Annotated in this window: 50 protein-coding genes and 1 pseudogene (1 of these 51 only partly in view); 30 read left to right on the top strand and 21 right to left on the bottom strand. The window is 69.6% G+C overall.

What is annotated here, in order from left to right; translation table 11 throughout:
• Window positions 1–1,736: the 5' portion of a tetratricopeptide repeat protein gene (locus ABD378_RS23690; RefSeq protein ID WP_344523434.1), read on the bottom strand. The gene continues 1,474 nt to the left of window position 1, outside the view; 1,736 of the gene's 3,210 nt are visible here — the first part of the coding sequence; it begins with the start codon at window positions 1,734–1,736; the stop codon falls past the left edge of the window.
• 132 nt (window positions 1,737–1,868) lie between these two features.
• Between ABD378_RS23690 and ABD378_RS23685 the strand changes: the two genes are divergently transcribed.
• Window positions 1,869–2,138 carry a hypothetical protein gene (locus ABD378_RS23685; RefSeq protein ID WP_344523432.1) on the top strand — a complete coding sequence of 90 codons (270 nt, stop codon included), beginning with the start codon at window positions 1,869–1,871 and terminating at the stop codon, window positions 2,136–2,138.
• Window positions 2,139–2,205: 67 nt separating this feature from the next.
• Window positions 2,206–4,260, top strand: coding sequence for a thioredoxin domain-containing protein (locus ABD378_RS23680; protein WP_344523430.1), 2,055 nt, complete (start codon window positions 2,206–2,208; stop codon window positions 4,258–4,260).
• A gap of 239 nt (window positions 4,261–4,499) precedes the next feature.
• Here ABD378_RS23680 and ABD378_RS23675 read toward each other — a convergent pair whose 3' ends face one another.
• From ABD378_RS23675 to trhA, 4 genes are all read right to left on the bottom strand, one after another.
• On the bottom strand, window positions 4,500–5,243 hold the full coding sequence (locus tag ABD378_RS23675; RefSeq protein WP_344523428.1) for a Mut7-C RNAse domain-containing protein: 744 nt from the start codon (window positions 5,241–5,243) through the stop codon (window positions 4,500–4,502).
• 85 nt (window positions 5,244–5,328) lie between these two features.
• The gene (locus ABD378_RS23670; RefSeq protein WP_344523426.1) at window positions 5,329–5,982 is read right to left on the bottom strand and encodes a TetR/AcrR family transcriptional regulator; all 654 of its coding nucleotides are present in this window, start codon (window positions 5,980–5,982) and stop codon (window positions 5,329–5,331) included.
• Complete coding sequence (locus ABD378_RS23665) at window positions 5,979–7,538, bottom strand: MFS transporter (RefSeq protein ID WP_344523424.1); 1,560 nt, start codon at window positions 7,536–7,538, stop codon at window positions 5,979–5,981. The genes ABD378_RS23670 and ABD378_RS23665 overlap by 4 nt, the downstream gene beginning before the upstream one ends.
• Window positions 7,539–7,653: 115 nt before the next feature.
• Window positions 7,654–8,376: a PAQR family membrane homeostasis protein TrhA gene (trhA, locus tag ABD378_RS23660; protein WP_344523422.1), complete on the bottom strand. Its 723-nt coding sequence runs from the start codon at window positions 8,374–8,376 to the stop codon at window positions 7,654–7,656.
• 310 nt (window positions 8,377–8,686) lie between these two features.
• Between trhA and ABD378_RS23655 the strand changes: the two genes are divergently transcribed.
• A complete protein-coding gene (locus tag ABD378_RS23655; protein WP_344523420.1) occupies window positions 8,687–10,540 on the top strand; it encodes a phosphoenolpyruvate carboxykinase (GTP) in 1,854 nt (617 codons plus the stop codon).
• Between the two features lie 94 nt (window positions 10,541–10,634).
• Window positions 10,635–12,440: a WD40 repeat domain-containing protein gene (locus ABD378_RS23650; protein WP_344523418.1), complete on the top strand. Its 1,806-nt coding sequence runs from the start codon at window positions 10,635–10,637 to the stop codon at window positions 12,438–12,440.
• Between the two features lie 164 nt (window positions 12,441–12,604).
• On the opposite strand, the gene ABD378_RS23645 is transcribed toward ABD378_RS23650, so the two are convergent.
• The gene (locus ABD378_RS23645) at window positions 12,605–13,015 is read right to left on the bottom strand and encodes an SCO4983 family protein (protein WP_344523416.1); all 411 of its coding nucleotides are present in this window, start codon (window positions 13,013–13,015) and stop codon (window positions 12,605–12,607) included.
• Between the two features lie 81 nt (window positions 13,016–13,096).
• Window positions 13,097–14,308, bottom strand: a complete 1,212-nt coding sequence (locus ABD378_RS23640; protein WP_344523414.1) for a pyridoxal phosphate-dependent aminotransferase — start codon at window positions 14,306–14,308, stop codon at window positions 13,097–13,099.
• A gap of 187 nt (window positions 14,309–14,495) precedes the next feature.
• Here ABD378_RS23640 and ABD378_RS23635 point away from each other — a divergent pair, with 187 nt between their 5' ends.
• Entirely contained in the window at window positions 14,496–15,326 is an 831-nt protein-coding gene (locus ABD378_RS23635; protein WP_344523412.1) for a S1 family peptidase, read from the top strand.
• Between the two features lie 163 nt (window positions 15,327–15,489).
• On the top strand, window positions 15,490–16,359 hold the full coding sequence (locus tag ABD378_RS23630) for a trypsin-like peptidase domain-containing protein (protein ID WP_344523410.1): 870 nt from the start codon (window positions 15,490–15,492) through the stop codon (window positions 16,357–16,359).
• 68 nt (window positions 16,360–16,427) lie between these two features.
• Here the strand turns inward: ABD378_RS23630 and ABD378_RS23625 are convergent, their stop codons facing one another.
• From ABD378_RS23625 to ABD378_RS23615, 3 genes are all read right to left on the bottom strand, one after another.
• Window positions 16,428–17,855 carry an FG-GAP-like repeat-containing protein gene (locus ABD378_RS23625; protein ID WP_344523408.1) on the bottom strand — a complete coding sequence of 476 codons (1,428 nt, stop codon included), beginning with the start codon at window positions 17,853–17,855 and terminating at the stop codon, window positions 16,428–16,430.
• Between the two features lie 106 nt (window positions 17,856–17,961).
• Window positions 17,962–18,225 carry a DUF397 domain-containing protein gene (locus ABD378_RS23620; RefSeq protein ID WP_344523406.1) on the bottom strand — a complete coding sequence of 88 codons (264 nt, stop codon included), beginning with the start codon at window positions 18,223–18,225 and terminating at the stop codon, window positions 17,962–17,964.
• Window positions 18,222–19,037 carry a helix-turn-helix domain-containing protein gene (locus ABD378_RS23615; protein WP_344523404.1) on the bottom strand — a complete coding sequence of 272 codons (816 nt, stop codon included), beginning with the start codon at window positions 19,035–19,037 and terminating at the stop codon, window positions 18,222–18,224. Before ABD378_RS23615 ends, ABD378_RS23620 begins: the two co-directional genes overlap by 4 nt.
• A 95-nt stretch (window positions 19,038–19,132) precedes the next feature.
• Between ABD378_RS23615 and ABD378_RS23610 the strand changes: the two genes are divergently transcribed.
• Entirely contained in the window at window positions 19,133–19,597 is a 465-nt protein-coding gene (locus ABD378_RS23610) for an ATP-binding protein (protein ID WP_344523402.1), read from the top strand.
• Window positions 19,598–20,825: 1,228 nt separating this feature from the next.
• On the opposite strand, the gene ABD378_RS23605 is transcribed toward ABD378_RS23610, so the two are convergent.
• Together ABD378_RS23605 and ABD378_RS23600 are read right to left on the bottom strand one after the other, a co-directional pair.
• Complete coding sequence (locus tag ABD378_RS23605) at window positions 20,826–22,427, bottom strand: N-acyl-D-amino-acid deacylase family protein (protein ID WP_344523400.1); 1,602 nt, start codon at window positions 22,425–22,427, stop codon at window positions 20,826–20,828.
• Window positions 22,428–22,480: 53 nt separating this feature from the next.
• Entirely contained in the window at window positions 22,481–23,788 is a 1,308-nt protein-coding gene (locus ABD378_RS23600; protein ID WP_344523398.1) for an amino acid deaminase, read from the bottom strand.
• Between the two features lie 218 nt (window positions 23,789–24,006).
• Between ABD378_RS23600 and ABD378_RS23595 the strand changes: the two genes are divergently transcribed.
• From ABD378_RS23595 to ABD378_RS23580, 4 genes are all read left to right on the top strand, one after another.
• A complete protein-coding gene (locus tag ABD378_RS23595; RefSeq protein WP_386546720.1) occupies window positions 24,007–25,014 on the top strand; it encodes a sugar kinase in 1,008 nt (335 codons plus the stop codon).
• On the top strand, window positions 25,011–25,769 hold the full coding sequence (locus ABD378_RS23590; RefSeq protein ID WP_344523394.1) for an IclR family transcriptional regulator: 759 nt from the start codon (window positions 25,011–25,013) through the stop codon (window positions 25,767–25,769). The genes ABD378_RS23595 and ABD378_RS23590 overlap by 4 nt, the downstream gene beginning before the upstream one ends.
• 7 nt (window positions 25,770–25,776) lie before the next feature.
• Window positions 25,777–26,187 carry a RidA family protein gene (locus ABD378_RS23585; RefSeq protein ID WP_344523392.1) on the top strand — a complete coding sequence of 137 codons (411 nt, stop codon included), beginning with the start codon at window positions 25,777–25,779 and terminating at the stop codon, window positions 26,185–26,187.
• A 126-nt stretch (window positions 26,188–26,313) separates the two neighbouring features.
• Window positions 26,314–27,804 (top strand): GntP family permease, encoded by a 1,491-nt coding sequence (locus tag ABD378_RS23580; protein WP_344523390.1) that lies wholly within the window; start codon window positions 26,314–26,316, stop codon window positions 27,802–27,804.
• 80 nt (window positions 27,805–27,884) lie between these two features.
• Here ABD378_RS23580 and ABD378_RS23575 read toward each other — a convergent pair whose 3' ends face one another.
• On the bottom strand, window positions 27,885–28,709 hold the full coding sequence (locus ABD378_RS23575; protein WP_344523388.1) for an MBL fold metallo-hydrolase: 825 nt from the start codon (window positions 28,707–28,709) through the stop codon (window positions 27,885–27,887).
• 138 nt (window positions 28,710–28,847) lie between these two features.
• On the bottom strand, window positions 28,848–30,197 hold the full coding sequence (locus tag ABD378_RS23570; RefSeq protein ID WP_344523386.1) for a M14 family metallopeptidase: 1,350 nt from the start codon (window positions 30,195–30,197) through the stop codon (window positions 28,848–28,850).
• Between the two features lie 160 nt (window positions 30,198–30,357).
• Here ABD378_RS23570 and ABD378_RS23565 point away from each other — a divergent pair, with 160 nt between their 5' ends.
• A complete protein-coding gene (locus tag ABD378_RS23565; protein ID WP_344523384.1) occupies window positions 30,358–31,689 on the top strand; it encodes an Nramp family divalent metal transporter in 1,332 nt (443 codons plus the stop codon).
• An 84-nt stretch (window positions 31,690–31,773) separates the two neighbouring features.
• Here ABD378_RS23565 and ABD378_RS23560 read toward each other — a convergent pair whose 3' ends face one another.
• Complete coding sequence (locus ABD378_RS23560; protein WP_344523382.1) at window positions 31,774–32,787, bottom strand: chitinase; 1,014 nt, start codon at window positions 32,785–32,787, stop codon at window positions 31,774–31,776.
• 236 nt (window positions 32,788–33,023) lie between these two features.
• On the opposite strand from ABD378_RS23560, the gene ABD378_RS23555 reads away from it, so the two are divergent.
• The 12 genes and pseudogenes from ABD378_RS23555 to ABD378_RS23500 all read left to right on the top strand — a co-directional run.
• Complete coding sequence (locus ABD378_RS23555; protein WP_344523380.1) at window positions 33,024–33,929, top strand: hypothetical protein; 906 nt, start codon at window positions 33,024–33,026, stop codon at window positions 33,927–33,929.
• Window positions 33,930–34,048: 119 nt separating this feature from the next.
• Entirely contained in the window at window positions 34,049–34,768 is a 720-nt protein-coding gene (gene cpaB / locus ABD378_RS23550) for a Flp pilus assembly protein CpaB (RefSeq protein ID WP_344523378.1), read from the top strand.
• Between the two features lie 92 nt (window positions 34,769–34,860).
• A complete protein-coding gene (locus ABD378_RS23545; protein ID WP_344523376.1) occupies window positions 34,861–36,483 on the top strand; it encodes a CpaE/TadZ family protein in 1,623 nt (540 codons plus the stop codon).
• A 146-nt stretch (window positions 36,484–36,629) separates the two neighbouring features.
• Complete coding sequence (locus ABD378_RS23540; protein ID WP_344523374.1) at window positions 36,630–36,968, top strand: TadE/TadG family type IV pilus assembly protein; 339 nt, start codon at window positions 36,630–36,632, stop codon at window positions 36,966–36,968.
• Window positions 36,969–36,978: 10 nt separating this feature from the next.
• Window positions 36,979–38,337 (top strand): TadA family conjugal transfer-associated ATPase, encoded by a 1,359-nt coding sequence (locus ABD378_RS23535; RefSeq protein WP_344523372.1) that lies wholly within the window; start codon window positions 36,979–36,981, stop codon window positions 38,335–38,337.
• Complete coding sequence (locus tag ABD378_RS23530; RefSeq protein WP_344523371.1) at window positions 38,337–39,281, top strand: type II secretion system F family protein; 945 nt, start codon at window positions 38,337–38,339, stop codon at window positions 39,279–39,281. Before ABD378_RS23535 ends, ABD378_RS23530 begins: the two co-directional genes overlap by 1 nt.
• A 15-nt stretch (window positions 39,282–39,296) precedes the next feature.
• Window positions 39,297–40,187 carry a DUF5936 domain-containing protein gene (locus tag ABD378_RS23525; protein WP_344523369.1) on the top strand — a complete coding sequence of 297 codons (891 nt, stop codon included), beginning with the start codon at window positions 39,297–39,299 and terminating at the stop codon, window positions 40,185–40,187.
• 493 nt (window positions 40,188–40,680) lie between these two features.
• Window positions 40,681–40,869, top strand: coding sequence for a hypothetical protein (locus ABD378_RS23520; RefSeq protein WP_344523605.1), 189 nt, complete (start codon window positions 40,681–40,683; stop codon window positions 40,867–40,869).
• Window positions 40,866–41,474 carry a pilus assembly protein TadG-related protein gene (locus ABD378_RS23515; protein WP_344523603.1) on the top strand — a complete coding sequence of 203 codons (609 nt, stop codon included), beginning with the start codon at window positions 40,866–40,868 and terminating at the stop codon, window positions 41,472–41,474. Before ABD378_RS23520 ends, ABD378_RS23515 begins: the two co-directional genes overlap by 4 nt.
• Before the next feature lie 32 nt (window positions 41,475–41,506).
• Complete coding sequence (locus ABD378_RS23510; protein WP_344523367.1) at window positions 41,507–42,109, top strand: hypothetical protein; 603 nt, start codon at window positions 41,507–41,509, stop codon at window positions 42,107–42,109.
• A gap of 3 nt (window positions 42,110–42,112) precedes the next feature.
• Window positions 42,113–42,775 (top strand): OmpA family protein, encoded by a 663-nt coding sequence (locus ABD378_RS23505; RefSeq protein ID WP_344523365.1) that lies wholly within the window; start codon window positions 42,113–42,115, stop codon window positions 42,773–42,775.
• Window positions 42,776–45,203: 2,428 nt separating this feature from the next.
• A pseudogene (locus tag ABD378_RS23500) lies at window positions 45,204–45,371 on the top strand (Scr1 family TA system antitoxin-like transcriptional regulator); the annotation flags it as partial.
• 216 nt (window positions 45,372–45,587) lie between these two features.
• On the opposite strand, the gene ABD378_RS23495 reads toward ABD378_RS23500, so the two are convergent.
• The 3 genes from ABD378_RS23495 to ABD378_RS23485 form a co-directional block, all read right to left on the bottom strand.
• Window positions 45,588–46,055, bottom strand: a complete 468-nt coding sequence (locus tag ABD378_RS23495; protein ID WP_344523363.1) for a hypothetical protein — start codon at window positions 46,053–46,055, stop codon at window positions 45,588–45,590.
• Window positions 46,052–46,597 (bottom strand): hypothetical protein, encoded by a 546-nt coding sequence (locus ABD378_RS23490; RefSeq protein WP_344523361.1) that lies wholly within the window; start codon window positions 46,595–46,597, stop codon window positions 46,052–46,054. Before ABD378_RS23490 ends, ABD378_RS23495 begins: the two co-directional genes overlap by 4 nt.
• A 172-nt stretch (window positions 46,598–46,769) precedes the next feature.
• The gene (locus ABD378_RS23485; RefSeq protein ID WP_344523359.1) at window positions 46,770–47,126 is read right to left on the bottom strand and encodes an antibiotic biosynthesis monooxygenase family protein; all 357 of its coding nucleotides are present in this window, start codon (window positions 47,124–47,126) and stop codon (window positions 46,770–46,772) included.
• A gap of 231 nt (window positions 47,127–47,357) precedes the next feature.
• Between ABD378_RS23485 and ABD378_RS23480 the strand changes: the two genes are divergently transcribed.
• Window positions 47,358–48,113 carry a class I SAM-dependent methyltransferase gene (locus tag ABD378_RS23480; protein ID WP_344523357.1) on the top strand — a complete coding sequence of 252 codons (756 nt, stop codon included), beginning with the start codon at window positions 47,358–47,360 and terminating at the stop codon, window positions 48,111–48,113.
• Window positions 48,114–48,168: 55 nt separating this feature from the next.
• Here ABD378_RS23480 and ABD378_RS23475 read toward each other — a convergent pair whose 3' ends face one another.
• A complete protein-coding gene (locus tag ABD378_RS23475) occupies window positions 48,169–49,338 on the bottom strand; it encodes a winged helix DNA-binding domain-containing protein (protein ID WP_344523355.1) in 1,170 nt (389 codons plus the stop codon).
• Window positions 49,339–49,489: 151 nt separating this feature from the next.
• Between ABD378_RS23475 and ABD378_RS23470 the strand changes: the two genes are divergently transcribed.
• Window positions 49,490–49,828, top strand: coding sequence for a winged helix-turn-helix transcriptional regulator (locus ABD378_RS23470; protein ID WP_344523601.1), 339 nt, complete (start codon window positions 49,490–49,492; stop codon window positions 49,826–49,828).
• Window positions 49,829–50,033: 205 nt separating this feature from the next.
• Here ABD378_RS23470 and ABD378_RS23465 read toward each other — a convergent pair whose 3' ends face one another.
• Window positions 50,034–50,408: a DUF192 domain-containing protein gene (locus tag ABD378_RS23465; protein ID WP_344523353.1), complete on the bottom strand. Its 375-nt coding sequence runs from the start codon at window positions 50,406–50,408 to the stop codon at window positions 50,034–50,036.
• A gap of 415 nt (window positions 50,409–50,823) precedes the next feature.
• Between ABD378_RS23465 and ABD378_RS23460 the strand changes: the two genes are divergently transcribed.
• Complete coding sequence (locus tag ABD378_RS23460; protein ID WP_344523351.1) at window positions 50,824–51,309, top strand: hypothetical protein; 486 nt, start codon at window positions 50,824–50,826, stop codon at window positions 51,307–51,309.
• A 64-nt stretch (window positions 51,310–51,373) separates the two neighbouring features.
• Here the strand turns inward: ABD378_RS23460 and mgrA are convergent, their stop codons facing one another.
• Window positions 51,374–52,411: an L-glyceraldehyde 3-phosphate reductase gene (gene mgrA, locus ABD378_RS23455; RefSeq protein WP_344523349.1), complete on the bottom strand. Its 1,038-nt coding sequence runs from the start codon at window positions 52,409–52,411 to the stop codon at window positions 51,374–51,376.
• 152 nt (window positions 52,412–52,563) lie between these two features.
• Here mgrA and ABD378_RS23450 point away from each other — a divergent pair, with 152 nt between their 5' ends.
• The 3 genes from ABD378_RS23450 (at window position 52,564) to ABD378_RS23440 (ending at window position 56,130) form a co-directional block, all read left to right on the top strand.
• Window positions 52,564–53,325 carry an isoprenyl transferase gene (locus ABD378_RS23450; RefSeq protein WP_344523347.1) on the top strand — a complete coding sequence of 254 codons (762 nt, stop codon included), beginning with the start codon at window positions 52,564–52,566 and terminating at the stop codon, window positions 53,323–53,325.
• A gap of 341 nt (window positions 53,326–53,666) precedes the next feature.
• On the top strand, window positions 53,667–54,989 hold the full coding sequence (gene phoH2, locus ABD378_RS23445) for an RNA 5'-3' helicase PhoH2 (RefSeq protein WP_344523345.1): 1,323 nt from the start codon (window positions 53,667–53,669) through the stop codon (window positions 54,987–54,989).
• A 409-nt stretch (window positions 54,990–55,398) separates the two neighbouring features.
• Window positions 55,399–56,130 carry an aggregation-promoting factor C-terminal-like domain-containing protein gene (locus ABD378_RS23440; RefSeq protein WP_453086954.1) on the top strand — a complete coding sequence of 244 codons (732 nt, stop codon included), beginning with the start codon at window positions 55,399–55,401 and terminating at the stop codon, window positions 56,128–56,130.
• Window positions 56,131–56,380 lie beyond the last annotated feature (250 nt).

Genomic DNA, 56,380 nt, shown 5'->3' with positions numbered 1-56,380 from the left:
CGGTCGAACTGGCCCGCGCGCGTCGACATCTTGCCGTCGACCAGGCGGATCACAGATCCTGCGAGCTCGCTGTAGCTGACGATGAGACGTTCCTGCGCGGCCGTGCGCTCGCCGGCCTCCTCCTCGTCGATGAGCCGGGCAAGGGCGAAGGCGCGTACGAGATCGTGCAGGCGGTAGCGGCTGCCGCGCACGTGGTCGACGAGGCCCGCGCGCGAGAGCGCGGTCAGCTGGCGGGCCGCTTCCTGTTCGTCGGCGCCGAGCAGGGCCGAGGCGGCAGCCGCGCCCAGGGACGCGCGGCCGGCGAGCGCGAGCCTGCGCAGGAGACGCCGCGCGGGCTCGGACTGGTCGGTGTAGCGCAGCCACAGGACGCGCTCGACGGGCGCGACCTTTTCGAAGGGTCCGTACGCGGCCAGGTCGGATGCGAGCTGACGCGGCGTGCGCGCGCCGATCGAGGACCCTGCGACGCGCAGGGCGAGCGGAAGGCCGCCGCACAACTCCCGCACCGCGTCGGTGGATTCGGCGTCGTAGGGCCCCGAGGCGTCCTGAGCCGCTTCCCGCAACAGCTCCTCCGCGCCCGCCGCCTCCAGCGGCTCCACCGGCAGCTGGTGCACCCAGGCGGGGAGGTCGGCGGGGAGTTCGATGGGCTTGCGGCTGGTGACGAGGACGAGGCTGTCGGAACGCTCGGGCACGAGGGTGCGCACCTGCTCCGGGTCGCTCGCGTCATCGAGGACGACGGTCACGGCCAGACCCGTCAGATACTGGTGATACAGCTCGCTGAGGCGCTTCACCTGCTGCTCCTGCGAGGAACGCTCCCGGAACAGCAACTGCTCGCGCGGGGCGCCCAATCGATTCAGCAGATGCATGAGCGCGTCCCGCGTGGACAGCGGCTGGGAGCTCTCGCCCCGCAGGTCGACGACGCAGGCGCCCCGGAACTGGTCCCGCAGATCGTGCGCGGCACGGACGGCGAGCGAGGAGCGCCCGGAGCCCGGCGCGCCGTGCAGCACGACGACGGTGGGCCGGGTCTCGGTGCTGGCCCGCGCGGCGTGCACCCACTGCGCCACGCGGGCGAGTTCGGGACGCCGCCCGGCGAACGGGCCATCAGGCTCAGGGAGTTGGGTGAAGGACTGCTCCAGTACGCTGCGCCTGCGTGCCGCCGCGCTCTTGTCCGTGCCCCGCAGCTGGGGCGAGGCCTTCTTCTTGCCGGAGCCGGAGGACGCCTGGAGCACCCGCTGCTGGTCGATGAAGGGCCGGATGCCCCGCACCTCCAGGGCCGTCAGCCACTGCAGCCGCAACTGCTCGGGCCCGCCCGGCTGGCTGATCGCCCCGGCGCGGCGGCTGGCCGCGGGCACATGGGAAGCGGTGACCTTCAGCACGGTGGTGGCCGCGCCGACGACGGCGACGGCGGCACCCGCGCCCAGCGCGGTCGAGGCCCCGGTCCCGAGCGCGAGGTCGGCGACACACGCGCCGACGGCCGCAACGGCGGCCACGAGCAGGGGAGTTCCCGCGCCCTCCTTGGCATATCGCTGCCCGAAGGAGAGCTGCCCGGCCGCCGCCTCGTCGACGGCCTGCGTATAAGCGGCGTACTCCTCCTCGGCGGTCTGCTCCATGGCATCAAGGGCACCGCGGGCCCGCGAGAGCAGCACACCCCCGTCGACGCGCCCGCCGGAGCGCCGCACCTCTTCCTCCACCGCCCGCACCAACAGCCGCTCGGCTTCGGCCCGATGGCTGTCCCGCATATGGGTCCCCCTCCGAGAGCAATCTGAGAGCAATAGTCGCCTGCGGTCACAAGTGTCCTGCGTACGGGGCTCCGGCGCGAGGGACTCCGCGGATCACGTGGGAGCATCTCCGGCGTACGGAGGGGAGTTGAGGTGACGATCGCCGATCATCAGGAACTCGATGTGACGGTCAGGGCCGTCGCCCCGGTGGGCTGCCTGGTGACCGTCGACGGGCAGGACGACGGGCAGGAGGGCTTCGTGGATCAGGCCAAGCACCCGTCCTGGTGGACGGATGTCGCGCCGCCCCAGGTCGGCGACCGGCTGCACGTCGTGGTGCTCGACGACTCCAGGGTCCCGCCCCGACTGAGCGCGCTCGATTCCGACATCGAGACCGGCAGGGCATTGCGGGGCCGCGGAGCCTGACGGCGCGGCTCGCCGCGAACTCGTGCCACCTGCGCGGGGCCCCGCCGTGTGCGCGAGGATGGAGGGCATGCCGAACCGACTGGCCCATGAGACGTCCCCCTACCTTCTTCAGCACGCCGACAACCCCGTCGACTGGTGGCCCTGGTCGGCGGAGGCTTTCGCGCAGGCGCGGGAGCGAGGCGTCCCTGTGCTGCTCAGCGTGGGATACAGCAGTTGCCACTGGTGTCACGTCATGGCGCACGAGTCTTTCGAGGACGCCGACACCGCCGCCTTCCTGAACGCGCACTTCGTCAACATCAAGGTCGACCGCGAGGAGCGGCCCGACATCGACGCCGTCTACATGGAGGCCGTGCAGGCCGCGACGGGGCAGGGCGGCTGGCCCATGACGGTCTTCCTGACGCCCGAAGCCGAACCCTTCTACTTCGGCACGTACTTCCCGCCGGAGCCCCGGCACGGCATGCCCTCCTTCCAGCAGGTGGCCGACGGGGTCCGGCGCGCCTGGACGGACCGGCGCGACGAGGTCGCCGAGGTCGCCGGGAAGATCGTGCGCGACCTCGCCGACCGGCAGCTGGCGTTCGGCTCCGACGAGCTGCCCGGCGAGGACGAGCTCGCGCAGGCGCTGCTCGGCCTGACGCGCGACTACGACGCGTCGCGGGGCGGCTTCGGGGGCGCGCCCAAGTTCCCGCCGTCCATGGTCGTCGAGTTCCTGCTGCGGCACTACGCCCGCACCGGCTCGGAGGGCGCGCTCCAGATGGCGGCCGACACCTGCGAGAAGATGGCGCGCGGCGGCATCTACGACCAGCTGGGCGGCGGGTTCGCCCGCTACTCCGTGGACCGCGAGTGGGTCGTGCCCCACTTCGAGAAGATGCTGTACGACAACGCGCTGCTCTGCCGCGTGTACGCCCACCTGTGGCGGGCCACGGGCTCCGACCTCGCGCGGCGCGTCGCCGTGGAGACCGCCGACTTCATGGTGCGCGAACTCCGCACGAACGAGGGCGGTTTCGCGTCGGCGCTCGACGCGGACAGCGAGGACGGCACGAGCGGCAAGCACGTCGAGGGCGCCTACTACGTGTGGACGCCCGAGCAGCTGCGCGAGGTGCTCGGCGACGCGGGCGCCGAGGTCGCCGCCGCGTACTTCGGGGTGACGGAGGAAGGGACCTTCGAGGAAGGCGCTTCCGTCCTGCAGCTTCCGGAGGGGCAGGGCACGGAGGGGCAGGGCGCGGAGGGCCAGGGCGCGGTGGCGGACGCCGAGCGGATCGCCTCGATCCGGGAGCGGCTGCTCTCGGCGCGGGCGGAGCGGCCCGCGCCCGGCCGTGACGACAAGATCGTCGCCGCCTGGAACGGGCTCGCTGTCGCCGCGCTCGCGGAGGTGGGGGCGTACTTCGAGCGGCCGGATCTGGTGGCTGCGGCGGTGTGCGCCGGTGACCTGCTCGTGCGGGTGCACATGGACGACAGGGCGCGGCTCTCCCGTACGTCCAAGGACGGTCAGGTGGGCGCGAACGCTGGCGTGCTGGAGGACTACGCCGATGTCGCCGAGGGATTCCTCGCGCTGGCCTCCGTGACGGGGGAGGGGGTGTGGCTGGAGTTCGCCGGTTTCCTGCTCGATCACGTCCTCGGCCAGTTCGTGGACGAGGAGTCCGGGTCCCTGTACGACACGGCGGCGGACGCGGAGCAGTTGATCCGGCGGCCGCAGGATCCCACGGACAACGCGGTGCCGTCCGGGTGGACGGCGGCCGCGGGAGCGCTGCTCTCGTACGCGGCGCAGACCGGGGCCGAGCCGCATCGGCTCGCGGCGGAGCGGGCGTTGGGGGTCGTGAAGGGGCTTGCGCCTCGGGCGCCGCGGTTCATCGGGCATGGGCTCGCGGTGGCCGAGGCGGCGCTTGACGGTCCCCGTGAGGTCGCGGTGATCGGCTCGGTGGGCGGAGAGCTGCACCGCACCGCGATGCTGGGGACGGCGCCTGGGGCTGTGGTGGCCGTTGGCCCCGCGGGCGGCGGTGAGCTTCCGCTGCTGGAAGGGAGGGGGCAGGTCGGGGGGCTTCCGGCGGCTTACGTCTGCCGCCGGTTTGTTTGTGACGCGCCGACTGTGGATGCGGGGGAGCTGGCGGCGAGGTTGTCCGGCTGAGGCTGGGGGCCCTGCGGGGCTTCCCCAACCCCGCCCCTTCCCGAAACCATGGGGCTCCGCCCCCTGGACCCCCGAAAAGATGGCCTCAAACTCCCCCAAGCTCTTAAAGAGCAGGGGGGACCCCCATCCGGGCTGGAAATAGCCCGTCCGGCGTTTGAGGACGAACTCGGCGAAGCCGGTGATCAACGGCGCCCAAGGCCCCCGCGCCAGAGCGGCCCGCGGCGGAGCCGCAAATGTCATCAGCCGGGAAGGGGCGGGGTTGGGGAGAATTCCTTCACCGCCCGCGCCACGATCCCCTCAAGCCGATCATGATGCGCCCCCCGCCAATACACCCGCCCACAAGCAACGCACTCCGCGAACACGTCGTACGACCCCCGCGTTCCCCCCTCCAGACGCCCCGCCACGTCCTCCTTGCTCGCCGCCCTCAGTGAGCCGTTGCAGGCAGTGCAGCGCGTCCACGGATGCAGAGAAGGCGCGAACCTCCCCAGCACATCCCGGAGTTGCTCGTCCGGCGCGTCGCTGTAGACGTACGCCCCGGCCCACAACTCCCGGCGCCGCAACAGCCCCCGGTCCCGGCTGAGCAGCACCCGCCGCTCCGCGGCCGAGCGCGTGGCGAGGGCGGGGTCGCCGATGTCCGTGCTCTCGTACGCCGCGTCGACGCCGAGGAGCCGCAACCGCCGGGCCAGCGTGCCGAGATGGACGTCGAGGAGGAACCGCAGGGGTGCGCCGGGCACGGGCTGGGGGCGGGGGACGGCGCGGACCTCCACCGTCTCGTCCGCCGACGGGACGTGCGAGACCGGGACCTCGGCGCCGTCCACGACGAGCGAGCCGACCTCCGTCAGCGGAACCCCGAGCGATTCGACGACGTGCCCGAGCGTGGATACGCCGTCCGTAACGGCCTTGGTGGGGCCGTTCCTTCGCTCGTGCGGGACGAATACGCCCAGCTCGGGAGCGAATTCGATGAGGATCTCCGGACCGTTCATGCGGTCAGGATGGCATGGGCCCGACGTGGACGGCCGGGGATTTCCCGGGGTTTCCCCCGAGGGCGCCCGGGGCCGCCCGGGGGAGTCAGGCCTGCGGCGCGCCCGTGCCGAAGCCGGCGATCAGCATGTCCATCGTGCGGTCCACCAGCCCGCCCAGGTCGTCCTCGTGGCCGTGTTCCGCCCAGTACGCCGTCGTCTCCGTGAGCGCGGCGATCAGGCTCATCGCGAACACCCGGACCTCCAGGTCCCCGGGTGCGCGGCCCGTGCGTTCCGCGATGACGCGGCACAGCATCTGGCTGGTGACCGCCATGCTCTCGAGCAGCCGGGAGCGCACCGCGGGGACCTCGACCATCAGACGCGTACGGAGGCGCGAGACCTCCGGCTCCTCGGCGAACCCGAGGCCCACCGCCCTGCGCAGCACGTGCCGCAAGGACTCCACGATCGGCTCGTCCGCAGGGCGCGCCCGCAGCTCGTCCTCGAGGAAAGGGTCGTACTCGTCCGTGAGGACGATGTCCTCCTTGGTCGGGAAGTAGCGGAAGACCGTGGACGGGGAGACCTCGGCCGCCTCCGCGATCTGCTCGACCGTCGTCGCGTCGTACCCCTGCTCATTGATGAGGCGGTACGTGGCCTCACGGATCGCGATGCGAGTCTTGAGCTTCTTCCGTTCGCGAAGCCCGAGCTGTCCCGGCTGGGCGCCGTGCGCGGAAGCGGTGGTACGTGCGGCCGTCATGGCGCTCATTGTCGGGCATCCTCCGCCGGTCGTGCCATGTCGGCGTCGTCCGGCGGCGTGGGAGTCGCCTTCGGCAGCAGCGCCGCGACAAGGAGCGCCGTCACGAGCGCCGCGATGCCGCTGACCAGGAGGACCGTCACCATGCCGTCGATGTACGCCGCATCGGCGGAGTCGGCGAGCCGCGTGTCCCCGAGCCGGTCGGCGACCGCGTGGGCGGCCACCACCGAATCGCCCGCGGTATCCGCCGCCCCTTCCGGCAGTTTCCCGGTGTCGAGACGGTCGACGTACACGCCGGAGAGCAGCGAGCCGAGCAGCGCGATCCCGATGGCACTGCCCACCTGCCGCACCGTCATCAGGAGCCCGGTGCCGGATCCCGCCCGCTCCACGGGGAGCGCCCCGAGGGCCGAGTCCATGGACGGCACGACGGCGAAGCCGAAGCCGATGCCGGAGATGGTGAGCCACAGCGCGGTGAAGCCGTAGCCGGAGTCGTCCGTCGTACGGCTGCCGAGGATCGCCGCGAAGGCGAGGACGACGAGCCCGCAGCTGATCACCGCACGCGGGCCGAAGCGGCGTACGACGGGCTCCGCGCCCTTCGCGGCGAGGAGGAGGCCGCCCATCATCGGCAGCATCCGCAGACCGGTGCCGAAGGCGCCATGGCCGAGCACCGCCTGCAGATACTGCGGGAGCACGAACATCAGGCCCGACAGGACGAACATGACGAGCGTCGCCGCGAGCATGTTGAGCAGGAAGCCGCGGTGGCGGAGCAGCGACATGTCGAGCATCGGGCGCGGCAGGTGCCGTTCCCGCAGGACGAGCGCGGCGATCAGCAGCGCCGCGCCGCCGAACATGCCGAGGGTCAGCGGGTCGCCCCAGCCGCGTACGGGCGCCTCGATGATCCCGTAGATGAGCGCGCCGAGCCCGGCCGCGGTGAGCGCGGTGGAGGCGACGTCGACCTTGGGGGACGACGGGTCGGTCGTCTCCGGGAGCAGGAAGACGCAGGCCGTGATCCCGATTGCGACCATCGGGACGTTGATCAGGAAGATCGAGCCCCACCAGAAGTGGTCGAGGAGCCAGCCGCCGACGATCGGCCCGAGCGGCGCGCCGAGCGCGGAGGCCGCCGAGACGATGCCGACGGCCTTGGTCCGCTCGCCGGGGGCGAAGAGCGCGGGCAGCACGGCGAGGGCGAGGGGCATGACGAGTGCGCCACCCATGCCCATGATCGCGCGGGCGGCGACGACCAGCTCGACGGAGTCGACGAGGGTGCCGATCAACGACCCCGCCAGGAAGATCCCGAGTCCGGTGATCAGCATCCTGCGGCGCCCGAACCGGTCGCCGAGCAGCCCGGCCGGGAGCATCAGGGCCGCGAAGACGACGACGTACGCATCTGCCATCCACTGTTGCTCGCCCGTACTGGCGTCCAGCTGCCCGGCCATCGTCGGCAGGGCGACGTTGAGGATCGTCATGTCGAAACCGAGCACGAGCATGCTCGCGACCAGGGCGGCGAGCGCCCACCAGCGGCGGGGGTCCTGCCGGTCCACGGCAGGAGAGTTCGTGACAGTGGCCATGAAATGAGAGTAACTCTCAAAAGGTAGTCGCCGTCAATATGTGCGGTCGTGCGCTTGTCCGCGCACGCAAATGGCCGCGGCTCGAAAGCCGCGGCCATGAAGAGAAGTGGGGTGCTTATCCGTGCTGGTAAGCCACCAGCGAGATGCCCACGTAGTGCACCGTGAACGCGGCCAGGGTCAGCGAGTGGAAGACCTCGTGGAAGCCGAAGAAGCGCGGGGAGGGGTTGGGGCGCTTGATGCCGTAGATCACGCCGCCCGCGCTGTAGAGCAGTCCGCCCACGATCACCAGGACCAGGACGGCGATGCCGCCCGTCCGCAGGAAGTCCGGCAGGTAGAAGACGGCCGCCCAGCCCATCGCGATGTAACAGGGGGTGTAGAGCCAGCGCGGCGCGCCGACCCAGAAGACCCGGAAGAGGATGCCGGCCACCGCCGCGCCCCAGACGCCCCAGAGCAGCCACTGCCCCTTGGAGTCGGGCAGGAGCAGCATCGTCAGTGGGGTGTACGTGCCCGCGATGATCAGGAAGATGTTGGCGTGGTCGAGTCTGCGCAGCACGCCGTCCGCGCGCGGGCTCCAGGTGCCCCGGTGGTAGATCGCGCTCACTCCGAAGAGCAGGCATGCCGTCAGGACGTAGATCCCGCAGGCGATCCGCGCGCGTGTGGAGTCCGTGAGCGCCAGGAGCGCGATGCCGGAGACGAGCACGGCGGGGAACATGCCCGCGTGCAGCCAGCCGCGCATCTTCGGCTTCACTTCTTCGAGCACGGACGAGTCGGAGCCGGAGGCCGAGTCGCGGCTGGTGTCCTGGGTGTTCGTGATCGCGTCAGGGACGGGAGCGGTCATGAGGAGAATCGTACCTACGCAACCGTAAGTTAGGCATCAGTCATGGGGGAACCGTGGCGCACAAGTGGCGATGCTCACGGTGATACCCGAGCGTACAAGTGACGGATTCGCGCACAGGAGGCCGCCCGGGCGAGTGGCGATGCTCACGCCGCTCATGTGGGGGGCCCTCTGGACATATGCGCGGAAGCGTCGGATGATCAAATGAGTGCGGTCGGCACCGGATGAGCGCCAGAGGGAACAACACGTGAAGCGTCCGGGTCGCAGCCCCCACGGGGCAACAAACCTATAAACCCCTCATATAGGAGCAATCGTGGCGCGCGACATCGCGGCTCCCCTTCTCTCTGAGTCCCTGGGCACCGTTCCCACCAACCACCAGGACCTCGTCTCCTGGGTGAGCGAGATCGCCGAACTGACGCAGCCGGACAGCGTGGTCTGGTGCGACGGATCCGAGGCTGAGTACGAGCGCCTGTGCGAGGAGCTCGTCGCCAAGGGCACCTTCAAGAAGCTCGACCCGATCAAGCGCCCGAACTCGTACTACGCGGCCTCCGACCCGACCGACGTCGCACGCGTCGAGGACCGCACCTTCATCTGCTCGGAGAAGGAAGAGGACGCAGGCCCGACGAACCACTGGAAGGCCCCCGCCGAGATGCGGGAGATCTTCACGGGCAGCGACGGCAAGGGGGGCGTCTTCCGTGGCTCGATGCGCGGCCGCACGATGTACGTCGTGCCGTTCTGCATGGGCCCGGTCGGCTCGCCGCTGTCCGCGATCGGAGTCGAGATCACCGACTCGGCGTATGTCGCCGTCTCCATGCGCACCATGACCCGCATGGGTCAGGCGGTCCTGGACGAGCTCGGTGAGGACGGCTTCTTCGTCAAGGCGGTCCACACGCTCGGCGCGCCGCTCGAGGCGGGCGAGGCCGACGTGTCGTGGCCCTGCAACTCCACGAAGTACATCTCGCACTTCCCCGAGGACCGCGAGATCTGGTCGTACGGCTCGGGCTACGGCGGCAACGCCCTGCTCGGCAAGAAGTGCTACGCCCTGCGCATCGCCTCCGTCATGGCGCGCGACGAGGGCTGGCTCGCCGAGCACATGCTGATCCTCAAGCTCACGCCCCCGCAGGGCGAGAGCAAGTACGTCGCGGCCGCGTTCCCGAGCGCCTGCGGCAAGACCAACCTCGCCATGCTGGAGCCGACGGTCCGCGGCTGGACGGTCGAGACCATCGGCGACGACATCGCCTGGATGCGCTTCGGCGAGGACGGCCGGCTCTACGCGATCAACCCCGAGGCCGGTTTCTTCGGCGTCGCGCCCGGCACCGGCGAGCACACCAACGCCAACGCCATGAAGACCCTGTGGGGCAACTCGGTCTTCACGAACGTCGCGCTCACCGACGACAACGACGTCTGGTGGGAGGGCATGACGGAGGAGACTCCCGCCCACCTCACCGACTGGAAGGGCAACGACTGGACCCCGGAGTCGGGCGTCCCCGCGGCCCACCCGAACGCCCGCTTCACCACGCCCGCATCGCAGTGCCCGATCATCGCGCCCGAGTGGGAGGACCCCAAGGGCGTGCCGATCTCGGCGATCCTCTTCGGCGGCCGTCGTGCCAGCGCGGTGCCGCTGGTGACGGAGTCCTTCAACTGGCAGCACGGCGTCTTCCTCGGCGCGAACGTGGCGAGCGAGAAGACCGCCGCGGCCGAGGGCAAGGTCGGCGAGCTGCGCCGCGACCCGTTCGCCATGCTGCCGTTCTGCGGCTACAACATGGGCGACTACATGGCCCACTGGGTCAAGGTCGGCGCGGACAAGCCCGACCAGTCGAAGCTCCCGAAGATCTACTACGTGAACTGGTTCCGCAAGAACGCCGAAGGCAAGTTCGTGTGGCCTGGCTTCGGCGAGAACAGCCGCGTCCTGAAGTGGATCGTCGACCGCCTCGACGGCAAGGCGGAGGGCGTCGAGACCCCCATCGGCATCCTGCCGACGGTGGACTCGCTGGACACCGAGGGCCTTGAACTGGCCACCTCTGACCTGGAGTTCCTCCTCACGGTCGACAAGGAGGTCTGGCGCGACGAGGCCTCGCTGGTCCCCGAGCACCTGAACACCTTCGGCGACCACACGCCCAAGGAGCTGTGGGACGAGTACCGCGCCCTGGTGCAGCGTCTCGGCTGACATCCCGCGCATTCCGGAAGGGCCCCGCACAACGGCGTGCGGGGCCCTTCCGCACATTCGATACCTTGCCTTCACACGGTCCTCACATGTTTCAATGACCCCACAGGGCGGCCCGCTGATCATCCCGGGCCGTCAACAGAGCCTGTGGGGGGACAAGTTGAAGAAGTCTCAGCGGTTAAGACGTGTGACGGGCATCGCTCTCGCGGCGGCGCTCGGCTCGGCGGGTCTCGTCGCCGTCGCCACGCCCGCCGCGTACGCAGCCACTCCCTCGGACGAGGTGGCGAAGCTGCCGATCTCCTCCTTCGGGGCGATGGTCGTGGACGACGCTCACGAGCGGGTCTACGTCACCGAAGGAAACATGAGCGGCAGTGGGGCGAGCGCCGTCCTGGTCTACAACTTCGAGGGGCAGCGCGTCGGTTCGCTCGCCACCGACCAGCCGGCGTCCGGCATGGCGCTCAGCGCGGACGGCGCGACGCTGCACGTGTCGCAGTCCAACAGCATCCTGGCGTTCGACACGGCGACACAGGCCAGGACCGGCGCCGCGAACACGCCCTACAACGTCACCTGCGGCCGTGAGGTGGCCGTCGCGGGCGGCAAGACGTGGTTCACGGAGACGCCGTACACCGGCGGCTCGTACTGCGACAGGCCCGACAACGTCGCCCTGTTGTACGGGGTCAGCGGCACCTCCTCGGTCAACACCGGCTGGAACAGCGAGGGGCGGCTGAAGATCGAGTCCGGACCCGGGGCCCCGGACCGGCTCGTGATGGGGCAGGCGGGCGCGAACAATGCGGCCAACGCGTTCGTCGCCACCTTTGACGCGAGCGGCGCCAACCTGGTGCGAGGCCCGCAGCGGCGCTTCGCCGACGCCGAGGGCAAGGGCGCGCTCGACCTGAAGGACCTCGCCCAGAGCGCCGACGGCAAGCGGATCGCCGTCGCCGACGCGGCGTACGGTACCCGGCTGCTCGACGCCTCCGACCTGGCGGACGCCCCGGTCGGCTACCAGCCGCTGCCGACGGGCGCGAAGGCCTCGGCGGTGGCGTTCAGCGGCGACGGAAAGTACGTGGCGCGCGGTGCGGACGCCTCGGGTAGCGTGTCCGACCTGTTGATCCAGCCCGCCGACCCGGCGGACGGCACCACCACGATGGAGTTCGCCTTCGAGGGGGAGCTCGACGGCTCGCGGGTCGTGCCGCGCGGCCTCGACTGGTCCAAGGACGGCTCGCGGCTCTTCGCGGTGACCACGGACGGCTACGGCCACTGGCTGCACATCATCCAGCCCCCCGCCGCCCAGCACGACTCGCGCTTCACGGGCACCCTGAGCACCACGCCCGCCAAGCCCGTGGTCGGCGAACCGCTCGGCATCCGCGGCAAGCTGGAGCTCGACGGGCCCGCGCCCGCGGAGCCGGTGAAGGTGGAGGCGGTCCGCAAGGACGCGGACGGCACGACGGACGTGGCGGCGGCCAAGGTCGCGGCCGACGGCAGCTTCACCGTCCTGGACGTGCCGGACCGGCTCGGCGATGCGACGTACACGCTGCGGTTCCTCGGCGATGTCACGCACCGCCCCGCCGAGGACGTCACGGTCACCGTCGACGTGGCGAAGGCACCGACGGCGATCGAGCTGACGGCTCCCGCAGAGGCGACCCGCGCGGGCGGTGTCGAGATCACCGGGAAGCTGACCGGCCAGGGGCGTGCGCTGCCCTCCGGGATCAGCCTGAAGGTGATCCGCACGGACCGGTTCGGCACGACGGGTGAACTGACGTCGGCATCGGTCGCGGCCGACGGCACGTTCAAGGTCAGGGATCTGCCGAGCAAGCGCGGCAGGACGGTCTACGCCGTCAGCTACGAGGGCGACGCCCTGCACGAGGGCTCGTCGGCCGAGGCGACGGTGCGGGTGATCAGCTAGCCGGGTAGATGGCACCCGGTCCGAACGCCTCGAGGGCGTTCGGACCGGGGCCGTTCATGGGCCGTGCCCCGAAGGGGCGCGGGGCTGTGACACGTGCGGCTCCGCCGCGTGGGCGCGCCCAGCCACGACGCACCCGCAGCCGCGCAAGCAGCCTGAGCGGCAGCTCAGTGGGCGCCCACCAGCCGGGCCGCGCCAGCGTGCGCATCCATACGCCGCGCAGCGAGAATCGCCGCCGCGGTGTCGGCGCGGGACGCGGCCACCACCAGGGCGCGGCCCGCGAGGGCGTGGGCGCGCTGGTGCAGGGCGGTGAGGTGCGGTTCGTGGATCGCGGTCACCACGGCCGAGCGGACGGGCACGAGGCCTCCGCGCAGCCGGGCCACCTCGGACGCGAGCTGCTCGGCGGCGTCGTCCAGATCGGTGGCGGGCGCGAGGGCGCGCAGCTCGTCCGTGACGGCGAGGAGCGCCGCCAGGTGCGCGGCGAGCTGGATGTCCAGCTCCTCCTCGCGGGAGCGGTGCGGGAAGTCGCCGGGGTCGGCCATGGCGTGGACCGACTTGGTGCGGATCGGCTCGTACATGGGATGGCCTCCAGGCGGGTAGCTTGAAGCCCATCCTAGCTTAGATTCTGTCTAAAGTTGAGTCGGGTCGCCCTTGGGTGCCTATGGCTGGCTGTAGCCGTCCAGGAAGTTGCCGATCCGGGTCACGGCCTCGGTCAGATCCGTCGCCGTGGGCAGCGTGACGACCCGGAAGTGATCCGGTTCGGGCCAGTTGAAGCCGGTGCCGTGGACGACCATGATCTTCTCGGCCCGGAGCAGGTCGAGCACCAGCCGGCGGTCGTCCTTGATCTTGAAGACCTTCGGGTCGAGCCGCGGGAAGAGGTAGAGCGACCCCTTGGGCTTCACGCAGCTCACACCGGGGATCTGCGTGAGCAGGTCGTACGCGGTGTCGCGCTGCTCCACGAGCCGGCCGCCCGGCAGTACGAGGTCATTGATGGTCTGCCGCCCGCTGAGTGCGGCGACCACGCCGTGCTGGCCCGGCATGTTCGCGCACAGGCGCATGTTCGCGAGGATCGTCAGGCCCTCGATGTACGAGGACGCGTGCGCCTTCGGCCCCGAGATGGCCACCCAGCCGACGCGGTAACCGGCCACCCGGTACGCCTTCGACATGCCGTTGAAGGTGAGCGTGAGGAGGTCGGGCGCGATGGACGCGGTGGGGGTGTGGACCGCGTCGTCGTAGAGGATCTTGTCGTAGATCTCGTCCGAGCAGACCAGGAGATTGTGGCGCCGGGCGATGTCGGTCAGGCCGCGCAGCATGTCCTCGCTGTACACGGCGCCCGTCGGGTTGTTCGGGTTGATGATCACGAGCGCCTTGGTGCGGTCGGTCACCTTGCGCTCGATGTCGGCGAGGTCCGGCATCCAGTCCGCCTGCTCGTCACAGCGGTAATGCACGGCCGTGCCGCCGGAGAGCGAGACCGCGGCCGTCCACAGCGGATAGTCCGGCGCCGGTACGAGGACCTCGTCGCCGTCGTCGAGCAGGCCCTGCATGGCCATGACGATCAGCTCGGAGACGCCGTTGCCGATGAAGACGTGCTCGACGTCGGTCTCGATGCCCAGGGTCTGGTTGTGCATGACCACCGCGCGGCGGGCGGCGAGCAGGCCCTTCGCGTCGCCGTAGCCGTGCGCGTCGCCGACGTTGCGGAGGATGTCCTCGAGGATCTCGGGCGGGCACTCGAACCCGAAGGCGGCGGGGTTGCCGGTGTTGAGCTTGAGGATGCGGTGGCCCGCAGCTTCCAGCCGCATCGCCTCCTCGAGCACCGGGCCCCGGATCTCGTAACAGACGTTGGCGAGCTTCGTCGACTGGATGACCTGCATGGCCGCGAGCTTACGGCCGCGTCACGAGGCCCGCCTCGTGTTTTCCGCCACGTCGGGCCCGTGCGTGTCCTCTCAGCGGTCAGTTGTGTCCGTTTGCGGTCTTGTTCTCGCGGCGGAGTACCTCAACAATGCGCATGACAAAACCGAAGCAACTTCGGTCACATGGTCACCAGAGGGGACCCCCCACATGAACAAGCCTCTCGTCGGTGCGTGCTTCGCCGTGCTCTTCCTCGGAGCGACGGCGGCGCCCGCTGCGGCGGTCAGTGTCGAACGCCCTGCCAAGCCGAAGGCGGTTGACTTCGCGGGCACCGTGGCGCTGAGCAACTGTTCCGGCTCCGTCGTCCGCGTGCCGGACTCGCAGCCCGGCGACCCGGCGCTCGTGATGTCCAACGGCCACTGCCTGGAGAGCGGCTTCCCGGCGCCCGGTGAGGTCGTCGTCGACAAGCCGTCCTCGCGCAGCTTCACCCTGCTCGACTCCAGCGGCGGCGACGCCGGAACGGTCAAGGCGAGCAAGATCGCCTACGGGACGATGACCGACACGGACCTCTCGCTCTACGAACTCACCAGCACCTACAGCGAGATCGAGAGCAAGTTCGGCATCAAGGCGCTCGAACTGAACGCGGCGCACCCGGAGCAGGGGAAGGCGATCACTGTCGTCTCCGGCTACTGGAAGAAAATGTACAAGTGCAGCATCGACGGCTTCGCGTACCGCCTCAAGGAGGGGAACTGGACCTGGAAGGACTCGGTCCGCTACACCCCCGACTGCCAGACGATCGGCGGCACTTCGGGCTCGCCGGTGGTCGATGACGCGACCGGCAAGGTCGTCGCCGTCAACAACACCGGCAACGAGAGCGGCGAGGAGTGCACGGACAACAACCCGTGCGAGGTTGACGAGAACGGCAAGGTGACGGTCCGCGAGGGCATCAACTACGCCCAGCAGACGTACGGCGTCGTGCCGTGCGTGGCACCCGGCAACACGATCGACCTGAGCCGCGAGGGCTGTGAACTGCCCAAGTAGTGATGTGAGTTGAGGTGGCCCCGGGCGGTACGGGCGGGTCGGCGGCCCGTACCGCATCGTGGGTGGAACGCAAGGGTTCACACCTCTTGTCCGTGTGCACGGAGCCCCCGAAGAATGCCCATGACAACACCACAGGGCACAGCTACAAGGGGGGGCACCACACATGCAGAAGGCTCTCGCGGGCGGCTTACTCGCCCTCACCCTCGTAGGGTTCGGCTCCGCGCCGGCGATCGCGGCTCCGGACAGCGCACCGTCGACGGGGGTGGCAGGGGAGGCCGCGGCGAAAGGCGTCGACTTCGCCGGGACCGTCGCGCTCAGCAATTGTTCGGGCTCCGTCGTCCGCGTGCCGCAGTCGAAGGCGGACGACCCCGCGCTCGTCCTATCCAACGGCCACTGCCTGGAGAGCGGATTCCCGGCGGCGGGCGAAGTCATCGTCGACCAGCCGTCCACCCGCACCTTCAAGCTGCTCGACGCCAAGGGCGCGGAGAAGGCGACACTCACGGCGAGCAAGGTCTCGTACGCGACGATGACCGACACGGACATCTCGCTGTACCAACTCACCACCAGCTACGCCGACATCAAGAAGAAGTACGGCATCAAGGCGCTGGAGATCGAGGACGACCACCCGGTCAAGAAGCGGGCCATCACGGTCGTCTCCGGGTACTGGAAAGAGACGTACACCTGCAAGATCGACGGGTTCGCGTACCGGCTCAAGGAGGGTGAGTGGACCTGGAAGGACTCCGTCCGCTACACCCCCGAGTGCCAGACCATCGGCGGTACTTCGGGCTCACCGGTGATCGACCACAAGACCGGCAAGGTCACCGCCGTCAACAACACGGGGAACGAGGCGGGCGAGCGCTGCACCCTCGACAACCCGTGTGAGGTCGACCGGCACGGCAACGTGACGGTCCGCGAGGGCATCAACTACGCACAGCAGACGTACGGGATCGTGCCCTGCGTCGGACACGACAGCAAGATCGACCTCGGCCGGAAGGGCTGCAAGCTGCCGCGTCCGGCCGCCGCCCAGAGGTAGCGGGTTCGCCCCTCACGGCGTACGCGGCCCCCATCCCCGTCGGTGACGGGGATGGGGGCCGTCCGTCGTCAGTCCTGGAGGGTCTCACCGAAGCGTGAGCCGGTCGCGAGGCCGAAGTCGGCTGAGCTGAGGGACTTGGAACCGGAGCCGGTGAGGCCGGACGACGTGCCCGGCAGGGTCCACAGGCCACCGCTGCGGTTGTTCTCGAAGGAGGCCGTCACCGCCAGGTCGCCCTTGCCGTTCTTGTCGTAGTCGGCGATCCGGACCCGTGCACCGAAGAGGTCCCCGGTCTCGGCGGCGCCCGGAACTCCGGCAGTGTCCTGGGAAACGCGCACGACCCCGGACTGCGAGACACCGGAGGCGGAACCGCGGAACACGGTCACGTCACCGGCGTTGTCCAGGTCGCCGAGCTGTTCGCCGTTGGCGCCGACCACCAGTTCGGCCTTGCCGTCGCCGGTGATGTCACCGATCGCCACCGAGGCTCCCCAGTTGTCGCCGTCCTCGTTGGCGCCGGGCACACCGGCACTGTTCTGGTGCAGGGTCACCGGGTCGCCGAAGCCCGTCAGGCTGCCGAGGCGGACGGTGACATAGCCGGAGCCGTTGCTGGGGTCGTCGACGGAGAAGAAGTCGGGCCAGGTCAGGGAAGTGGCCATGTCGTCGAAGCCGTCGCCGTTGATGTCGCCGAGAGCGACGGCGGTGTCTCCGTCGTCCACGCGCTGGATGCGGTTCGGGCGGCCCTCCTGGCCCGTGAAGATGTCAGTGCCCGGACGCCCGGTGCCCGCGTCGCCGGTCACCGCCAGGTCGTCCCTGCCGTCCCCGTTGACATCGCCCACGGCGGCCTCCGTGTACCGGAGACCCGCGCCAGGGACCGTGAGGGTGTACGTAGGCACTGGCTTGCTCGCCCGGTCGAAGCCGCCCTTGTACACGACGACCCCGCCCGGCTCGATCACCGCGAGGTCCGCGCCGCTGTCGCCGGTGAAGTCCCCCACCGCGACGTCGTAGCCGTGGGCCTGCCACTGCTGCGGATTCTCCACGGTGGTCGTGGTGCTGCTGGTGAACGGCTTGGTGCCACCCCACAGGATGGTGACGCTGCCCTGGCCCTCATAGGCCTCCACGTCCTCGCCGTCGGCGCCCACGACGAGATCCGCGTACCCATCACCGTCGAGGTCGCCGCTGGCGATCGACATCCCGAAATGGTCACTGTCCTCGGGCGTACCCGGCACTCCCGCGGAGCTCTGAGTGAGTGAGGCCTTGCCGGTGGTGGCCGGACCGTCGGCCGTCCCGAAAGCCACGACCACCTCACCTGCGGCCTCCGCCCCGCCGACGGTCTTGTACGGCGCGCCGACCGCGATGTCCCGGTGCCCGTCGCCGTTGAAGTCGTCGGCGAGCCCGGCAGGAGCAGCGGCCGCCGAAGCCACCGGGCCGACGACGAGAAGACCACCGGTCAGCGCGGTGACGGCCGCGGTGGCAATGACGGTGCGGAAAGGCAGGGGCATGAAGGTTCACTCCTTGGAGCTGTGCTGGACGGTGCCAAAGACAATCCAAGGAGTCGAAGGGTTGTACGAGACGGGTGGTACGAATGCGTGGCGGGGGGCCGCGCCATCAGAAAAGGCGCTCGGATCCCGTGTCCCGGAGCTCGGCCGTGAACAGGGCCCACGCGGTGGCCGGGACGGTGAAGGTGGGGCTTGCTTCGCCGAGCTTTGAGTCGCGGATGTGGATGGTGTGGGGGCAGGTGGCTATCTCTACGCAGGCGCTGCCTTCGCTGTCGCTGTAGCTGGACTTGTGCCATTCCAGGGCTACTTCTACGCAATTTCCGCCCTGGCTGTCGCTGTAGCTGGACTTGAACCAGGCAAGCTGGTCGCTCATAGCTCCTCCGCCAGTTTCCTGATGAACTCCGCCGACTCCTCAGCGCTGAGGGCTTGCATTCGGATCATGCCATGGAGCTGTGTCAGTGAACTGACCTTGGCTGGATCGGCGTAGAGGGCGCTGGTCTCCTGCCCTTCGATGTAGGCGTAATGCTCATGGTCGGGGGTTTCCAGTAGCGCCAGCGAACCATTGAGCGCCAGGCCAGGACAACGACCCATCGGCAGCATCTGAACCGACGTGTTCCGCAACTCTCCAGCCGCCAGGAGGTGTTGAAGCTGACGCTTCATGGCAGCCCGGTCGCCCACCCAGGTCCGCAACGCAGCCTCGTACACCACGAAACCGAAGACCACGGACGGCCGCGCCCGCAGCGCCTCCTGCCTGCGCAGCCGCGCGTTCACCCGCTCCTCGACGGTCTCGTCGTCCAGCGGCGGGCAGCTCTCACTGATGAGCGCCCGTGCGTACTCCTCGGTCTGCAACAGGCCCGGGATCAGCAGCGGCTCGTACGAATGGATCGCGATGGCTTCGGCCTCCGCCTGCATGTACTCCTGCGACCGCGCCGGAAACGGCTCCGGCTTCAGATAGTCCTGCGCAGACAGCAACAGCCCGTGCGCATCGCACATTTCATCCGCGATCTGGAGCAGTCGCAGCGTCGGCTTGCGGCGGCCGTTCTCCATCGACTTCACGTACTCGTAGTGATAGCCGGTCTCGTTGCACAGCTCCTCGCGGGTGGTTCCCGCCTGTTCACGCCACCGCTTGACCTGATTGCCGCAGTAACGCCAGGCCATCGGCGGCTGGGAGTTCACCTCGGTCATCGCGCCCGCCCCTCTGGTGCACGGTGGGTACGGTTACGTTCTGTACCCGCGTCGATACTCCAGAAGGCTATGCCCGGCCCGGCAGCGTATGAGGCATGGAACGCACAACTTCCCCTCTCCCGAGGGAGTTTGAGTGGCGGCTGCCGCGAGGCCCGCGCAGTGTCGGCCGGGCGCGCTCGCTGCTCGCCGAGCAGGCGCGGGCCTGGAAGGTCCCGGACGACGTGGCGGACACGGCCGTACTGCTGCTCAGCGAGCTGATGACCAACGCCGTACGGCATGGGCGGGCCCCGGCGGGGCGTGAGGTGGGGGCACGGTGCGTGCTGGACGGGAGCGTCTTCCGGGTGGAGGTGGCGGACGCGAGTGGCGTGCTGCCGTGTCCGAGGGAGGCGGGGCCGGGCGATGAGTCGGGGCGGGGCCTTGCCCTGGTGGAGCTGCTGGCCGACGCGTGGGGGTCGTACTCCCGGCCGTACGGGATCGGCAAGACGGTGTGGATCGAGCTGGCGCTGCCCGGGGCAGAACCGGACGGGGCGCCACCCGGTGACGGCGGCCCGCTCCGGTGAGACGTTGCCCGAGGCTGGGGTGGGTGCCCCGGGGCTTTGTTGGGCCGGTGGCTTTGCTTGGTACCGGGGCCGCCCGGTTGTCCTGAGGTTGGCGGTTCCGGGCCGGGTGTAAAGGGCGCTCCTGCGTCGCGTCGGCTGCGCCGATTGCGCTTCGCTTCACCCTTGACACCCGTCCCTCCACCGCGCGAGGGAAGACGACCGGACGGCCCGAGGGGCGGGACTCTCGACCACTGCCGTGGGCCCATCCGGCTTTCCTGCCGGGTGCGGACTGGTTCTTCCGGCGTGACCGTCACGGGCAGAAGGCGGGCGCCCGGTCCGCAGCCGCTCCGGGAATGGGCACAGGCCTCGTCAAGCGTCTACCGACCGGATCTCCCGGGGCGGCCGCCACGCATACGGCGCCACGGCGCTGCTCAAGTGGGGCTGGAGCAGGCCGAGTTGCCGGTTGGGCGAGTGCGGTGCGGGCGGTCTGACTCGCCACGGCACGCAAGTGCGGTGCTGAGGGCGCATGGGGCCTCCGGGCCAGACCCCGGTGCTACGTGTGTCGGGAGGGACTCGCGGCCAACGACGCCCCTGGCGGTTGACGGGGTGAGCGGCTGGGGGGTCCGGCACCTAATTCCGAGAAGGCGCGTTACGCAACGCGCGCGCCCCCCTTCTGCCAGAACACAACTTTGCGAAAGTAGGTGCGCCGCCGAGCGACTGGCAGAAAAGTCCCGCCAAACCGGCGGACTGTGCGTGGTGGCGTGGAACATTTCTGCCAACTGCCCCTCGCGCCCCTGTCCGTGACCGCCCTCCCGGAAGATCCGGTCGGTAGCCGCTTGACGAGACCGGCATCCGCCCCCGGAGCGGCTGCGGACCGGGCGTCCGCCCCTTCTCCCCGTGACGGTCACGCCGGAAGATCCGGTCCGCGCCCGACAGTCAGCCCCCAGGGCCTCACGGCCCTGGTCGAGAGTCCCGCCCCTCGGGCCGTCCGGTCGTCTTCCCTCGCGCGGTGGAGGGGCGGGTGTCAAGGGTGGCCCGAAGGGTCATCGGCGCAGCCGACGCGACCGAAGGGAGCGCCCTTTACACCCGGCCCGCAACCGCCAACCTCGGGACACCGGATGGCCCCGGCACGCAGCAAGGCCGCAGGCACCGCGAAGCCTCCCGGCTCGGCGGCGCAGGACCGCCGGCCACGAAGTGTGACCGCCAAGGACAATCGGCGTCTCGCGTTCGGGGGCCGAGCCCCCGCCACCTAGGGAGTCCGGCGCACCGACCGCCCCGCGAGGACGTCCGTGCGCCGCCCGTCCTCCATCACGAACCTGCCGTCGATCAGGACGTGCGGGATGCCCGTCGGCAGGGTGCGGGGAGCGTCGAAGGTCGATCCCGCAGCGACCGTCTCAGGGTCGAAGAGGACCAGGTCGGCGCGGTAGCCCTCGCGGACGACGCCCCGGTCGGCGAGGCGGAGGCGGGCCGCCGGGCGTCCGGTGAGGTGGGCGACGCACTCTTCGAGGGTGAGCACGCCGAGTTCGCGTACGTAGCGGCCGAGGTACTGCGGGAACGTGCCGTACGCGCGCGGGTGCGGCTTGAAGCCCTGGAGGATGCCGTCGCTGCCGCCGGTGTGCACGGGGTGGCGCATGATCGCCCGGACGTTCTCCTCGTGGCCGACGTGCTGGAGGATCGTCGAGCCCAGCTTGTCGTTGATGAGGAGGCGGCGGGCGGTGATCCAGGGGGCCTCGCCGCGCTGGGCCGCGGACTCGGCGACCGTCTTGCCCACGCAGGACGCGAGACCGGGATCGCTCACGCCGGAGATCTCGATCTTGTCCCACTCGATCGGTACGCCGTGACAGCCGTCGGCGCCGATGACCTCCATGTGGTGGCGGATCTTCTCGGCGGTCTCGTCGTCCTTGAGCCGGGCCAGGATCGAGTCGGGCCCGCCCTCGCTCGCCCAACTGGGCAGCATGGCCACCAGAGTTGTGCAGCCGGGGGTGTAGGGGTACGTGTCGAGGGTGATGTCGGCGCCGCCCGCGAGCGCGTCGTCGAGGAGGGCGAGGAGGTCGGGCGCCTTGCCCTTGTTCACGCCGAAGTTCATGGTGGCGTGCGCGAGGTGGAGCGGACAGTTCGCGGTGCGCGTGAGGTTCACCATCTCCTCGTACGCCTGGAGGGCGCCTGCGCCGTAACTGCGGTGGTGGGGGCAGTAGTAGCCGTTGAACCGGGCCACCACCTTGCAGAGCTCGGTGAGTTCGGAGTCGTCGGCGTACATGCCGGGGGTGTAGGTGAGCCCGGAGGACATCCCCACGGCCCCCTGCTCCATCCCCTCCGCGACGAGCTGCTTCATCCGCTCGACCTCGGCGGGCGTCGCCGGGCGGTCGTCCCAGCCGACCGCGTACATACGGACGGTGCCCTGCGGGATGAGGTAGGCCGCGTTCACGGCGGTGCCCTGCCGGTCGAGGCGGTCCAGGTACTCGCCGACGGTGCGCCAGTCGAAGTCGATGTCGCTGCCGTCGCCGTTCCAGCCGGTGATGGCCTGGCGGACCTGGGCCAGGGTGCGGTCGTCGACGGGGGCGTAACTGAGACCGTCCTGACCGATGACCTCCAGGGTCACGCCCTGGGCGGCCTTCGCGCTGTGGTCCGGGTCGCGGAGGAGGGCGAGGTCGCTGTGGGCGTGCATGTCGATGAAACCGGGGGCGAGGGCCAGGCCGTGGGCCTCGATGGTGCGGGCCCCCGTGGGGCGGGGGCCCGCGTCCCCCTCCCGGTGGATCGTGGCGATCCTGCCCTCGCGTACGCCGACGTCGGCTCGGTAGGAGGCACCTCCGGTGCCGTCTATGACGCGGGTGTCCCGGATGACCAGGTCCATGGGAGGTGCCTCTCTCTTCGCTTGGCTGCTGGGTAATCGGGTGGGTGGGAGGGCTAGAAGTAGGTACGGATGTAGTCCGTGACCGTGCCGTCCGCCTCGACCAGAGGGATCAGCTGCCACTTGTCGAAGGACGTGCAGGGGTGGGACAACCCCATGCCCACCCAGTCGCCCACGGCGAGATCCGCCTCCGGGGTCGTCCGGACCCACCCGTGCTGGTCGGAGAGGCCCGTCACCGTGACGCCCGTCGCGGGCCGGTCGACCCCGCCCCGGTGGACGACCTGCGCCTCGGGCAGGTCGATGTCGTACGCCGCGTCCCGCTTCCCCGCGTTCGTGAACGCCTGCTCCGGCGTGGGCCGGGACACCACCTGCGCCCAGAGGCGGAACGCGGGGTGCAGCGCGCCCTCGTCCGGGACACGGTTGAACGGCGTCAAGTGACGGTAGTGGCCGTCGTCGTGCGAGACGTACGCGCCCGAACGCAGCAACTTCAGGACGGGCGCCGACAGTTCGGGGATCTGGGCGAAGACGTCCGCCACCGCGTCGAACCACGCGCTGCCGCCCGCGCTGACGACGACCTCGTCCAGGTCCGCGAACCGGTTCGCCTTGTCGAACTCGACCGCGAGCGCGGTGAGCCGCTCGAGCCAGGCCCGCACGCGCTCGGGCGTCGCGTCCGGCACCTCGCCCTCGTACCCGGCGACACCCACCAGACGCAGCGTGTCCGCCGCCGCGACCGCGTTGGCGATCTCGACGCACTCGGCCTCGGTACGCACACCGGTGCGCGCCCCTTCGCCCGCGCCGAGCTCCACCACGACGTCGACGGGACGCGTCGCGCCCGCCTCGCGCAGAGCGGCGTCCATCAGGGCGACGCCGGGTACGGAGTCGACGTAGCAGATGAAGCGGAAGGAGGGGTCCGCGTCCAGCTCGGACGCGATCCAGCGCAGCGCCGCCGCGTCCACCAGCTCATTGGCGAGGAAGATCCGCTCCACGCCGTAGGCCCGCGCCACCCGCACCTGATGCGGCACGGCCAGGGTGATGCCCCACGCGCCGCGCTCCATCTGCCGCGCGAAGAGCTGCGGAGCCATGGACGTCTTGCCGTGCGGCGCGAAGGCGAGGCCGTGCCGCTCGGAGTACGTCTCCATCAGCGCGAGGTTGTGCTCCAGGCGCTCGGCGGAGAGGGCGAGGACGGGCGTGGTGAAGCCGTCCGTGAAGAGGTTCCGGCGCTGGGCCGCGAGCTCGCCGACCGTCAGGCCCTCCGCGTCCGGCGGGAGGCCCTTGAAGCGGTGGTCGACCCGCTCTTGTGCGAGCCGGTCGAGCTCCCGGGCAGCACGTCCGGCGGAGTGGTCTGCGGCGTTGTCGGCGGCCATGGCGCCTCCTCGAAAAGGTGCGTTGCATGATATGCAACGGTCATTGCGTATGTCGCTTACTGCTGTCTAACATCCGAGCCAACGCCGGGTCAACGGATCCGGACAGTCGGTTGGAGGGCAGAAAGATCGTGACCGCAGAGGCCGCAAACGCCGCAGAGGCTGCAAGCGCCGCAGAGGCCGCGCAGGCAGCAGTGGACGTCGTGGCACTCGGCGAGTCCATGGTCACCTTCCTGCCCTCCCGCGCGGGCCGCCTCGCCGACGTCCCCTCCTTCGACCGCGGGATCGGCGGCGCCGAGTCGAACGTCGCCTGCGCGCTCGCCGCGGCCGGACACCGCACCCGCTGGGTCAGCCGCGTCGGAGCCGACGGCTTCGGTGACCACCTCGTCGAGGCGATCGCCCGCTACGGCGTGGACACCCGCTGCGTCGGCCGCGACCCGCACCGCCCCACCGGCATCTACTTCCGCACCGCCGACGACCGCGACACCGACGCCCACGAAGTCCTCTACTACCGCGCGGGCTCCGCCGCATCGGCGATGGCGCCGCGCAGCGTGGACCGCGAGGCTCTGGACGCCGGCCGCATCCTGCACCTCTCCGGCATCACCGCCGCCCTCTCCGCTGACTGCCTCGCACTCCTTCGCGAGCTGACCGCACCCCGCCCCGGCCGCCCGCTGGTGTCGTTCGACGTCAACTACCGCCCGGGTCTGTGGAGCGGCGACAGCGGCGACACGGGCGAAGGGCCCCGCGTCCTGCTCGACCTGGCCCGCGGCGCCGACCTCGTCTTCGTCGGCGAGGACGAGGCCGCCGACGCCTGGGGCATCACCGGCGGCCCCGACGCCATCCGCGCCGCGCTCCCCGAGCCCGCCACCCTGGTCGTCAAGCAGGGCAGCGGCGGCGCCACCGTCTACACCGATGGTGAGCCCGCCGTCTTCCAGGCAGCGCTCAAGGTCGACGTCGTCGCCCCCGTGGGCGCGGGCGACGCCTTCGCCGCCGGGTTCCTCTCCGCCACCCTGCGCGGACTCCCCGCCGACCAGCGCCTGCGCCACGGCCACCTCATGGCGGCCGCCGCGCTCACCGTCCCCGGCGACCTCGCCACGCCGCCCGCCAGGGCGCACACCGATCGTCTTGCCGCACTGGACACCGACGCCTGGGGGACACTTCGTCTCGGCCCCGGCTGGACGGACGGCGTCCCCATGAACACTGAGGCCAAGGAGGAGGCACGTACATGAGCCAGACCGTCGACCGCGCCCTGTCCATCCTGCCGCTGCTCGCCGAAGGCCCCGCCGACCTCGGCCAGGTCGCCGAACGCCTCGAAGTGCACAAGTCCACCGCCCTGCGGCTCCTTCGCACGCTCCACGAACACGGCCTGGTCTACCGCCAGTCCGACCAGCGCTACCGCCTCGGCGCCCGCCTCTTCGCGCTCGCCCAGGAAGCCGTCGAGAACCTCGACGTACGCGAGATCGCGCACCCCCACCTCCTCGCGCTCAACGAGAAGTGCGGCCACACGGTCCATCTCGCGGTCTACGAGGAGCAGGAAGTCCTCTACATCGACAAGGTCGAGAGCCGCTACCCGGTGCGGATGTACTCGCGCATCGGGAAGCCGGTGGCGATCACCGTCGCCGCAGTGGCGAAGCTGCTGCTCTCCGACCTTCCCGAGGCCGAGCGCCGCGCCATCGCGGAGAAGCTCGACTACCCCACGTACACGTCCCGTTCGACGCCCAACGCCGCCGCGTTCCTCAAGGAGCTCAGCGCCGTACGCGAACAGGGATGGGCCACCGATCTCGGTGGCCACGAGGAGTCCATCAACTGCGTCGGGGCCCCCATCCGCGGTGCGGACGGCCGGGTCGTCGCCGCCATGTCGGTCTCCGCGCCGAATGTCGTCGTCACCGCCGACGAACTCCTCACGCTGCTCCCGCTGGTGCGCCGTACGGCGGATGCCATCAGCAGGGAGTACTCCGGCAAGTCACCCCTCAAGGAAGCCTGATCCAGCCATGACCGAGAAGACCGCGCTCACCCCGGCCACCCACACCACCCCGCCCGCGAAGTTCTCCCACGGCGTGAAGAAGGGCAACATCCTTCAGGTCGCAGGGCAGGTCGGCTTCCTCCCCGCCGAGGAGGGCAAGGCCCCCACCCCCGCGGGCCCGACCCTGCGCGAGCAGACCCTCCAGACGTTCGCCAACGTCAAGGCGATCCTCGAAGAGGGCGGCGCGACCTGGGACGACGTGATGATGATGCGCGTCTACCTCACGGACGTGGACCACTTCGCCGAGATGAACGAGATCTACAACTCCTACTTCGAGGAGCAGGGCCTCAAGGCCCCCGCCTCGGCCCGCACCACCGTCTACGTGGGCCTGCCCAAGGGTCTGCTCATCGAGATCGACGCGCTCGCCGTCCTGAGCTGACGCAGCCCGTCCCCTGATCCACCCTCCGCAAGCCGCAAGTCTTCACGGCGCGGCGCCAACTCCCCCCGAGGCGCCGCGCCGTGATCCCCCCTGCCCCGAAAGCCCCATGCACTTACGAGGTCAAAGATGTCCCCGTCCCCCTTCGCCGCGCTCGCGGCCGCCGCCCCCGCAGAGACACCACCTCACACCGGCGGCATCCTCACCCTGATCGACGGCACCGCCGGTCTGCTGACCGTCGCCGCGCTCGGCATCGTGCTTCTCCTCTTCCTGATCATCAAGGTCAGGCTGCAGCCCTTCGTGGCGCTGCTCGCGGTCTCCATAGTCGTCGGCCTCTCGGCCGGCCTCTCCGTCACCGAACTCTTCGGCACGGTCCAGAAGTCCGACGCGATCTCCGTCATCGAGTCCGGCATGGGCGGCATCCTCGGCCATGTGGCGATCATCATCGGCCTCGGCACGATGCTCGGCGCGATCCTCGAAGTCTCGGGCGGCGCCGAGGTGTTGGCGTCCCGGCTGCTCGGTCTCTTCGGTGAGAAGCGCGCCCCGCTCGCGATGGGCCTGACGGGTCTGATCTTCGGTATCCCCGTCTTCTTCGACGTCGGCATCTTCGTCCTCGCGCCGATCGTGTACGCCGCCGCCAAGCGCAGCGGCAAGTCGATCCTCATCTACTGCCTGCCCCTGCTCGCGGGTCTTTCGATGACCCACGCGTTCCTGCCACCGCACCCGGGCCCGGTCGCCGCGGCCGGTCTGCTCAAGGTGGACCTCGGCTGGGTCATCCTGATGGGCATCGTCTGCGGCATCCCGGCCGTCATCGCCGCCTGGGTCTACTCGGCCTGGATCGGCAAGCGCATCTTCGTGCCCGTCCCGCAGGACATGGTCGAGGCCGCCGAAGAGGCAAGGGCGGCGGTCGTCGCCGAGCAGCGTGCGGCGGGCGTGGAGCCGCGCGAGAAGCCGGTGCCGCTCGGCATGGTCTTCGCGATCATCGGAACGCCGCTGTTCCTGATTCTCCTCGCGACCTTCTCGTCGATCGCCTTCGACCCCTCGACGCTGCGAAGCGTCATCGAGTTCTTCGGCAGCCCGTTCGTGGCCCTGACGATCGCCCTGCTCATGGCGTACTACCTGCTCGGCATCCGCCGCGGCTGGTCGCGCAAGTCCCTGGAGACGGTCTCGACCTCGTCCCTCAAGCCGGTCGGCAACATCCTGCTCGTGGTCGGCGCCGGCGGCATCTTCGGCGCGGTCCTCAAGGCGAGCGGCGTGGCCAAGGCCCTCTCGGACACCTTCCAGGACGTCGGCCTGCCGATCATCGTCCTCGCCTACCTGCTCTCCCTGGTCCTTCGCGTCGCCCAGGGCTCGGCGACGGTCGCGATCGTGACGACGGCGGGCATCGTGGCCCCCCTCCTCGCCGAGGGCGACCACTCGCAGGCGTTCGTCGCCCTGGTCATCATGGCGATCTCGGCGGGCTCGATCTTCGCCTCGCACGTCAACGACGGCGGCTTCTGGATGGTGGCGAAGTACTTCGGCATCTCGGAGCGGGACACGCTGAAGACGTGGACGGTACTCGAGTCGGTGCTCTCTCTGGCCGGGTTCGCGGTGGCGGCCGTGGTGAGCCTGTTCGTTTAGCCGCACCACTCCTTAGCCGCACCACTCCTTCTCGTACGTCACTGAGGGCGCCCCGGCCGCAACGGTCCGGGGCGCCTTCGTCATGACGGGACGGCCGGGTGCCCGCCCGCGGGCTCGAACCCGGCCAGCATCTGCTCGAGCGCCGCCTGGTCGGGCCCCACGAACGGTGAGGCCCCGGCCGCCGAGCCCAGTGTGTCCATCATCGTCCCCGCGATGCCGCGGGCCGCGGGCAGATGGGTGGAGAGGATGAGCTCGGGCGCCCCGTCCCGCAGCGGCTGGAAGCTGTCCAGGAACTTCACCGGGTCCACGACCTGCACCCAGGGACTGTCGACCGACGCCCACAGCAGCTGCGCGGCCCGCAGATCCTCCACGGGCACTTCGCGGACGTCGTCCGCCTGTGCCAGTTCGGCGGCGGGCATCGGCCCTCCGAAGCAGTCGGAGCTGAAGCAGGTCCCCGACCGGTCGTCGAAGAAGCCGACCGTGGCCGGATTGTCGAAGAGCGGCGGCCTGAACCCCGTGAGGGTGCGGTCGCCGACGTCCAGGGACTGCCCCGGATTGAGCAGATGGACGCGGTCGAGCGGCAGCGGGCGCTCACAGGACATGATCCCCGCGCCCGCGAACGTGGTCACGACCCGCGCCTGGGGCGCCGCGTCCAGCAGATCGAAGATCCCGCCGGTGTGATCCCGGTCCGGGTGGGTCAGCCAGATCCAGCGCACGTCGGCGGGATCGAGGACGGCGGCGAGCGTCTCCAGGAAGTTGCGGTCGGGCAGCCCGAGGCCGGTGTCGACGACGACGGGCTGGGAGGCGTGCAGCACAAAGGCGTTGACCGGTAGGTGTCCGATTCCCGGTACTTCCAGGCTGTCGCTCAGGGCGCTGATGTCGGGGCGTACCTTGTGGACGCGCATGACGCATCTCCATTCCCCCTCAGGGATGGTGATCGCGTCGCGGCCTCTATGTCTCCATCCTCGTCCTCTTCTGCCGCCGCCGCACCTGGACGAAGGGCCGTCGCCGGACGGCGACGGCCCTCGGCCCACCCGGTCCGCTCAACCGGTGCAGTACTGCTGCTCCTTGCCGATGGACCGGTACATGCAGTCCGAGTTCTCCAGGAGCTGCAGGACCGCGTCCCTGTTGCGGTTGGTCTCCCGCTCGATCACCTCGTCGGGCGGGTAGAAGCCGCCGCCGCCCGCGGACCGCGGGTACATCTCGAAGGTGTAGCTGAAGATCTTCTGGTCGCCCCAGAGCCAGTCGTCGATCGTGCCGTCCGTGATGTAGAGGTCGCTGGCCTGCTCGGGGGTGTAGCCGTTGCTCGCGGCCATCTTTCCGCCGACCGCCGCGTGCGCGTCGCGGTCGTCCTTGGTCAGGCCGGGGGCCGTGTCGTTGTACGTGTAGCCGTAGGGCCACAGGACCAGTTCGCTGTACGTGTGGAAGTCGATGGCGGCCTTGATCTGCTGCTTGCCTCCGACGACGCGGCTGCGGACGAAGTCCGCGACCACCTTCACCTCGGGGGCCGACTCGGCGCTGCGGCCGCGGTAGGTCTCGGAGCCCGTGGAGCCCGAAGAACCGCCGCAGCAGCCCCACTTGTAGTTCCAGTTGCGGTTCATGTCGGTGCCGACGTTCGACGAACCGCTGTTGGGCTGGCGGTTCTTGCGCCAGCTGCGGTAGGAGCCGGTCGCGATGTCGTACTCGCCGCCGTCGGGGTTCATGTCCGGCACGATCCAGATCTCGCGCTCGTCGACCATCTTCTTGATGCGCGCGTCCGTGCCGTAGTCGTCGCCGAGTTCACGCAGCAGGTAGAGCGCCATCTCGACGGTGAGGTGCTCGCGGGCGTGCTGGTGGTGGGTGAAGAGGACCTCGGGCTCGGCCTCGTCCGTGCCGACGTTGTCGCTGATCTTGATGGCGACGATGTCACGGCCCGAGTAGGACTTGCCGATGACCTTCTTGCTCATCAGGGTCGGATGGGCCGCGATGCGCTGGTTGATCTCGGCGTTCATCTCCGCGTAGTTGTGGTACCTCGCGTCGGCGGGCGGGAAGTCCTTGGCCTCCACCGGCAGGCCGTTCGTACGTTTCGGGGGTCCGGCAAGGGCCTTGAGCTCGTAGCCCGCGTCCCGGAGCCTGGCCGCCTCGCGGCCGTCGGCCGAGACGACCACCGCGCGGGCGTCGACCTCGTCGATGGTGACGCCGGTGCGGGCGAGCGCGGTGCGCGCGGCGCGGTCGTCGCTCAGGGGGATCTCGTACTGGCGCGTTTCGTTGTCGTCCGCCGGCGTGGTCCGTGAGGTCCTGTCGGTCCGGTCGGCGGAGTCCGGTGCGGCGTTGGCGGTGATGGGCGCCGCCACGGCGAGGGCGAGAAGGACAGCGAGGGCGGCGGATCTTCTGCCGCGTATGCGAAGTCGCATGAAGTCTCCTGGGGGGTGGGGGGTGGTTCAGTGCGACGCGTGCTGTGCGGGTTGCGGTGCGGGTTGCGCGGGCCCATCGTGGGCGCCTGGCATGCTCCGGTCAACGCTGTCTTCGGCCAACCCCTTGTGCCGCGCGCCGCCATGCGGTTTCTTGATCGGCATGGCTGAATCGACAGGCAGTGGCACTGCCAAGGGAGAAGCGGCTCCCCAGCCGCGCAAGTCCAGCTGGAAATACATCGGTCCTGGCATCGTCGTCGCCGCGACCGGCGTCGGCGCGGGCGACCTGGTCGCCACGCTCATCGCGGGCAGCAACTTCGGCTACACCCTGATGTGGGCCGCAGTCATCGGCTGCGTCGTGAAGATCTCGCTCGCCGAGGCGGCCGGGCGCTGGCACCTGGCGACCGGACGTACCCTCTTCGACGGCTGGGCCAGCCTCGGCCGCTGGACCACGTGGTTCTTCGTCGTCTACGTGGTGATCTGGGGGTACGTCTACGGGGCGGCCGCCATGTCGTCGTCGGGACTCCCGCTCCAGGCGCTCTTCCCGGACGTCATGGAGCTCAAGTGGTGGGGCATCCTCACCGGCGTCGTCGGTCTCGTCTTCGTCTGGTTCAACAAGTACGCCGTCTTCGAGAAGGTCATGACGGTGCTCGTCGGCATCATGTTCGTCGTCACCGTCTATCTCGCCATCCGCGTCACGCCGCACCTCGGCGACGCCTTCGCGGGTCTGCTCCCGGTCCTGCCGGACGAGAAGGACTCCATCCTCAACACGCTCGGCCTGATCGGCGGCGTCGGCGGCACCATCACCCTTGCCGCGTACGGCTACTGGGTCAACGCGAAGGGCTGGACGAACACGGGCTGGATGAAGGTGATGCGGCTCGACAACCGCGTCGCGTACATCACCACCGGCATCTTCGTCGTCGCCATGCTCTTCGTCGGCGCCGAGCTGCTGCACTCCGCGAACGTCGCGATCGCCAGCGGCGACCAGGGCCTGGTGCAGCTCTCCGGCATTCTGGAGAAGGAGTACGGCGACGGCACCGCGAAGCTGTTCCTCATCGGCTTCTTCGCCACGTCCTTCACCTCGCTGATCGGCGTCTGGCACGGCGTGAGCCTGATGTTCGCCGACTTCGTGGAGCGCTACCGCAAGCAGCGCGCGGGCGCCGACGAGAAGGCCCTGACCGGCGAGGAGGTGGCGTCCGGAGCGCGCGAGAAGTCGGTGCCGTTCCGCGCGTACCTGCTGTGGCTGACCTTCCCGCCGATGATCCTGCTCTTCCAGGGGCAGCCGTTCCGCCTCATCATCCTCTACGGCGTGCTCGGCGCGGCCTTCATGCCGTTCCTCGCGCTCACCCTGGTCTGGCTCCTCAACTCGTCGCGCACGCCCAGCGAATGGCGCAACGGCTGGCTCAGCAACGGCATGCTGGCCATCGCCGGCCTGCTGTTCCTGGTCCTGTGCATCAAGCAGATCACGGACCAGGACTGGAGCAGCTTCTTCTAGCGGCTCTTCTTCCAGCGCATCGGCTCCGCACGCCGCAGCGCCGCCGGGGGAGCGGAGGCGCTGCGGACGTGCGGTCTTTTGGGGTTACGGCAGGCCGTGGACGTGCGGTCCGACCGCCTTGGACCAGGAACTGCCGTCGGCGGCGTCCCAGTTCGTCGACCAGGTCATCGCGCCCCGGATGTCGGGGTACGTCTTGGACGGCTTGAAGGAACCGCAGCTGGTGCCCTTCGCCAGGCAGTCCAGGGCCTGGTTCACGACGGACGGCGAGACATAGCCGCCGCCGGCCGCCTTCGCCGATGCCGGGACGCCTATGCCGACCTGCGAGGGGGCGAGGCCGCCCTCCAGCTGGATGCAGGCGAGCGCGGTGAGGAAGTCGACCGAGCCCTGGCTGTAGACCTTGCCGTCGCAGCCCAGCATCGAACCGCTGTTGTAGTACTGCATGTTGACGACCGTGAGGATGTCCTTCACGGCGAGCGCCGTCTTGAAGTACTCGTTCGACGTCGACTGCATGTCGATCGTCTGCGGCGCCATGGTCAGGACGAACCCTGAACCGGCTTTCCCGGCGAGGGACTTCAACGCCTGCGACATATAGGTCGAGTTGAGCCCGTTCTCCAGGTCGATGTCGACGCCGTCGAAGCCGTACTCCTGCATGAGCTTGTACGCCGAGTCGGCGAAGGCGGTCGCGGAGGCACCGTCATTGACGGACACCGCGCCCTTCTCGCCGCCCACCGAGAGGATCACGGACTTCCCGGCCGCCTGCTTGGCCTTGATGTCGGCCTTGAACTGGTCGACGGTGTACCCGCCGAGCCCCGCCGAGTCGAGGTTGAAGGCAAGCTCGCCCGGCGTTCCGGTCGCGTCCGCGAACGAGACCGCGATGATGTCGTATTCGTCCTGTACGTCGCCCAGCTTCTGGACCGTGGCGCCGTTGTTGAAGTTCTGCCAGTAGCCGGTCACCGCGTGCTTCGGTACCGCGCGGGTCTCTGCGTCGGCGTCGTCGGCGCCGCCGGTGAGCAGGCCGGTGAGCGCGAGGGCGAGGGCCGTTGCCAGACTGATGACGGAACCTGCCTTCCTGCGTGTCCTGCCGCGTGCGTGGTCCACTTCTGCCTCCGGTGGGGGGAGTTGGGGCATTCGGAGAGCTCTCATTTGGTCTTGCCTGGTCTCGCTTGGTCGTACAAGCTGGTCCAGACCAATTGAGTTGTCAAGACCTCTGGCATCACCGGGACCCCGCGAGACCGGCCAACCTCAACGTGAACAGTGGGAAGTTGGGTGTTGAGGTGGCGATGACCTGGATAAGGTGCTGAGGCAGAAGTGCGCGAAGACCGGGGGGTGTACGTATGCCGACCGCCATAGCCGTCACCGGCCCTGACCTGGTGCTGCCGTCGCCCGACCGGCACACTCCGTCGGCGGCCGTCCTCCAGAGCGCCGTCCAGTCACCGCGGACGTACTCCCTGGACCAGGCGCTCACCGAGATGCACACGCTCATCGAGCACCACGGCTATGTGATCGTCCTCTGCCCCGCGTCGGCGCCGCCCGCCCTCGCACAGCGCCTGTACGCGATCCGCTCCGTCCTGGAGAGCGACCGCATCGCGATCCTCCGCCCGGACCTGCCGCCGCTCGGCCTCGCGGTCCTCGCGCTGCAGCTCCGCCAGCTGTCGATCTGCGACTTCAGCCCCGGCGTGCTCGCGTCGGCGGCCCGGCTCCTCTCGCACTACATCTACGCGGGCGCGCTGCTCGGCTCGGTGGCGAAGCTCGACCGGGTCCCGGTGACGCTGCAGTCGCACGCCAAGTCATGGGTGCCGGGGACCCAGTTCGCCGTCCTCGCGACACCGCGCCCCGAGCTGATCAAGGTGACGGGGGACGCGACGCTCCCCGGGCCCGGATTCGGCACGAAGCTGCTGTACGCCACCGGGCAACTGACGTCCGACTGGGTCACGGAGACGCTCGCCCCTGCCTGGCGGACCCAGGGGGTCTCGGAGGCCCGCCTTCCGGGGGAGTCCGCGCGCTGGTGGGCGACGGGCAAGCTCGTCGAGTTCGCCGCGGCGATCCCCGACATCTCCGTGCTCTACCAACTGGTGTCGTCCGTCCGGCGGGACGACTGCCACTGGTGCGGTCTCGAACTCATCGGCGACCGCTGCGGCTTCTGCGCCGCGCCACTGCCGCCGCCCCCTGAACGTGGGGCGCCGGCTTCCGCCGCCGCTCCTGCTTCCGCTCTCCGTGCGCTGCCGCGAGGCGCGACGTAGGGCCCGGCTCCTCTCGCGTACGCAACTGACATGCAACCGAACCGAACGCGCGCCACACCGCTCACCGTCCGTCGCTCACTGTCCGTAGCCAACCGCACCCGATCGAGGTAGTCCGGTCCATGAACTCACGCCAGCGCCGCGGCGTCATCCTGCTGGTCCTGTCGGTCCTGGCCGCGTTCGGCGCGTTCGCGGGCGTCCTCTCGGTGATCCGGGACGTGAACTCGAAGGTGGGGCCCGAGGTGGCCGCGTACAAGCTCAAGGGGGACATCGCCCCCTACAAGGAGCTCAGCGCGGACCAGTTCGAGAAGGTGGAGATGCCGGAGCGGTGGCTCTCCGACAACGCGGTCACCGACCTCAGCCAGGTCCGCGGCAAGATCGCGGTGACGGAGCTGCGGAAGGGCTCACTGCTCCAGACGGACATGATCGTCAACCGTCCCGAACTCGCGCCGGGGCAGCAGGAGATCGCCATCATGATCGACGCGGCGACGGGCGTCGCGGGCAAGATCACGCCGGGGTCGACGGTCAACATCTACGCCACCTTCAAGGCCGAGACCGACAACGCCAAGGACCAGTCGAAGGTCATCGTCGAGTCCGCGAAGGTGATCGATGTCGGCAAGCTGACGGCACTGGACCCGGACCAGGACGATCGCGCGGGCAGCCGCCGTCGTACGGAGACGGAAGCGGTGCCGATCACGTTCGCCCTGGACACGGCGGACGCGCAGCGCGTGGCGTACGCGGAGTCGTTCGCCACGCATGTGCGGCTCGCCCTGGTGGGGCAGGGCGGGGAGAGCGCCATCCCGCGGGGCGACCGGACTTACACACTCGACGAGGACAAGTAGGGGGCCCCGCGGATGAGGCGACGCACGCCTGAACCGCCGCTGCGCGGCGGATGTCTCCCACTCACCCACCCGATTACCCGGCGGTGCCAGGTATGACGACCCGGATCCTCCCCGCCGTAGGGGACATGGACGCCGCCCGCGCGCTCTCGACACTGGTCGGGCAGCTCCCGGACGCCGAACCCGCCCTCCCCCTCGCGGACTCCACCGCGCTCCTGGACACCTTGGCCCGCCTCGGCGCGGAGTCCATCGACGAGCTCCCCGAAGTCGTCCTCATCCACGAGCGCATCGGCCCCGTCCCCGCCCTCGACCTGATCCGCGACCTCGTCCTGCGCTTCCCGGCGGTCGGCGTCGTCCTGATCACCGCCGACACCAGCCCCGGCCTCCTCACCGCCGCGATGGACTCCGGCGCGCGCGGCATCGTCGGCTTCCCCCTCGCCTACGACGCCCTCGCCGAGCGCGTGCACGCGGCGGCCGCCTGGTCGGCAGGGATGCGCAGGCACCTGGGCAGCGCGGGCATGGAGCTCTACACCGGGCCGGGGGAGACCCCCGGCGGCGGGCACGTCGTCGCGGTGAGCGGCGCCAAGGGAGGCGTAGGAACCACCCTCGCCACGGTCCAACTCGCCCTCGCGGCACGGGCCTCCGGCCGCACCGTCGCCCTCCTCGACCTGGACCTGCAGTCCGGGGACGTCGCCTCCTACCTGGACGTCCAGTTCCGCCGCTCCATCGCCGACCTCGCGGCGATCACCGACATCACGCCCCGCGTGCTCCAGGACGCCGTCTACACCCACGAGACCGGCATCGGCCTCCTCCTCGCACCCGGCGAGGGCGAACGGGGCGAGGAGATCACCGACCGGGTGGCCCGCCAGACGCTCAACGCGCTGCGCAGCCGCTACGACGTCGTACTCGTCGACTGCGGTACGTACGTCACCGGGGCGAGCGCGGCCGCCATCGAACTCGCCGACCAGGCGATCCTCCTCGTCACGCCGGACGTCGTCTCCGTACGCGCCGCCAAGCGCATGGTGCGCCTGTGGGACCGGCTCCAGATCCGCAAGGCGGAGGAGACGCTCACGGTCGTCAACCGCCACGGCAAGGGCGCGGAGATCCAGCCCTCCCTCGTGGAACGGGTGACGGGGACACGAGTGGCCCGCACCACCGTCCCCGCGAACTTCAAGGAGCTGCAGGGCGCGGTCGACGCGGGCCGCATGCAGGACCTGGACAGCAAGTCCTCGGTGAAGCAGGCGCTGTGGGCGCTGGCTGGCGAGCTGGGACTCGTGGACCCGGAGGCATCAGGCGGCAGCGGCAAGCGGGGCGCACTGACCCTCCGGAAACGAGTCGGGGGCGACCGAGGGGCAGTCACCCTGGAGTTCGCCGGCATGTTCCCGCTGCTGCTCGCCGTGATGGGCCTCCTGTGGCAGTGCGCGCTGTACGGCTACACGTTCTCCCTCGCGGGAAACGCCGCGGACGAGGCGGCGCGGGCGGCGACGGCCGCGTACGCGGTGGGCGAGGGCGGGGCCGCGGCGTGCGAGTCCGCCGCGAAGGAGCATCTGCCGTCGGCGTGGCAGGGCGCGGAGGTGTCCTGCACGGACGACGGGGCGGTCTGGAAGGCCCACGTGGACGCGGACGTCCCGCTGTTCTTCCCCGGGATCGACACGGGGTGGAGCGTGAGCGGGGAGGCGGGGGCGGCGAAGGAGGGTGAGGACGGTGAGGGAGGGTGAGGACGGTGAAGGGTGACCCGGCAGCGCTGCGTACCGTCGATCACCGGCTGCGCCGAGCTCGTCCTCAAACGCCGGACGGGCTGAATCGCCTCCGGAAGCGTCGGCACCGGAGAAGGAAGCGCCCCTTCGACGACCGAGGCGTATCCATGCTCGAATTCGCCGGCTTCCTCCCCATCCTGCTCCTCATAGGCCTGGCCGCCATCCAGCTCGGCCTGGTCGGGTACGCCGTCAACCAGGCCGGATCAGGCGCCCGCGCGGCAGCGCGCGTCGCATCCCAGGGCGAGGGCGGCGAGGCCGCGGGCCTCGCGGCGATGGACGGCAGCCTCGACGCGCAGGTCGCCCTCAGCGGGGGCGGCGACACGACAACGGCGGAGGTCACCGTCCAGGTCCCCACCCTCCTCCCCTTCGTGGACGCAGGCTGGTCCGTCACGAAGTCGGCCACCATGCCCAACGACGATGACGACGATGACGAAGACGGGAGCTGAGAGAGAAAAGATGAGCCTCCGCGACCGCATAGCGACCCCGCACGACCACGGCGAGGGCAGCGGACCGAGCCGCGACGACAGCCTCGTGGCCGTCTACCGCGCCAAGCTCCTGGAAGAGATCGACCTCGCCGAGATGTCGTCCCTCACCACGGCGGACCGCAGAGTCCGCCTGGAGCGCGTGATGGGCCACATCATCAGCCGCGAGGGCCCCGTCCTCTCGACCTCCGAGCGCTCCCAGCTCATCCGCCGCGTCGTGGACGAGGCCCTGGGACTCGGCGTACTTGAACCACTGCTCGCCGACGCCTCCATCACGGAAATCATGGTGAACGGCCCGGACTCGATCTTCGTGGAACGAGCCGGAAGGGTGGAGCAGCTGCCCCTCCGTTTCGCGTCGAACGATCAGCTCATGCAGACCATCGAGCGCATCGTCTCCACGGTCAACCGCCGCGTGGACGAGTCGAACCCGATGGTCGACGCCCGCCTGCCCACGGGCGAGCGAGTGAACGTGATCATCCCTCCGTTGTCCCTCACCGGAGCGACGCTCACCATCCGCCGCTTCCCCCGCGCGTACACGCTGCACGAACTCATCGGCCTGGGCTCGCTCGACGAGCACATGCTGCTCCTGCTCTCCGCCTTCGTACGCGCCCGCTTCAACATCATCGTCTCCGGCGGCACGGGCTCCGGAAAGACGACCCTCCTCAACGCGCTCTCCGGCCTCCTCTCCGACCACGAACGCATCATCACCATCGAGGACTCGGCCGAACTCCAGCTCCAGCAGGACCACGTGGTCCGCCTCGAATCGCGCCCCCCGAACGTCGAGGGCAAGGGCCAGATCACCATCCGCGACCTGGTCCGCAACAGCCTGCGCATGCGCCCCGACCGCATCATCGTCGGCGAGGTCCGAGGCGGCGAGACGCTGGACATGCTCCAGGCAATGTCGACGGGCCACGACGGCTCCCTCGCCACGGTCCACGCGAACACGGCGGAGGACGCCTTGATGCGCCTGCAGACCCTCGGCTCGATGTCGGAGGTGCAGATCCCCTTCGAGGCGCTGAAGGACCAGATCAACTCGGCGGTGGACGTGGTCGTCCAGCTCGCCCGGCACGCGGACGGCTCCCGCAAGATCGCCGAGATCGTCCTCCTCGTCTCGCACGGCCGCGAACAGTTCCGCATCGCCCCGGTGACCCGCTTCGTGCCGCGCCAGCCGGGCGTCGGCGGCCTGGACCGCCGCGTGCACGGCTACTTCGAGCACCTGCCGCTGCCGCGCTCCGTCGCCGAGCGGCTGTACGTCGCGGGCGAACCGGTGCCGCCCGGCTTCGGGGTGGCCCAGGCGATCGACGTACTGAACACGAGAGAGGCCATCGGCTGATGGAGAACCAAGCCGCTCTGCTGGCCCTCGGCGCCACGATCCTGACCGGCACACTAGCCGTCGCGGGAATCCACACGTACGCATCCGGCCGAGCCCAACGCCAGGCGCTGGTCGACCGCCTGTCGATCGGCCCCGGCACGGGCGAGACCGGCGGACGGGGCCGCCGCTTCGGCACGGTCGACCGCCGCCTGCGCCGCACCCGCCTCGGCCGCTCCATCCACCTGCGCCTCTCGGCGACGGGACTCGACCTGACGGCGGGCGAGTTCTTCGTCTACGTCGTGGCGGTCGTCGCCGCGCTCTGGCTGATGGCGGCGGCGACGCTGGCGCCGTTCTTCGGCCCGATCGCGGGCATCGTGGCGGTCTGGAGCGCGGTCGTCTTCCTCAACTGGCAACGCCAGAAGCGCATCGAAGCCTTCATCAACCAACTCCCTGACGTGGCCCGCATCCTGGCGAACGCGACGGCGGCGGGCCTGGCGCTACGTACATCACTGGCGATGGCGGCGGAGGAACTGGAAGCGCCGGCAGGCGAGGAACTGTCCATGGTGGCGGACCAGTTGACGCTGGGCCGCTCGATCGACGACACCCTGGGAGAGCTGGCCGAACGCCTGCCGTCCCGCGAACTGATAGTGCTCGTCACGACCCTGGTCCTGTCCAACAAGGCGGGCGGATCGGTGGTGAACTCCCTCCGGAACCTCACCCAGACCCTTGAGGACAGGAAGGAGACCCGCCGAGAGGTCCGCACGATGCTCTCGGAGGTCCATGCGACGGCGTTCACGGTTCCGCTCCTGGGCCTGGGGTCCCTGCTCCTCATCAACTCCTCGAATGAGGGAGCACTGGCGAGGGTGACGGGTTCACCGGTGGGCCAGATGCTGATCCTGATCGCGCTGGGCCTGTACGCGGTGGGCTTCTTCGTGATCAGACGCTTGGGCAAGATCGAAGTCTAGGGGAGGGGAGTTACCTTGCTGGCACTGGCTCTGGCCGTGGTGATGGGGCTGGCCGTGGCGGGCGTCTGTCAAGGCGTGCGCATGTACCGCGCGGAGGCGAAGCTCCCTTCGGACCTGGCGATCGCCCTGGAGATCGGCGCCACCCGCGTCTCGGCGGCCGGCTCGGCGGTGGACCGCCTCGGCATGCGCTTCGCGCCGCTCGTCCTGCGCCTGATGGGCCCGAAACGGGTGGACGCCAAGCGCCGCAGGATCGACATGGCGGGCAACCCGGGAGGCCTCACGATCGACCGCTATGCGGCGCGTCGGGCGGTCTACGGCGCGTTCGGCCTCGTGATGGGCCTGATCTTCCTCACAAACGGCTCATCGCTCTTCGGCCTCCTCACCTTCGCCTTCGGCGTGACGGCGGCGGACGCGCTGATCTGGCAGGCGATACGGGAGCGCCGCGAGGTCATCGACCGCACGCTGCCGGACTTCCTGGACGTCCTTGCGGTGGTGGTATCGGCGGGCCTCGGCTTCCGCCAGGCGCTGGACCGCGTCGCGGAACGCTACGAGGGCCCATGGGCGGACGAGTTGAGGATCACGCTGCGCCAGATGGACATGGGCGTCAGCCGCCGCCAGGCGTTCGACGAGCTGCGCCGCAGGAACGCCTCGGAACAGGTCTCCCAGTTCGTCTCGGCGCTCCAGCAGGGCGAGGAACTGGGCTCGCCCATCGCGGACACGCTCATCCAGCTCGCCACGGACATGCGCCGCACGGACGCGCAGAACTCCCGCCGCCGGGCCGCCAAGACGATCCCCAAGGCGACGATGGTGACGCTGGTCTTCATGCTTCCGGCCACGATGATTCTGATCGCGGCGGGCATGTTCCTCGGCTCGGGGTCCGACTTCGGCTCGATTCTGGGGAAGTGAGGGTGCTGTGAGCGGTGCGGGTTGCCTGGCGGCAGGAGCAGGTATCAAGCCACTCAGCGAAACCTCTTCGCGGCTGCAACCCAATGTGGGACAGTCGCCCGGAGGGCGGGAAGGGCGCGGTGACTCCGGGGGTGGCCCCTGTCGGGGTTCCGGGGCTCGACTGACCTTTGCAAAAGGGGAGTTCACGATACTCGCGGGAGGGGAAGTCGTGAAACGCATTGAATCGCCGACCGTCCGGTCGCGGACCTCTGCCACATGCCCCCGGGGTGCGTGATGACCTCGCCGCCGGGGAAGGGAACTCGCCAACTTGCGCGTCTCAAACCGCATTGGTTGCGGAGAGTGGCTGTTGGGTCACATGATCTCGCGTACGTTGCCTATGACGACAGCCGCGTCGGAATTGGCTGCGCCGGCGGTGCGTGTGCGTGTGCCTGTACGTGTATCGGGTGGGAGAGAAGGGGCCGTCGTGCTGAAGGATCGCGTACTCAGAGTCTGGGTGGACTGGACCGTGACCGTGACTTCCCGGGTTCGGGGGAGGGAGCGGGATGCGGGGGCTGGGTTTGTGGAGTATGCGGGGTTGATGATTTTGATCGCGGGGATCTTCACGTTGATCGATCAGCTGGGACTGGACGGACTGATCTCCGGGGCGATCGGCGACGCGGTCGACGACGTGATCGGCGGCTGATTGCGCACCGCCTGCACAGTGACCGAGGGCAGACTCTTCCCATCTACATCTGGATGACGGGGATTCTGCTCTTTGTTGCGTTCGCGTTCTTCGCATTCGCTCAAGCCGCATCAGCGCGAAATGGCGCCCAATCCGCTGCTGATGCTGCGGCGCTGGCGGCTGCGCAGGGTGCCAGAGACGAACTTGTTGATGGGCTAGGGGCGTCCATCGGCGAGGGTGACGACTGGCTCGACTGGCTGGGCGGTGACAAGTTCACCGGTGACGGCGCCGAAGGCGCGGCGGATGCTCTTGCTGCGGACAACGACTCAGCCGTCATCGGCTTTGGACCGGACGAAGTGAACGGCTATCCGGGTTTCTGGGCCAGGATCGAGACCAACTACACGGTAGGCGACTCGATCATTCCGGGCACGGAATCCAAGCATGCTCAGGCCGAGGCCACCGCCATCATCAAGCCGCGTTGTGATGTTGCTCCTTCGGCCGACCCGGAGAAGGCCGTGGAATTCGACTGCGACGGCGGCGACTCTTTCGAGATCGATCCGGACGACTTCGATCTGGACGATCTTCCGGAGGCCTCCGTTCTCTTCTCTGTCCACCTGGCTGACTGATGAGTGGCCGACGAAAGAAGGAAGCTGTACCGATGAGCATTCGGCGCACCATAAAGACCCGCAGGGCAATGACCGCTGTGGCGATCACTACTGGGCTGGTCCTCGCGGTGGCCGGTTGCGGTGGCGGTGATGGTGGAGACGAGGACAAGCCTGACAAGAGCGCGCCTTCCTCTTCGTCGGCCAAGAATGGCGAGGGCGATGACGAGCAGAAGCAGACTCAAACACCCGAGACCGACAAGGTCCTGGCAGAGGCCAAAGACGGCGACATCAGCGTCGTGGTCAACTCGGCCCTCCGTGACGGGGGAGGCTTCGTCACCGTCTCCGGAACGGTGACGAACAATGGCAGTCAGTCCTGGCTCGGAGCCAACTGGGCGAGTGATGAACGGGAGCTTCGTTCAAACGGAGGGTCCTTGTCCGGTGCCAGCCTGGTGGACAACGACGGGAAGAAGAAGTACCTCGTGCTTCGGGACACCTCGGGGCGTTGCCTGTGCACGAAGTTCAATGGGCGTGTGAAGCAGGGCGATACGGCCAATTGGTTCGCTCAGTTCCCCGCTCCCCCCGAGGGGACCAGCAAAGTCAGCTTCCAGGTCGGGTCGATGCCCCCCGCCTCCATCGAGATCTCCGAGGGTGAGTGACCCATGGGCCACCCACGAACACGCACCCTCGCCGCGGCCACAGCCACCCTCACGGCCCTGGTCCTCCTGACCGGCGCCCCGGCCTTCGCGGACGACGACGACCCCAGCGCACCCCCCGGCAGCACAACCTCCACCCCGCCCCAGGAGGTCGACTCCAACAGCCCCGGTCTGAAGCTGGCTGATGGAGCGACCCTGGCCCCGGCGAAGGTCCTGGACATCAAGTCCGTGGTCGAAGACCTCGGCGGCGAGGAGCGTCGCGAGGACACGAACACGGACGTGAAGTTCGCGCTGCAGGCGGAGGTGTTGTTCCCCAAGAACAGCCCCAAGCTGAACCCGGAGGCGAACGCGCGGATCAAGGCGATCGCCGAGGAGGCGAAGGCCCAGAAGGCGACGAACGTCAGGGTGTTCGGCTTCACGGACGACCTCGGCTCGTACAACCACGGCAAGAAGCTGTCCCGCGAACGCGCGGAGGCGGTGCACGACAAGATGGCCAGCTACCTGGGCCCCGAAGTCACCTACTCCGTACGTGGCTACAGCGAGGACTATCCGATCGCGGACAACGGCTCCGAGGAGGGCCGCAAGAAGAACCGCCGAGTCGAGGTGTCCTTCCCCCGGGGCTCCGGTGCGGCGGACTCAGGGCCGGCCCCTTCCGGGAGCCAGGACTGACCGTCGACTGCAGCGTGGCTTCGCTGCTCCGGCGGCTGAATCGGTTACCGGGGCCGCCCGGTTGTCCTGAGGTTGGCGGTTCCGGGCCGGGAGTAAAGGGCGCTCCGCTGCGCTACGCGTCGGCTGCGCCGATTCCGCTGCGCTCCACCCTTGACACCCGCCCCTCCACCACGCGAGGGAAGACGACCGGACGGCCCGAGGGGCGGGACTCTCGACCACTGCCGTGGGGTTGTCGGGTCTGACTGCCGGGTGCGGACTGGTTCGTCGGGGGTGGCCGTCACGGGTCAGGGGTGCGCGGTCGCTCCGGGGATGGGCACCGGTCTCGACAAGCGGCTGCTGACTGGTTCGTCGCAGGGCACGTCACGGGCAGGGGTGCGCGATGCGGTCCGGGAAGGGGTGCCGGTCTCGTCAAGCGTCTACCGACCGGACCTTCCGGGGTGACCGCCCGGGGTCTTGGTGCTGTGGCGGCGGCTTCGCTGCTCCGGCGGCTGAATCGGTTACCGGGGCTGCCCGGTTGTCCTGAGGTTGGCGGTTCCGGACCGGGTGTAAAGGGCGCTCCGCTGCGCTACGCGTCGGCTTCGCCGATTGCGCTTCGCTTCACCCTTGACACCCGTCCCTCCACCGCGCGAGGGAAGACGACCGGACGGCCCAAGGGGCGGGACTCTCGACCACTGCCGTGGGCCCATCCCGCATTCCTGCCGGGTGCGGACTAGTTCGTCGCAGGGCGCCGTCACGGGTCAGGGGTGCGCGGTCGCTCCGGGGAGGGGCACCGGTCTCATCAAGCGGCTGCCAACCGGATCTTCCGGGGTGACCAGCAGGGGAAGAGCGCGCGGTTGCTCCGGGGGTGGGTGCGGGTCTCGTTGAGTGGCTGTCGACCGGCCCGTCGTGTGTGGTCGGCAGGAAGAGCGTGTCTCGTCACGCAGCGGCAGCGGGAGCGCTGGGGACTTTCGCCGGTCAGTGCCGGGGTGTGGGGGATGCGGTGCGAGGAGGTGGGCGGATGGTGGTGTTGGAGCTGGCCGGGAGGAGGGGGCGTTGGGGACTGGCGCGCCCCTGCCCGGCGGGTGGTTGGGGAGCGTCGGGCTCCGAGGGGGGCCGGGGGTCCGGCACCTAATTCCGAGAAGGCGCATTGCGAAACACGTGCGCCCCCCTTCTGCCGGAACGCAACTTTGCCAAAGTAGGTGCCCCGCGAGCCCGGATGCAGAAGAGTCTCACCAACACCGCCCCTCACGCCTGGCATCGTGCGACTCTCTTGCAATTCCGCTCTACGAGCCACCGACGAACCGCCCCCGCCCGCCCGCTGATGGCAGACGCCTCCCGTCGACACGGACTGCCGATACCGGCGCTCACACGCGCCCTGCCCGGGCAGCCACGCCGGAAGAACCACCGGTCGGCAGCCGCTTGATGAAACCCCCGCCCAGCAGCAGACGTTGGCACACGGCCGGCCCCGTGACGACCACCACCCCCGAAAGACCCGGCCGGTAGCCGTTTGACGAGACCCGCACCTCTCCCTGGAGCAGCCGCGCACCCCATCCCCGGACGGTCACCCCGGAAGATCCGGCCGGTAGCCGCTTGACGAGACCCGGGCCCTTTCCCGGACCGCATCGCGCACCCCTCCCCGTGACGGCGCCCCGCGACGAACTAGTCGACAGCCGCTTGACGAGACCGGCGCCCCTCCCCGGGGCGGCCGCGCACCCCCATCCCCGGGCGGTTACTTGGGAAGATCCGGTCGGCAGTCGCTTACGAGACCGGCACCCATCTCCGGAGCAGTCGCGCACTCCATCCCCGGGCGGCCACCCCGGAAGATCCGGTTGGCGGTCGCTTGACGAGACCGGCGCCCCCCCCGGACCGGCCGCGCACCCCTGCCACTTGGCGGCCACCCCCGACGAACCAGTCCGCACCCGGCAGGAACACCACACCACCCCACGGGAGTGGTCGAGAGTCTCGCCCCTTGGGCCGTCCGGTCGTCTTCCCTCGCGCGGTGGAGGGACGGGTGTCAAGGGTGGAGCGAAGCGGAATCGGCGCAGCCGACGCGACGCAGGAGCGCCCTTGACTCCCGGTCCGGAACCGCCAACCTCAGGACAACCGGGCGGCCCCGGTACCAACACCACCGCCGGTGCAGCGAAGCCCCCGCCACAGCACGCAATCCCCTGACGGTCACCCCGGAAGACCCGGTCGGCAGCCGCTTGACGAGACCGGCGCCCATCCCCGGAGCGACCGCGCACGTCCTGCCCCCCGGGCCCCCTCGACGAACCGGTCCGCACCCGGCAGTCAGACCCGATGACCCGACGGCAGTGGTCGAGAGTCCGGCCCCGGTGCCAATCAAGCCGCCGGTGCAGCAACGCTGCAGTCGACGGTCAGTCCTGGCTCCCGGACGGGGCCGTCCCCGAGTCCGCCCCAGCGGAGCCCCAGGGGAAGGCACTTCGCGCCTCCCCGAACCCCCACCGTTCAGGTCGACAGCTCGCACGGCCGCCCCGAATTCCTGGGCGAAGAGGGGCAGTTGTCCAAGCACCGGTCGCATCTCGACTGGATGGAGCGCATCGCCCTGTCGCCCAAGGCATCGCGCGACTTCATCCGCGACATCGCCACCAACCCGTGAGGGGGAAACGCCATGCCCGAGATCACGTGGGAAGAGCCGTTCCGCGGCGAGGGAGCCGGATTCCGCGGAGGCCCTCCGGACCTTGATCCGGGACATCAAGGCAGGCAAGGCGGATCACCTGCTCGGCTGAGCAAGCCGAGCAGGTGATCCGCGGAGTGGCGGCCACCGGCGGCTAGCGGCATCTACCGGAGGTCACCGGCGGTCACCGGCGGCAAGCTACTTGCCGCACTCCGCCAAGTAGCGATCGAAGGCATGGTCCTTGGCCTTCCGCGCGACGGCGTCCGTGTACGCGTCCGCGCGCAGGACACCGGCCGCGAGGTGAGTGTCGTCCTCGAGGTTCTTCGTGTCCGCGCACGCCACCACCACGATCCAGTCGGCGTGCGTCCCCTCGTCCTTCGCGGTGCCGTACGTCGCCTTGGCGCCGGTGACCGGCTTGGACAGGTCGTACGACACCATCGACGAGGCCGACGGCAGACCCTCTTCCACCTGGGCCACGGTCTGACCCACGAACGAGGAGACCGGCACGTGGTCGGGCTCGTCCGCGTCGTCGTTGGTACCGCACCCGCTCAGCAGCATCGCGGCCCCGGCGAAGGCCAAGGCGACGGCCCCCGCCGTGGCGCGGCGGGCCGGTGCGGGGCGCGGGCCGCGCCGGGTGGGCATGGCTCGGTCAGGGAAGGCACTCACTTGACCTTGCAACTCACCTTCGCGGGCGCCGGGTTGAAGGCGTGCTTCCACCCGCTCGTGCCGGCCTTGTAGTCGAGAGGCGTGGTGATGTGCTTCTCGATCTTGTACTTGTACCGGGTGCCGATCGGGTAGGCGACGAGCGAGTGGCCCTTCTTCACCGGCGAGCTGCACGTCACGGCGACGGACTGGGTCTTGGCCTGGCTGATGTTCAGGCTGCCCGCGACGGCGCCGCGGCTGAGACCGAACCCCGCGTCGATGGTGCGCGTCGCCGACGCCGTCTTGTTGATCATGCAGGTCATGCCCTTGGTCTGGGCCGTGCAGCGGGCGATCTCGTCCTTCTGGTTCGTGTAGTTGCTCTGCTGCGACTTGTTGATGAGCTTGCTGTACTTGCCGACCGCGGCCCTGGTCGATACGTCTGGCTTCGCGGTGGGCGAGGCGTCGGCGTTTGCGGGTGCGGCGTTCGCGTGGGCGGCGGTGGCCACCAGCGTGGCGGACAGGACGAGTACGGCTCCGACGATGCGATTCGTCGAGCTGAGGCGCATGCGTTCCCCCATGAATAATTTTGGTCGCCAAAGATCGTACTCGATGGCTCAGCGACTCTGACCTGCGCATTCGTGAGGGTTGTGGTGTGTGGGGGTGGGGGGGGGAGGGGGCGCGGGGGCCCGCTCCGGTGCGCCGCTGCTCCATTGGCCCGCCTGCCGCCGGGGCGCACGGTCAGGGGAACGTGACGATGACGTCGTACAGCCCCGGGTTCGCCGTCACCGGCGTTTCCTTCGAGTCCCGCGCGGCGTTCGCACGGTCCGCGAACGCGGGGTCGGCACCGGCCGCCTCCCATGCCTCCTGGCTCTCCCAGTGGGCCACGTTCACGAGCTGGAAGCGCCCTTCCGGGGACTGGGCGCGATGCAGCCGGGTGTCGATGAAACCCGGCTTCTTGCTCATGATCGCGGCCCGCTGCTCCCACTTCTCGGCGAAGGCGTCGGCGTCCTCGGGGGCGATCTCGAAGATGTTGATGAAGGTGACGGACGAGGACGGGTCCGACGATTCCACTGGCTGCTGGCTCTCTGTGGTCATGATCGGACCCTATAAGTGTCCTAATTAAGCCCGGATAAAGGGGAGTTGGTCATACAGGGGGCGGACTCGGTGGTGGCCCGACGCGGATCCCGGGGGAGTGGGCGAAGAGATGCTGGGCCAGTAGCCGCTGAGCTGACGCTGATCAGCCGCTGATCAGCCGATGAGCTGACGCAGACCGCCTCCGGAGTAATGGGCGTGAGTCGGAGGCCTGTGCGATGCGAAGATCGCTCCATGAGCAGTTTCGACACACTTGTGACGGAAGCGGAGTCGGCCCCGACCGAGGGCTGGGACTTCTCCTGGTTCGAGGGGCGGGCCACGGAGGAGCGGCCCTCCTGGCGGTACGCTCACGTCATGGGGGAGCGTCTCGGCCACGCCACCGCGTCCCTCGACATCCAGACCGGCGGCGGCGAAGTCCTCGCCTCAGCGCCCGCGCTGCCGCCGCTCGCCGTCGCCACGGAGGGGTGGGCGCCGAACGTCGCCAAGGCCACCGCGTTGCTGCATCCGCGGGGCGCGGTGGTCGTGGCCTCGCCGGAGGACGCGCCGTTGCCGTTCGCGGCGGAGGCGTTCGACCTGGTCACCAGCCGGCATCCGGTGAAGGCGCGCTTCGACGAGATCGCGCGCGTGCTGCGTCCCGGCGGGACGTACTTCGCCCAGCATGTGGGTCCCGCCAGCGTCTTCGAGGTCGTCGAGTACTTCCTGGGGCCGCAGCCCGATTCCGTACGGAACGGACGTCACCCCGACCTCGAACGCGCCGAGGCGGAGGCGGCGGGCCTGGAGATCGTCGACCTGCGGGCCGAGCGGCTTCGGATCGAGTTCTACGACATCGGGGCCGTCGTCCACTTCCTGCGGAAGGTCGTGTGGATGGTGCCGGACTTCACGGTGGAGAGGTATTGGCCGCGGCTTCGGGAGCTGCACGAACAGATCGAGGCGGAGGGCCCGTTCGTGGCCCACAGCACGCGACACCTCTTCGACGCCCGCAAACGCTGACGCCCCGGGGGGGGCGGGGGCGGACCTACCCGCAAGCGCTGGCGCCCCGGCGGAGCTACGCATGTGCCCCCACCCTCACCGCCCCCACCACCAACTCCGCACGCCCCTCAAGCACTTCCCCCACACGCTCCACCTGCCCCGCAAGCTCCCGCTCCTGTCCCGTGCTCAGCGGGGCGAGTGGTTCCACCGTGACCGTGATCCGGCGGCCGGAGCGGCGCTGGTGCCAGACGCCTGCCACGACTCCGTCGACCAGCAGCACGGGGAAGTTGCCCGCCTGGCCCCCGGCCAGCGCCCGCTCGTAGGCCCGGCCAGGGAAGAGCCGCTCGCGCGGGTGCGAGGCGATCACGTACGCGTCGAAGTACGGGAGGAGCCGGACGCCCCGCACCGGCTCCCCCGGGAAGTCCGTGTCGCCCGCGACCACCCACGCCGACGGCTCCCCGTCCATCTCCACCGCCTCGATCTCCCCGGAGGAGGCCAGCGACGCGAAGACGTCGGCAACCCAACCTCCCGGCGCAGCGGCCCACTTGGCGAACTCGCGCGGCGTCGCGGGCCCGTACGCGTACAAGAAGCGCCGGACCAGGCGCTCCGTAGCCACCTCGGCAGGGAGAGGCGGCTCCCCGGAGGTCGGCGGGCGCGTGTACGTCACCTTGCGGCCCCGGTTCGGCGCGAAGCACAGCACCCCGCGGTGGCCCGCCAGATGCATGACCGAGCGCCAGCGCGGCCACATCCCCTGGAAGGCGGGCATCACCAGGTCGCCCGCCCAGGGCCCCGTACGCGCCACCACCTCATCGCTGAGCTCGTCGATGGTCAGCCGGGCCCCGTCAAGGGCAGCGCCGATCGCGCTCACGATCTCGTCCGTCTGGGCCGGAGTCAGCCGGTCGCCCGCCTTGAATGGGCTCGGTCCGGCCGGGACCGCGGACAACGCGCCCGTCCACATGGGGAGTTGGGCGGCAGGCAGGAAGTGGATCGTGCCGCGCGGCCCGAACGTCTTGACCAGGCTCGGCTCCTCGCCCCACAGCGCGTCGCGTACGTCCTGCCGCGTCGCCCCGTCCATCCGCAGCCCCACGGACAGCTCGGCGGCGGAGGGCACCTGCGCCTGCGCGGCGAGCATCGCGTCGACCACATCGCCGGGTCCCGCCTCGCCCGGCTTCGCCGGAGTCCGCAGGAACTGCCGCTCCATGCGCCGGGCGTTGGCAGCGCTCCACGAAATGGCGGCGACGGTCATCGGTGGTCTCCTTCGGTACTGTCGATCGGGTCAGTGGCTCTGCGGACACGAGGAGTGGACCATGCCGAAGAGCGGCGCGGAGGGTAATTCGGGGAGCGGCCCGGCGGGTGGCACGGAGACCAAGACGACCAAGGCGTCCAAGGCGTCCAAGATGCTGTACGCCTGTGGTCTTGATGCGGCTGTGGACGTCGTCGGCGGCAAGTGGAAGCCGATGATCCTTTGGGCGCTGTACGCGGGCACGACGCTCCGCTTCGGCGAGCTCCGGCGGCACATCACCGGAATCAGCGAGAAGGTGCTCATCCAGCAGCTCCGCGAGCTGGAGTCCGACGGCATCGTGCACCGCGAGGTGTACCGGGAGGTCCCGCCGAAGGTCGAGTACTCGCTGACCCCCCTCGGCCTGTCCCTGAACGAGGCGCTGATCCCCCTGGGGGTGTGGGGCGACGAGCACATGCAGCAGCTGGTGGCCAACAGGGAAGGCAAAGCCGCCTGACGTGAAAACAGGGCCGATGGTTGCCCGGTGCGCCGATCGTTAGCCAAGTGATCCCGAAACAGGTGGCGTTGATTCCGCATCGTTATCGGCACCGACTCGATTCAGCCTCACGAATCACGTAAGTTCAGACCAAGGCGAATTCGCGTGAGCAAAGCCACGTGTGCGGTGCCGCGCGGTGGAGGGGGCTGCGCGGCTCCGCGCGCCCTCATTTACCGCCGGAGTCTTCGAGGCTGCCGGGGCCGTCGAGGCCGCCGGACCGCACCTCGACCCGCACACCTCGGCGCACGCCCCACCGGTCCATCGCACCGGCCTCCGCCTCCAGGACGTGCCGGGCCCGCAGCCTGGGCCGCCCGATCCGCCAGGGACGCATCGTCCGCACGGACAGCACCCGCAGCCTCCGGTCCAGATATGCCACGTCGACGGCGAACCGCATCCGTACCGTGTGCACGCTGCTCGCCGGGGTCAGGAGCAGCGCCCCGGTCACCCCGTCCCTGCCGAGCAGCCCGCGCCGGCGTGCACCGGCGGACTCCGCGATCTCCAGGGGGAGCGTCCGTCCGGTCGGGAGGAGAAGTGTCGCCATGCGAGCCGAAGCTAGCGCTCCGCCCGCCCGTCGGGTCAAGCCGCCCGCCCGCCGGGTCACGCGTCCGACCCGTCAAGTGAGCGCCCTGCCCCCCATCGCTCCAATGGGCTACCGCCGCGCGAGGCCGAAATCTGTCGACGGGGCCGAAATCCGGTGGGGGAACAGGGGCCCGGAGTCGTCAGCCGGTCTCGGAGAGTAGTTGTGGCACGCCGATGCGCGCAGCATCACTTACGAAGGGTTATGGTGGAAACCCCCCCTCGGGCCGGTCCGTCTCCCCCCCACGGACCGGCCCGATTTTTTGTGCCCGGACGCTGGACGGCTGATGCCGCACGCCCGCCGCACGCCGGATCCCGCGCCCGTCCGCACGGCAGACCGCCCCATCGCGGAGCCGACCCCTCCGGATATGGTCAGGGACATGTCGAACGAGTTCCCCCCACCGCCCCATGACCCGAAGGCCAACCCCCAGCCGGGCCTCCCCAGTTACACCGGTCCGGCTCAGGACCCCGGGTACGGATATGGCTATGGCCCGGTCGCCCCGCTCACCATGCCCGGCATCGTCCGCGCCGCGCAGATAGTCGTGTGGGTGCTCGGCGGGCTCACCCTGCTCGGAGTGGTCGGGCTCGCGGCCTCGGGCGACCCCGAGACGGCAGGCGCGGCGGCGGGCGTGAGCCTGTGCCTTCTGGTCGTCGGCGGTTTCGCCTTTACGTTCAAGAACGCGGGCAACGGCGTGCGCGTGACGTGCATCGTCCTGATGAGCGTGCAGATCGCCCTCGGGGTCGGCGGCCTCGCCTCCGGCAATCCGGGCGGCATCCTCGGCCTGCTCGGCTCGATAGCCACCGTCATCCTGCTCGCGCAGGGTGCCGCGGGCGCCTGGTTCAAGCGCCCGCGCACCACCCTCTAGACGCGCCGCCCGCAAGGCCCCCTATAAAGGGGAGCAGCGTCACCTCAAGCGGGAGCAGCAGTCGTCAGCCCCGCCCGGCCCAGATATTGGTGCCGGGCGTGGAGACCGCGTACGTGTCGATCTCGGTGAGCTCCTCGTCCGTGAGCTTCGGACCCGCCAGCGCCGCCACGTTCTCCTCCAGCTGCTTCACGCTGGAGGCGCCGATGAGCGCGGAGGTCATCCGCTCGTCGCGCAGGACCCAGTTGAGCGCCAGCTGCGCGAGCGACTGATCGCGGCGCGCCGCGATGTCGTTCAGGCCGTTGAGGCGGCGCACGACCTCGCCGCTCAGGAGGTCCGGGTCGAGCGACTTGCCCTGCGTGGCACGCGAACCCTCCGGGATGCCCTTCAGGTACTTGTTCGTGAGCAGGCCCTGCGCGAGCGGCACGAAGGAGATGCAGCCCATCCCCGCGTCCTCAAGGGTGTCGAGCAGGCCGTCGTCCTCGGTCCAGCGGTTGATCATCGAGTACGAGGGCTGGTGGATGAGCGCGGGCACGCCCATCTCCCGCAGCAGCCGCGCCGCTTCGGCGGTCTGCTCGCTGTTGTAGGAGGAGACGCCCACGTACAGCGCCTTGCCCTGTTGCACGGCGGACGCGAGCGCGCCCATCGTCTCCTCGAGCGGGGTCTCCGGGTCGAAGCGGTGCGAGTAGAAGATGTCGACGTAGTCGACGCCCATCCGCTTCAGCGAGGCGTCGAGGGACGACAGCAGGTACTTGCGCGAACCCCACTCGCCGTACGGGCCGGGGTGCATGAGATAGCCCGCCTTGGTCGAAATGACCAATTCATCGCGGTACGGTGCGAAATCCTGGGCGAACAACTTGCCGAAGTTGAGCTCGGCCGACCCGGCAGGCGGGCCGTAGTTGTTCGCCAGGTCGAAGTGAGTGACGCCCAGGTCGAAGGCGCGGCGCAGGATCGCGCGCTGACTCTCCAGGGACTTGTCGTCGCCGAAGTTGTGCCACAGGCCGAGGGAGACGGCGGGCAGCTTCAGGCCGCTGCGGCCCGTGCGCCGGTACTCCATGGTGCTGTAACGGTCCGTTGCCGCTCGGTACAGAGACGTGTCGTTCATGGGTACGAAGCTACTTCAGCCCGGGATCTTCCGAGGGTCGGCCCCGGATCATCCGAGGGGTACGGGCCCGCTCACCCGAGGGCGGAAGCCCGCCCTCACAGCGGTAGGCTTTCGCCTTCGGGGACTGCCATCTGCATGAGGGGCTGACAGAAGTGAACCTGCGCGACCTGGTGTACGGACTTTACGCACGCCGGGTGGAAGGCCGCCTCGACCACGACCAGGTGCCCAAGCACATCGGGGTCATCCTCGACGGCAACAGGCGCTGGGCCAAGGCGTCCGGCGGGACCACCGAACAGGGCCATCAGGCGGGTGCGTACAAGATCGAGGAGTTCCTCGGCTGGTGCGCCGAGACGGACGTCGAGGTCGTCACCCTCTGGATGCTGTCGACGGACAACTTCGACCGCCCGGAGCAGGAGCTGATCCCGCTCCTCGGCATCATCGAGGACACGGTCCGCAGCCTCGCCGCCGACGGCCGCTGGCGCGTGCACCACGTGGGCACGATGGACCTGCTGCCCTCCCGCACCCAGGCCGTCCTGAAGGAGGCCGAGCAGGCCACCCACGGGAACGCCGGGATACTCGTCAACGTGGCCGTCGGATACGGCGGGCGCCAGGAGATCGCCGACGCGGTCCGCTCGCTGATCCTTGACCACGCGGAGAGGGGCACGAGCCTGGAGGACGTCGCCGAGACCGTCGACGTCGACCTGATCTCCAAGCACCTCTACACGCGCGGCCAGCCGGACCCCGACCTGGTGATCCGAACGAGTGGTGAGCAGCGCCTGTCCGGCTTCATGCTCTGGCAGTCGGCCCACTCCGAGTACTACTTCTGTGAAGTCTTCTGGCCGGCCTTCCGCAAGGTGGACTTCCTGCGTGCGCTGCGTGATTACGCGGCCCGGCACCGGCGTTACGGCGGCTGACACCCCACGAGGTGCCCCGAGGCGCCCCCGAGGTGCTCGTGTTGGTGAGGCGCGAGTAACCCAGAGTTCACGGACGCGCCGTCATATGCCCTGGCATGGCTGCACGTGTTCGAGGGAATAAGCCTTCCAGGTCGACATCCGATTCACGGATGTCGTATCTCAGCGGGCGGCATGGGGCCGTCCGCCCGGGAGGCCCTTTGCACCAGGACGACCGTGCGGTGAGTACGGGCGAAGTGGAGGGCCGGAGCTCGGCCCGCGCACTGCGGCACGAGACCGGTCCGGACTTCTCCCGGTGTCCTTCCCGTCGCTCCCCGACCTCATCCGAGGGGGTACGTCCTTCCGTGGTGACCAGCACAAAGCGCCGCATGCCCGACAGGCGCACCTATGTTCTCGACACCAGCGTTCTGCTCGCAGACCCGAACTCCATGTACCGCTTCGACGAGCACGAAGTAGTGCTGCCCGTCGTCGTGGTCACGGAGCTCGAGGCGAAGCGGCACCATCCCGAACTCGGCTACTTCGCCCGGCAGGCCCTGCGCCTGCTTGACGACTGCCGGGTCAGGCATGGTCGCCTTGACGCGCCGATCCCGATCGGCGATCTGGGCGGCACGCTGCGCGTCGAGCTCAACCACTCCGATCCCGGCGTGCTTCCGGCCGGCTACCGGTTGGGGGACAACGACTCACGGATTCTCGCCGTCGCGCGCAACCTCCAGGCAGAGGGATACGACGTCACCGTCGTGTCGAAGGATCTGCCCCTGAGGATCAAGGCGTCCTCGGTCGGCCTCCTCGCGGAGGAGTACCGCGCCGAGCTCGCCATCACGGACTCCGGCTGGACCGGAATGTCCGAACTGACCCTCTCCGGCGAACAGGTGGACCTCCTCTTCGAGGAAGACACCCTGTACGTCCCCGAGGCGGCAGACCTGCCCGTCCACACGGGCCTCACCATCCAGTCCGAGAAGGGCAAGGCCCTTGGCCGCGTCACGGCCGAGGGCAACGTCCGTCTCGTACGCGGCGATCGTGAGGCCTTCGGCATCAAGGGGAGGAGTGCGGAGCAGCGCATCGCGCTGGATCTGCTGCTCGACCCGGACATCGGCATCGTGTCGATGGGCGGGCGCGCGGGCACCGGCAAGTCGGCTCTCGCGCTCTGTGCGGGACTTGAGGCCGTCCTGGAGCGCAGGCAGCACCAGAAGGTGATGGTCTTCCGGCCGCTGTACGCGGTGGGCGGGCAGGAGCTCGGCTATCTGCCCGGCACCGAGGCCGAGAAGATGGGCCCCTGGGCCCAGGCGGTCTTCGACACGCTCGGCTCGGTCGCGGGCAAGGCGGTCATCGAGGAGGTGACGGCGCGCGGCATGCTCGAAGTGCTCCCGCTCACTCATGTCCGCGGGCGCTCGTTGCACGACGCGTTCGTGATCGTGGACGAGGCCCAATCCCTGGAACGGAACGTCCTTTTGACCGTTCTGTCCAGGATCGGGGCGAACTCCCGGGTCGTGCTCACCCATGACGTCGCCCAGCGCGACAACCTTCGAGTGGGGCGGTACGACGGGGTAGTTGCCGTCGTCGAGAAGCTGAAGGGCCATCCGCTCTTCGCCCACGTGACACTCACCCGCTCCGAGCGTTCGCAGATCGCGGCCCTCGTGACCGAAATGCTGGAGGAAGGGTCGATCTGAACCAGTTCACTCTGGTTACGCGGTAGTTGGCGCCGCCCGGCGAAGCGAAGGAGCCTAGTCGGGCGGCGTCGTGGCGTTCGCCCTTTTCCGAAAAACTCCTGGGGCAAACGAGGTGTGAGCTTTCACACGCAACGGAGAATTGCCTTGCGGCATCCGGCTGGGGCAGAGTCTGGGTCCTGTCAGGCCCCGCATGCGACACACCTGTACCCCCAGCGGTACTGCAAACCGGAAACACCAGAACTTCATAGTGGCCGTCGCATGCCGCCCGAGCACCACGTGGCGCTCCCTTCACGGGAGTTGCCCACCGGGCCCGTGCCTCCCGTGACCGAGAACCAAGCGGAGGCCAGCGTCCAGGGGCACGATTGCGTCCGCGAGGTCACCTATGCGGGCGATGCTGGAAGGAAACCGTGTGAGCCGGATTTCGGTCCGGGGATTCGCCGTGGCATCTGCCACCGCGGTCACCACTGTTGGCGCTGTCGTCGGTGTCGCCTCGGGCAGCACCCCGGGCGCCTCGAATGACAACGACTTCGAGGCGGCGGCAAGCGACGCGACTCTCCTCGCAGACATTCCCGCGGGCCAGCAGGCCCAGGTGCAGACCGCGTCCCTGACGCAGCAGGCCGACGCACAGGCCATGGCTGCCGACACCGCCGCGAAGAAGTCCGCGGCGGAGGCGGCGCGCAAGCAGGCCGCCGAGTCGGCGATCGCGAAGCAGAAGGCAGCGGAGAAGGCCGAGGCCGCCGAGAAGGCGGAGAAGGCGGCAGCCAAGAAGGAGCGCGAGGAGGCGGCCGAGACCAAGGCCAGCCGTTCCTCCGCGCGCGACGCCTCTGACTTCGCCCCGCAGTCCTCGTACAGCGTCTCGCAGGTTCAGGCGATGGCACGGCAGATGGTCCCCGGTGACCAGTTCCAGTGCTTCAGCAACATCGTCAACCACGAGTCCACCTGGAACTACAAGGCCAGCAACCCCTCTTCGGGTGCGTACGGCCTCGTCCAGGCGCTGCCCGGCTCCAAGATGTCCTCGGCCGGTTCCGACTGGCAGACGAACCCCGCAACGCAGATCAAGTGGGGCCTCGGCTACATGAACGACCGCTACGGAAGCCCGTGCGGTGCCTGGAACTTCTGGCAGGCGAACAACTGGTACTGAGCCGCGTATCGCTCAACCTTCAGAGGCCCCTCACCGTCCTTCGGTGGGGGGTCTCAGCCGTGTACGGTCAGTCCGACAACTTCCAGGGGGGAGTGGTGGGGAAAGACGGGGGAAGAGGACGGATCATGTCGCGAGTGCCAGGGTGGATCGGCCGGCTCGGTGCCGGACTGTCTCAGATGGGCGAGCGGATGGGGCGCGACGACCCCGATTCCGGTCCTGAGGACGACGGTGTGAAGCCGCGGCGGTCGGC

The sequence above is a fragment of the Streptomyces rectiviolaceus genome (genome assembly GCF_039533825.1).
In the GTDB taxonomy this organism is placed as follows: domain Bacteria; phylum Actinomycetota; class Actinomycetes; order Streptomycetales; family Streptomycetaceae; genus Streptomyces; species Streptomyces rectiviolaceus.
Note: the sequence above shows the minus strand (reverse complement) of the source record. Positions and strands in the feature narration are given on the sequence as shown.

Excerpts from the sequence above, each read along its gene's own strand:
- ABD378_RS23545 (WP_344523376.1), top strand. The coding sequence starts at position 34,861 with ATGACGACCCGGATCCTCCCCGCCGTAGGGGACATGGACGCCGCCCGC.
- ABD378_RS23675 (WP_344523428.1), bottom strand. The coding sequence starts at position 5,243 with ATGAACGGTCCGGAGATCCTCATCGAATTCGCTCCCGAGCTGGGCGTA.
- ABD378_RS23600 (WP_344523398.1), bottom strand. The coding sequence starts at position 23,788 with ATGGCCGCCGACAACGCCGCAGACCACTCCGCCGGACGTGCTGCCCGG.
- ABD378_RS23575 (WP_344523388.1), bottom strand. The coding sequence starts at position 28,709 with ATGCGCGTCCACAAGGTACGCCCCGACATCAGCGCCCTGAGCGACAGC.
- ABD378_RS23605 (WP_344523400.1), bottom strand. The coding sequence starts at position 22,427 with ATGGACCTGGTCATCCGGGACACCCGCGTCATAGACGGCACCGGAGGT.
- ABD378_RS23650 (WP_344523418.1), top strand. The coding sequence starts at position 10,635 with ATGACCCCACAGGGCGGCCCGCTGATCATCCCGGGCCGTCAACAGAGC.
- mgrA (WP_344523349.1), bottom strand. The coding sequence starts at position 52,411 with ATGAACGACACGTCTCTGTACCGAGCGGCAACGGACCGTTACAGCACC.
- ABD378_RS23460 (WP_344523351.1), top strand. The coding sequence starts at position 50,824 with ATGTCGAACGAGTTCCCCCCACCGCCCCATGACCCGAAGGCCAACCCC.
- cpaB (WP_344523378.1), top strand. The coding sequence starts at position 34,049 with ATGAACTCACGCCAGCGCCGCGGCGTCATCCTGCTGGTCCTGTCGGTC.
- ABD378_RS23485 (WP_344523359.1), bottom strand. The coding sequence starts at position 47,126 with ATGACCACAGAGAGCCAGCAGCCAGTGGAATCGTCGGACCCGTCCTCG.
- ABD378_RS23465 (WP_344523353.1), bottom strand. The coding sequence starts at position 50,408 with ATGGCGACACTTCTCCTCCCGACCGGACGGACGCTCCCCCTGGAGATC.
- ABD378_RS23510 (WP_344523367.1), top strand. The coding sequence starts at position 41,507 with ATGAGCATTCGGCGCACCATAAAGACCCGCAGGGCAATGACCGCTGTG.
- ABD378_RS23635 (WP_344523412.1), top strand. The coding sequence starts at position 14,496 with ATGAACAAGCCTCTCGTCGGTGCGTGCTTCGCCGTGCTCTTCCTCGGA.
- ABD378_RS23615 (WP_344523404.1), bottom strand. The coding sequence starts at position 19,037 with ATGACCGAGGTGAACTCCCAGCCGCCGATGGCCTGGCGTTACTGCGGC.
- ABD378_RS23625 (WP_344523408.1), bottom strand. The coding sequence starts at position 17,855 with ATGCCCCTGCCTTTCCGCACCGTCATTGCCACCGCGGCCGTCACCGCG.
- ABD378_RS23640 (WP_344523414.1), bottom strand. The coding sequence starts at position 14,308 with ATGCAGGTCATCCAGTCGACGAAGCTCGCCAACGTCTGTTACGAGATC.
- ABD378_RS23580 (WP_344523390.1), top strand. The coding sequence starts at position 26,314 with ATGTCCCCGTCCCCCTTCGCCGCGCTCGCGGCCGCCGCCCCCGCAGAG.
- ABD378_RS23595 (WP_386546720.1), top strand. The coding sequence starts at position 24,007 with ATGGTCACCTTCCTGCCCTCCCGCGCGGGCCGCCTCGCCGACGTCCCC.
- ABD378_RS23630 (WP_344523410.1), top strand. The coding sequence starts at position 15,490 with ATGCAGAAGGCTCTCGCGGGCGGCTTACTCGCCCTCACCCTCGTAGGG.
- ABD378_RS23670 (WP_344523426.1), bottom strand. The coding sequence starts at position 5,982 with ATGAGCGCCATGACGGCCGCACGTACCACCGCTTCCGCGCACGGCGCC.
- ABD378_RS23590 (WP_344523394.1), top strand. The coding sequence starts at position 25,011 with ATGAGCCAGACCGTCGACCGCGCCCTGTCCATCCTGCCGCTGCTCGCC.
- ABD378_RS23555 (WP_344523380.1), top strand. The coding sequence starts at position 33,024 with ATGCCGACCGCCATAGCCGTCACCGGCCCTGACCTGGTGCTGCCGTCG.
- ABD378_RS23540 (WP_344523374.1), top strand. The coding sequence starts at position 36,630 with ATGCTCGAATTCGCCGGCTTCCTCCCCATCCTGCTCCTCATAGGCCTG.
- ABD378_RS23470 (WP_344523601.1), top strand. The coding sequence starts at position 49,490 with ATGCTGTACGCCTGTGGTCTTGATGCGGCTGTGGACGTCGTCGGCGGC.
- ABD378_RS23620 (WP_344523406.1), bottom strand. The coding sequence starts at position 18,225 with ATGAGCGACCAGCTTGCCTGGTTCAAGTCCAGCTACAGCGACAGCCAG.
- ABD378_RS23610 (WP_344523402.1), top strand. The coding sequence starts at position 19,133 with ATGGAACGCACAACTTCCCCTCTCCCGAGGGAGTTTGAGTGGCGGCTG.
- ABD378_RS23530 (WP_344523371.1), top strand. The coding sequence starts at position 38,337 with ATGGAGAACCAAGCCGCTCTGCTGGCCCTCGGCGCCACGATCCTGACC.
- trhA (WP_344523422.1), bottom strand. The coding sequence starts at position 8,376 with ATGACCGCTCCCGTCCCTGACGCGATCACGAACACCCAGGACACCAGC.
- ABD378_RS23480 (WP_344523357.1), top strand. The coding sequence starts at position 47,358 with ATGAGCAGTTTCGACACACTTGTGACGGAAGCGGAGTCGGCCCCGACC.
- ABD378_RS23535 (WP_344523372.1), top strand. The coding sequence starts at position 36,979 with ATGAGCCTCCGCGACCGCATAGCGACCCCGCACGACCACGGCGAGGGC.
- ABD378_RS23475 (WP_344523355.1), bottom strand. The coding sequence starts at position 49,338 with ATGACCGTCGCCGCCATTTCGTGGAGCGCTGCCAACGCCCGGCGCATG.
- ABD378_RS23585 (WP_344523392.1), top strand. The coding sequence starts at position 25,777 with ATGACCGAGAAGACCGCGCTCACCCCGGCCACCCACACCACCCCGCCC.
- ABD378_RS23665 (WP_344523424.1), bottom strand. The coding sequence starts at position 7,538 with ATGGCCACTGTCACGAACTCTCCTGCCGTGGACCGGCAGGACCCCCGC.
- ABD378_RS23565 (WP_344523384.1), top strand. The coding sequence starts at position 30,358 with ATGGCTGAATCGACAGGCAGTGGCACTGCCAAGGGAGAAGCGGCTCCC.
- ABD378_RS23505 (WP_344523365.1), top strand. The coding sequence starts at position 42,113 with ATGGGCCACCCACGAACACGCACCCTCGCCGCGGCCACAGCCACCCTC.
- ABD378_RS23645 (WP_344523416.1), bottom strand. The coding sequence starts at position 13,015 with ATGTACGAGCCGATCCGCACCAAGTCGGTCCACGCCATGGCCGACCCC.
- ABD378_RS23680 (WP_344523430.1), top strand. The coding sequence starts at position 2,206 with ATGCCGAACCGACTGGCCCATGAGACGTCCCCCTACCTTCTTCAGCAC.
- ABD378_RS23490 (WP_344523361.1), bottom strand. The coding sequence starts at position 46,597 with ATGCGCCTCAGCTCGACGAATCGCATCGTCGGAGCCGTACTCGTCCTG.
- ABD378_RS23570 (WP_344523386.1), bottom strand. The coding sequence starts at position 30,197 with ATGCGACTTCGCATACGCGGCAGAAGATCCGCCGCCCTCGCTGTCCTT.